This window comes from Marinobacter sp. SS21 (assembly GCF_028369065.1).
Classification (GTDB): Bacteria; Pseudomonadota; Gammaproteobacteria; order Pseudomonadales; family Oleiphilaceae; genus Marinobacter.
Genome location: NZ_JAQNDA010000003.1, coordinates 1 through 56,402, shown reverse-complemented (window position 1 = coordinate 56,402; position 56,402 = coordinate 1). Strand labels below are relative to the sequence as shown.

The 56,402-nt window shown below is 57.1% G+C and carries 58 protein-coding genes and 1 tRNA gene (1 of these 59 running past the window's edge); 24 read left to right on the top strand and 35 right to left on the bottom strand.

The annotated features are described in order from the left end of the window. Together N6L25_RS04745 and N6L25_RS04740 are read left to right on the top strand one after the other, a co-directional pair. Positions 1-327: the final stretch of a DUF1631 family protein gene (locus tag N6L25_RS04745; RefSeq protein ID WP_271978430.1), read on the top strand. It extends 1,497 nt beyond the left edge of the window; the window shows 327 of its 1,824 coding nt (coding positions 1,498-1,824); its start codon lies off the left edge, out of view; it ends in the stop codon at positions 325-327. Between the two features lie 85 nt (positions 328-412). Next, positions 413-772, top strand: a complete 360-nt coding sequence (locus tag N6L25_RS04740) for a PilZ domain-containing protein (RefSeq protein ID WP_271978428.1) — start codon at positions 413-415, stop codon at positions 770-772. Positions 773-832: 60 nt separating this feature from the next. Here N6L25_RS04740 and N6L25_RS04735 read toward each other — a convergent pair whose 3' ends face one another. The 7 genes from N6L25_RS04735 to gloB all read right to left on the bottom strand — a co-directional run bounded on the left by N6L25_RS04735 (position 833) and on the right by gloB (position 10,164). After that, entirely contained in the window at positions 833-1,618 is a 786-nt protein-coding gene (locus N6L25_RS04735; RefSeq protein WP_271978426.1) for an enoyl-ACP reductase FabI, read from the bottom strand. Positions 1,619-1,682: 64 nt separating this feature from the next. Next, positions 1,683-3,317, bottom strand: a complete 1,635-nt coding sequence (locus tag N6L25_RS04730) for an ABC transporter ATP-binding protein (protein WP_271978423.1) — start codon at positions 3,315-3,317, stop codon at positions 1,683-1,685. A 1-nt stretch (position 3,318) separates the two neighbouring features. Next, positions 3,319-4,347, bottom strand: coding sequence for an ABC transporter permease (locus N6L25_RS04725; protein ID WP_271978421.1), 1,029 nt, complete (start codon positions 4,345-4,347; stop codon positions 3,319-3,321). A 1-nt stretch (position 4,348) separates the two neighbouring features. Further along, positions 4,349-5,428 (bottom strand): microcin C ABC transporter permease YejB, encoded by a 1,080-nt coding sequence (locus N6L25_RS04720; protein WP_271978419.1) that lies wholly within the window; start codon positions 5,426-5,428, stop codon positions 4,349-4,351. A gap of 3 nt (positions 5,429-5,431) precedes the next feature. Next, on the bottom strand, positions 5,432-7,132 hold the full coding sequence (locus N6L25_RS04715; RefSeq protein ID WP_271978417.1) for an extracellular solute-binding protein: 1,701 nt from the start codon (positions 7,130-7,132) through the stop codon (positions 5,432-5,434). A gap of 222 nt (positions 7,133-7,354) precedes the next feature. Then, positions 7,355-9,058 (bottom strand): lytic transglycosylase, encoded by a 1,704-nt coding sequence (locus N6L25_RS04710; RefSeq protein WP_271978415.1) that lies wholly within the window; start codon positions 9,056-9,058, stop codon positions 7,355-7,357. Between the two features lie 311 nt (positions 9,059-9,369). Continuing rightward, positions 9,370-10,164: a hydroxyacylglutathione hydrolase gene (gene gloB, locus N6L25_RS04705; RefSeq protein WP_271978413.1), complete on the bottom strand. Its 795-nt coding sequence runs from the start codon at positions 10,162-10,164 to the stop codon at positions 9,370-9,372. Positions 10,165-10,389: 225 nt separating this feature from the next. On the opposite strand from gloB, the gene N6L25_RS04700 reads away from it, so the two are divergent. From N6L25_RS04700 to N6L25_RS04680, 5 genes are all read left to right on the top strand, one after another. Beyond that, positions 10,390-11,109: a class I SAM-dependent methyltransferase gene (locus tag N6L25_RS04700; protein ID WP_271978411.1), complete on the top strand. Its 720-nt coding sequence runs from the start codon at positions 10,390-10,392 to the stop codon at positions 11,107-11,109. After that, entirely contained in the window at positions 11,069-11,512 is a 444-nt protein-coding gene (gene rnhA / locus N6L25_RS04695) for a ribonuclease HI (RefSeq protein WP_271978409.1), read from the top strand. Before N6L25_RS04700 ends, rnhA begins: the two co-directional genes overlap by 41 nt. Positions 11,513-11,524: 12 nt before the next feature. Then, positions 11,525-12,232, top strand: a complete 708-nt coding sequence (gene dnaQ / locus N6L25_RS04690) for a DNA polymerase III subunit epsilon (RefSeq protein ID WP_271978407.1) — start codon at positions 11,525-11,527, stop codon at positions 12,230-12,232. A 244-nt stretch (positions 12,233-12,476) separates the two neighbouring features. Beyond that, positions 12,477-14,183: a chemotaxis protein gene (locus N6L25_RS04685; RefSeq protein ID WP_271978405.1), complete on the top strand. Its 1,707-nt coding sequence runs from the start codon at positions 12,477-12,479 to the stop codon at positions 14,181-14,183. A gap of 6 nt (positions 14,184-14,189) precedes the next feature. Continuing rightward, the gene (locus tag N6L25_RS04680) at positions 14,190-14,837 is read left to right on the top strand and encodes a multidrug transporter (RefSeq protein WP_271978403.1); all 648 of its coding nucleotides are present in this window, start codon (positions 14,190-14,192) and stop codon (positions 14,835-14,837) included. Positions 14,838-14,887: 50 nt separating this feature from the next. Here N6L25_RS04680 and N6L25_RS04675 read toward each other — a convergent pair whose 3' ends face one another. Then, a complete protein-coding gene (locus tag N6L25_RS04675) occupies positions 14,888-15,205 on the bottom strand; it encodes an SCP2 sterol-binding domain-containing protein (protein WP_271978942.1) in 318 nt (105 codons plus the stop codon). Between the two features lie 402 nt (positions 15,206-15,607). Between N6L25_RS04675 and sohB the strand changes: the two genes are divergently transcribed. Together sohB and N6L25_RS04665 are read left to right on the top strand one after the other, a co-directional pair. Further along, on the top strand, positions 15,608-16,675 hold the full coding sequence (sohB, locus tag N6L25_RS04670; protein ID WP_271978402.1) for a protease SohB: 1,068 nt from the start codon (positions 15,608-15,610) through the stop codon (positions 16,673-16,675). Between the two features lie 23 nt (positions 16,676-16,698). Continuing rightward, positions 16,699-17,697, top strand: a complete 999-nt coding sequence (locus N6L25_RS04665) for a YhdH/YhfP family quinone oxidoreductase (RefSeq protein ID WP_271978400.1) — start codon at positions 16,699-16,701, stop codon at positions 17,695-17,697. A 59-nt stretch (positions 17,698-17,756) separates the two neighbouring features. Here the strand turns inward: N6L25_RS04665 and N6L25_RS04660 are convergent, their stop codons facing one another. The 4 genes from N6L25_RS04660 to metH form a co-directional block, all read right to left on the bottom strand. Next, positions 17,757-18,260, bottom strand: coding sequence for a DUF934 domain-containing protein (locus N6L25_RS04660; RefSeq protein ID WP_271978398.1), 504 nt, complete (start codon positions 18,258-18,260; stop codon positions 17,757-17,759). Then, entirely contained in the window at positions 18,253-19,905 is a 1,653-nt protein-coding gene (locus tag N6L25_RS04655) for a nitrite/sulfite reductase (protein WP_271978396.1), read from the bottom strand. Before N6L25_RS04655 ends, N6L25_RS04660 begins: the two co-directional genes overlap by 8 nt. Positions 19,906-20,326: 421 nt before the next feature. Further along, a complete protein-coding gene (locus N6L25_RS04650) occupies positions 20,327-20,572 on the bottom strand; it encodes a DUF2970 domain-containing protein (protein WP_271978394.1) in 246 nt (81 codons plus the stop codon). Between the two features lie 50 nt (positions 20,573-20,622). Then, positions 20,623-24,321, bottom strand: a complete 3,699-nt coding sequence (metH, locus tag N6L25_RS04645) for a methionine synthase (protein WP_271978392.1) — start codon at positions 24,319-24,321, stop codon at positions 20,623-20,625. Positions 24,322-24,523: 202 nt separating this feature from the next. Between metH and nfuA the strand changes: the two genes are divergently transcribed. The 3 genes from nfuA to N6L25_RS04630 all read left to right on the top strand — a co-directional run bounded on the left by nfuA (position 24,524) and on the right by N6L25_RS04630 (position 26,971). Further along, positions 24,524-25,111 (top strand): Fe-S biogenesis protein NfuA, encoded by a 588-nt coding sequence (gene nfuA, locus N6L25_RS04640; RefSeq protein WP_271978390.1) that lies wholly within the window; start codon positions 24,524-24,526, stop codon positions 25,109-25,111. Positions 25,112-25,452: 341 nt separating this feature from the next. Continuing rightward, entirely contained in the window at positions 25,453-26,568 is a 1,116-nt protein-coding gene (locus tag N6L25_RS04635) for a hypothetical protein (RefSeq protein WP_271978388.1), read from the top strand. A 49-nt stretch (positions 26,569-26,617) separates the two neighbouring features. After that, the gene (locus tag N6L25_RS04630; protein WP_271978386.1) at positions 26,618-26,971 is read left to right on the top strand and encodes a hypothetical protein; all 354 of its coding nucleotides are present in this window, start codon (positions 26,618-26,620) and stop codon (positions 26,969-26,971) included. Between the two features lie 14 nt (positions 26,972-26,985). Here the strand turns inward: N6L25_RS04630 and N6L25_RS04625 are convergent, their stop codons facing one another. The 6 genes from N6L25_RS04625 to N6L25_RS04600 form a co-directional block, all read right to left on the bottom strand. After that, entirely contained in the window at positions 26,986-28,020 is a 1,035-nt protein-coding gene (locus N6L25_RS04625; RefSeq protein WP_271978384.1) for a glycosyl transferase family protein, read from the bottom strand. A 16-nt stretch (positions 28,021-28,036) separates the two neighbouring features. Then, on the bottom strand, positions 28,037-28,354 hold the full coding sequence (locus N6L25_RS04620; RefSeq protein ID WP_271978382.1) for a TusE/DsrC/DsvC family sulfur relay protein: 318 nt from the start codon (positions 28,352-28,354) through the stop codon (positions 28,037-28,039). Positions 28,355-28,360: 6 nt separating this feature from the next. Continuing rightward, positions 28,361-28,630 carry a sulfurtransferase complex subunit TusB gene (gene tusB, locus N6L25_RS04615; RefSeq protein WP_271978380.1) on the bottom strand — a complete coding sequence of 90 codons (270 nt, stop codon included), beginning with the start codon at positions 28,628-28,630 and terminating at the stop codon, positions 28,361-28,363. An 11-nt stretch (positions 28,631-28,641) separates the two neighbouring features. After that, entirely contained in the window at positions 28,642-28,989 is a 348-nt protein-coding gene (locus N6L25_RS04610; protein WP_271978378.1) for a DsrE family protein, read from the bottom strand. A 3-nt stretch (positions 28,990-28,992) separates the two neighbouring features. Then, positions 28,993-29,409, bottom strand: coding sequence for a sulfurtransferase complex subunit TusD (gene tusD / locus N6L25_RS04605; RefSeq protein ID WP_271978375.1), 417 nt, complete (start codon positions 29,407-29,409; stop codon positions 28,993-28,995). 101 nt (positions 29,410-29,510) lie between these two features. After that, positions 29,511-30,230 (bottom strand): Bax inhibitor-1/YccA family protein, encoded by a 720-nt coding sequence (locus N6L25_RS04600; protein ID WP_442915205.1) that lies wholly within the window; start codon positions 30,228-30,230, stop codon positions 29,511-29,513. Positions 30,231-30,441: 211 nt separating this feature from the next. Here N6L25_RS04600 and N6L25_RS04595 point away from each other — a divergent pair. Beyond that, positions 30,442-30,532 (top strand) — tRNA-Ser (locus N6L25_RS04595). A 101-nt stretch (positions 30,533-30,633) separates the two neighbouring features. Here the strand turns inward: N6L25_RS04595 and N6L25_RS04590 are convergent. The 5 genes from N6L25_RS04590 to N6L25_RS04570 form a co-directional block, all read right to left on the bottom strand. Beyond that, the gene (locus N6L25_RS04590; protein WP_271978373.1) at positions 30,634-31,581 is read right to left on the bottom strand and encodes a biotin-dependent carboxyltransferase family protein; all 948 of its coding nucleotides are present in this window, start codon (positions 31,579-31,581) and stop codon (positions 30,634-30,636) included. Beyond that, positions 31,578-32,246: a 5-oxoprolinase subunit PxpB gene (gene pxpB, locus N6L25_RS04585; RefSeq protein WP_334312381.1), complete on the bottom strand. Its 669-nt coding sequence runs from the start codon at positions 32,244-32,246 to the stop codon at positions 31,578-31,580. Before pxpB ends, N6L25_RS04590 begins: the two co-directional genes overlap by 4 nt. A gap of 8 nt (positions 32,247-32,254) precedes the next feature. Further along, on the bottom strand, positions 32,255-32,995 hold the full coding sequence (locus N6L25_RS04580; RefSeq protein WP_271978369.1) for a 5-oxoprolinase subunit PxpA: 741 nt from the start codon (positions 32,993-32,995) through the stop codon (positions 32,255-32,257). A gap of 110 nt (positions 32,996-33,105) precedes the next feature. Next, positions 33,106-34,197, bottom strand: coding sequence for a ferrochelatase (gene hemH / locus N6L25_RS04575; RefSeq protein WP_271978367.1), 1,092 nt, complete (start codon positions 34,195-34,197; stop codon positions 33,106-33,108). Between the two features lie 40 nt (positions 34,198-34,237). Then, positions 34,238-34,666, bottom strand: coding sequence for a TIGR01244 family sulfur transferase (locus tag N6L25_RS04570; RefSeq protein ID WP_271978365.1), 429 nt, complete (start codon positions 34,664-34,666; stop codon positions 34,238-34,240). A 486-nt stretch (positions 34,667-35,152) separates the two neighbouring features. Between N6L25_RS04570 and N6L25_RS04565 the strand changes: the two genes are divergently transcribed. Continuing rightward, complete coding sequence (locus N6L25_RS04565; protein WP_271978363.1) at positions 35,153-35,563, top strand: phasin family protein; 411 nt, start codon at positions 35,153-35,155, stop codon at positions 35,561-35,563. Positions 35,564-35,705: 142 nt separating this feature from the next. Here the strand turns inward: N6L25_RS04565 and N6L25_RS04560 are convergent, their stop codons facing one another. The 11 genes from N6L25_RS04560 to N6L25_RS04510 all read right to left on the bottom strand — a co-directional run bounded on the left by N6L25_RS04560 (position 35,706) and on the right by N6L25_RS04510 (position 45,873). Then, complete coding sequence (locus tag N6L25_RS04560; RefSeq protein ID WP_271978361.1) at positions 35,706-36,338, bottom strand: TetR/AcrR family transcriptional regulator; 633 nt, start codon at positions 36,336-36,338, stop codon at positions 35,706-35,708. Positions 36,339-36,366: 28 nt separating this feature from the next. Then, positions 36,367-37,179: an exodeoxyribonuclease III gene (xthA, locus tag N6L25_RS04555; protein ID WP_271978359.1), complete on the bottom strand. Its 813-nt coding sequence runs from the start codon at positions 37,177-37,179 to the stop codon at positions 36,367-36,369. Positions 37,180-37,262: 83 nt separating this feature from the next. Then, complete coding sequence (locus N6L25_RS04550) at positions 37,263-38,051, bottom strand: hypothetical protein (protein ID WP_271978358.1); 789 nt, start codon at positions 38,049-38,051, stop codon at positions 37,263-37,265. Then, the gene (locus N6L25_RS04545; RefSeq protein ID WP_271978356.1) at positions 38,048-38,566 is read right to left on the bottom strand and encodes a DUF2878 domain-containing protein; all 519 of its coding nucleotides are present in this window, start codon (positions 38,564-38,566) and stop codon (positions 38,048-38,050) included. Before N6L25_RS04545 ends, N6L25_RS04550 begins: the two co-directional genes overlap by 4 nt. After that, complete coding sequence (locus N6L25_RS04540) at positions 38,559-39,821, bottom strand: SAM-dependent methyltransferase (protein ID WP_271978354.1); 1,263 nt, start codon at positions 39,819-39,821, stop codon at positions 38,559-38,561. The genes N6L25_RS04545 and N6L25_RS04540 overlap by 8 nt, the downstream gene beginning before the upstream one ends. After that, positions 39,809-40,738 carry a DUF1365 domain-containing protein gene (locus N6L25_RS04535; RefSeq protein WP_271978352.1) on the bottom strand — a complete coding sequence of 310 codons (930 nt, stop codon included), beginning with the start codon at positions 40,736-40,738 and terminating at the stop codon, positions 39,809-39,811. The genes N6L25_RS04540 and N6L25_RS04535 overlap by 13 nt, the downstream gene beginning before the upstream one ends. Next, positions 40,735-42,000: an NAD(P)/FAD-dependent oxidoreductase gene (locus N6L25_RS04530; RefSeq protein WP_271978350.1), complete on the bottom strand. Its 1,266-nt coding sequence runs from the start codon at positions 41,998-42,000 to the stop codon at positions 40,735-40,737. The genes N6L25_RS04535 and N6L25_RS04530 overlap by 4 nt, the downstream gene beginning before the upstream one ends. Beyond that, positions 41,997-42,797 carry an SDR family NAD(P)-dependent oxidoreductase gene (locus N6L25_RS04525; protein ID WP_271978348.1) on the bottom strand — a complete coding sequence of 267 codons (801 nt, stop codon included), beginning with the start codon at positions 42,795-42,797 and terminating at the stop codon, positions 41,997-41,999. Before N6L25_RS04525 ends, N6L25_RS04530 begins: the two co-directional genes overlap by 4 nt. Beyond that, positions 42,794-43,261 carry a nuclear transport factor 2 family protein gene (locus tag N6L25_RS04520; protein ID WP_271978346.1) on the bottom strand — a complete coding sequence of 156 codons (468 nt, stop codon included), beginning with the start codon at positions 43,259-43,261 and terminating at the stop codon, positions 42,794-42,796. Before N6L25_RS04520 ends, N6L25_RS04525 begins: the two co-directional genes overlap by 4 nt. Next, positions 43,258-44,214: an acyl-CoA desaturase gene (locus tag N6L25_RS04515; RefSeq protein WP_271978345.1), complete on the bottom strand. Its 957-nt coding sequence runs from the start codon at positions 44,212-44,214 to the stop codon at positions 43,258-43,260. Before N6L25_RS04515 ends, N6L25_RS04520 begins: the two co-directional genes overlap by 4 nt. A 192-nt stretch (positions 44,215-44,406) precedes the next feature. Continuing rightward, positions 44,407-45,873, bottom strand: a complete 1,467-nt coding sequence (locus tag N6L25_RS04510; RefSeq protein ID WP_271978343.1) for an HD domain-containing protein — start codon at positions 45,871-45,873, stop codon at positions 44,407-44,409. Between the two features lie 244 nt (positions 45,874-46,117). Here N6L25_RS04510 and N6L25_RS04505 point away from each other — a divergent pair, with 244 nt between their 5' ends. The 7 genes from N6L25_RS04505 (at position 46,118) to N6L25_RS04475 (ending at position 51,720) form a co-directional block, all read left to right on the top strand. Next, positions 46,118-47,350: a PP2C family protein-serine/threonine phosphatase gene (locus N6L25_RS04505; RefSeq protein ID WP_271978341.1), complete on the top strand. Its 1,233-nt coding sequence runs from the start codon at positions 46,118-46,120 to the stop codon at positions 47,348-47,350. Between the two features lie 14 nt (positions 47,351-47,364). Further along, positions 47,365-47,856 carry an STAS domain-containing protein gene (locus N6L25_RS04500; RefSeq protein ID WP_271978940.1) on the top strand — a complete coding sequence of 164 codons (492 nt, stop codon included), beginning with the start codon at positions 47,365-47,367 and terminating at the stop codon, positions 47,854-47,856. Positions 47,857-47,937: 81 nt separating this feature from the next. Then, positions 47,938-49,005 (top strand): NAD(P)H-dependent glycerol-3-phosphate dehydrogenase, encoded by a 1,068-nt coding sequence (locus N6L25_RS04495; RefSeq protein WP_271978339.1) that lies wholly within the window; start codon positions 47,938-47,940, stop codon positions 49,003-49,005. Positions 49,006-49,034: 29 nt separating this feature from the next. Further along, positions 49,035-49,484, top strand: a complete 450-nt coding sequence (sixA, locus tag N6L25_RS04490; RefSeq protein ID WP_271978337.1) for a phosphohistidine phosphatase SixA — start codon at positions 49,035-49,037, stop codon at positions 49,482-49,484. Positions 49,485-49,568: 84 nt separating this feature from the next. Then, a complete protein-coding gene (locus N6L25_RS04485; protein ID WP_271978335.1) occupies positions 49,569-50,465 on the top strand; it encodes a radical SAM protein in 897 nt (298 codons plus the stop codon). A gap of 27 nt (positions 50,466-50,492) precedes the next feature. Further along, positions 50,493-51,053, top strand: coding sequence for a DUF1285 domain-containing protein (locus tag N6L25_RS04480; RefSeq protein WP_271978333.1), 561 nt, complete (start codon positions 50,493-50,495; stop codon positions 51,051-51,053). A gap of 205 nt (positions 51,054-51,258) precedes the next feature. Then, positions 51,259-51,720, top strand: a complete 462-nt coding sequence (locus N6L25_RS04475) for an FKBP-type peptidyl-prolyl cis-trans isomerase (RefSeq protein WP_271978331.1) — start codon at positions 51,259-51,261, stop codon at positions 51,718-51,720. 115 nt (positions 51,721-51,835) lie between these two features. Here N6L25_RS04475 and N6L25_RS04470 read toward each other — a convergent pair whose 3' ends face one another. Continuing rightward, the gene (locus N6L25_RS04470; protein ID WP_271978329.1) at positions 51,836-53,488 is read right to left on the bottom strand and encodes an electron transfer flavoprotein-ubiquinone oxidoreductase; all 1,653 of its coding nucleotides are present in this window, start codon (positions 53,486-53,488) and stop codon (positions 51,836-51,838) included. A gap of 836 nt (positions 53,489-54,324) precedes the next feature. On the opposite strand from N6L25_RS04470, the gene N6L25_RS04465 reads away from it, so the two are divergent. The 3 genes from N6L25_RS04465 to N6L25_RS04455 form a co-directional block, all read left to right on the top strand. Next, positions 54,325-55,074: an electron transfer flavoprotein subunit beta/FixA family protein gene (locus N6L25_RS04465; protein ID WP_271978327.1), complete on the top strand. Its 750-nt coding sequence runs from the start codon at positions 54,325-54,327 to the stop codon at positions 55,072-55,074. Beyond that, positions 55,075-56,016 (top strand): electron transfer flavoprotein subunit alpha/FixB family protein, encoded by a 942-nt coding sequence (locus tag N6L25_RS04460; protein WP_271978325.1) that lies wholly within the window; start codon positions 55,075-55,077, stop codon positions 56,014-56,016. Positions 56,017-56,114: 98 nt separating this feature from the next. Continuing rightward, positions 56,115-56,402, top strand: a 288-nt coding sequence (locus N6L25_RS04455) for a transposase (RefSeq protein ID WP_271977400.1), incomplete at its 3' end; no start/stop codon positions are given.

The window sequence follows — 56,402 nt, the reverse complement described above, 5'->3', positions numbered from 1 at the left end:
CTGGAGGAAGCTGAGCGCTTGCGGGTGCAGCAGGAACGTCTTCAGGCCGCTCAGGTTGCAATCGATGGTCTCAAGCTCGGTAGCTGGATCGCAGTGCCTTCCCGGGAATCCGGCGAACCTCCCACCAAAATGAAGCTCGCCGTTCGAATTAACGCCAGTCGCAAACTGGTGTTTGTTGACCGGCTGGGCCTCAATCGGCGGGAATTCCTGCAAGAGGTTCTGGTAAAAGAGCTGGCCGACGGAAGAGTTCGAATATTGAGCGGAGCAGTGGAGTTCGACGATACCCTCACCAGGGTGGTCGGTCGCATACGGGTGGGCCGTCATTGATGACAACCCTATCTCGGGAGCCCGGATATCAAAAAGGGAATGAGGATGCGGGCAGGGTTCAGTATGGATAAGGGAAGGGTGGTAGGTGACTTCTGAAAAGCGTACTGATTACAGGCTGACAGGCAAAGTAAACGTTTTTTTGGAGTTGGACAGCGGCGACCCGGACGTGGGCGATGGCATCACGCGTCTGGAGGCGTTCAGCACCGACCTGTCGATAGCAGGGCTGCGGTTGCAGTGTCGTCAACCGTTGCAGGAGGGGGCGTTGTTACCGGCGACGGTGTCGCTGGTGTGTGCTAAGGAGCCGTTTAGACTGATGACAGAAGTGATCTGGTGCCGTGCAGTGGAAGAACGTTGCTGGGCCGCTGGGCTAAAGATTCTTGAATCCGACGAGACTTCCTTTTTGGAATGGGTCGAAGCGGTTGGTCTTGCCATGGGGCAAGACTGACGCCCCTGGGTTCGGGAGTTGGAAGGCGGCCAATCACCGCATTCCAACAGTCCTCGAAACTCAGTCTTCCAGGTCACCCATGGCGGTCACGCTGAAGCCTGCATCCACATGCAGGATCTCACCGGTGATGCCACTGGCCAGGTCAGAACAAAGGAAGGCGGCAGCATTACCCACTTCCTCGGTGGTCACGTTGCGTTTGAGTGGCGCCCGCTTGGCGTTCTCGGCCAGCATGCGCCGGAAACTCTTGATGCCGGAAGCGGCCAGGGTTTTGATTGGACCGGCCGAAATACCGTTCACCCGTACACCATCCTGGCCCAGGCTGGAAGCCATGAAACGGACATTGGCTTCTAAAGAGGCCTTGGCCAGCCCCATGACGTTGTAGTTCGGCAACACCTTTTCCGCACCCAGGTAGCTCAAGGTCAGCATGGAGCTGTTCTCGCTGAGCATGTTGCGGGCGCCCTTGGCCAGTGCAACAAAACTGTAGGAACTGATGTCATGGGCAATCTTGAAGCCGTCACGGGTGGTGACGTCGACGTAATTACCGTCCAGCTCATGGGCCGGTGCGAAGCCAACCGAATGCACTATGATATCGATGTGGTCCCAATGCTCACTCAGTGATGCAAAGACCTGTTCGATTTCCTGGTCGCTGGCGACGTCGCAAGGAAAGGTCAGATTACTGCCCCAGCCTTCGGCAAACTTTTCTACCCGCGACTTCAGCTTGTCATTCTGGTAGGTGAATGCCAGCTCCGCGCCTTGCTGATAGAACGCTTCGGCGATGCCAGCTGCGATGGAATGCTTACTGGCCACTCCAACAATCAGGGCACGCTTGCCGCTGAGTAATCCCATTTCAATTCTCCCTGTGTGACGGTTTTAGCGCATTATCCCCGAATGGAACAGGCAGGGGTAACGCTCAATTGGTCGTAGTGCCTGACGGGTTTGGCGCTTGCAAATCCGCAGTTTGGTAAAAGAAGGCCGCGTTCAGCAGTTCCCGGGTGTAGTCCGTCTGCGGCTGGGTAAAGATTGCTCCAGCATCGCCATATTCGATGACCTTTCCATGACGCAGCACCAGCAGCTTATGGCTTAAGGCTCGCACCACTGCAAGGTCATGGCTGATGAACAGGTAACTCAATCGATACCGGGACTGAAGGTCACGGAGCAGCTCGATGACTTGCCGTTGCACCGTACGATCCAGGGCAGAGGTCGGCTCGTCCAACACGATGAGTTCCGGTTGCAGTACCAACGCCCTGGCAATGGCGATGCGTTGCCGTTGGCCGCCGGAAAACTCATGGGGGTAGCGGTGTCTGGCGGCAGGATCGAGGCCAACCTCCTGTAACGCCTGCATCACCTTCTGTTCGTGGGCCTCTATGGGCTGATCGGGCTCATGGATTTCCAGACCCTCCCGGATGATCTCGGAGATGGACATGCGCGGGCTCAGACTGCCAAACGGATCCTGGAATACAATCTGGATATTTCGCCGATAGGGCCGGAACTGCCTCTGGTTCAGCGGAGTCAGTTCCTGACCGCCCAATGCGACGCTGCCGTCACAGGTCGTCAGTTTGAGGAGGGCATGACCGATGGTGGTCTTGCCGCTGCCACTCTCACCCACGATCCCCAGGGTCTCGCCTCTATTCAGCTGAAACGAAACCTCCTGAACCGCATGAAACCAGGCGCGTGTGCGGCCGAGCCAGTTTTTAGCCGTGGGAAAGCGAACATTGAGGCGATCGACGCTGAGTAGTGTTTCGGGCACTCCGGTGCCAGTGGGCGGCTGACCATGAGGCTCGGCGTTCAGCAGACGCTGGGTATAGGGGTGGGCTGGGGAGGCAAATAAGGTTTCGGTATCGGCCTCTTCCACCAGGCTGCCTTTTTCCATCACCGCAACCCGGTCGGCATAGCGGCGGACAATGCTCAAATCGTGGGTGATCAGCAGGATTGCCATGCCCAATTTTTTCTGCAGCTGGCCCAGCAATTCCAGCACCTGTTTCTGCACAGTAACGTCCAACGCCGTAGTCGGTTCGTCCGCGATCAGCAGCTCAGGTTCATTGGCCAGCGCCATGGCGATCATCACCCTTTGCTTCTGGCCCCCGGAGAGCTGATGGGGGTAGCTGGAGAGCCGGTCTTTGGGGCTGGGAATGCCAACCAGATCGAGCAGTTCAATGCAACGGGCTCGAGCCTGTGGGCCGCGCATGCCCCGATGCAGCTCGAGGGTTTCAGTGATCTGTTTTTCGATGGTGTGGAGGGGATTAAGGGACGTCATCGGTTCCTGGAAGATCATGCTGATCTTCTGGCCCCGGATCTGTCTGAGTCTGCGCTCGGACACCTTCAGCAGGTTTTCCCCGCCGAACCGAATTTCGCCCGAAGGGTAGTCAACGTGGCGGCTGTCCAGCAATTGAAGAATCGAAAGCGCGGTGATGGACTTGCCGGAGCCACTTTCGCCCACCAGGGCGACGGTTTCAGAAGGAGAAACCGACAGGGAGACGTCATTGACGACGTTATTGCCGCCGCCAAAACGGATGGACAGGTTGGAAATCGTGAGCAGTTCTGACATCTCAGTTTTTCCTTGGATCGAAGGCATCCCTGACCGCCTCGCCTACGAACACCAGCAGGGTCAGCATGAGCGCCAGGCTGACAAAGGCAGAAATGCCGAGCCAGGGTGCATGCAGGTTCGATTTCCCCTGGGCAATGAGTTCGCCCAGGGAGGGCGACCCTGGCGGTAGGCCGAATCCGAGAAAGTCGAGGGAGGTCAGACCAGTGATGGCACCGGTCAGGATAAATGGCAGAAAGGTCAGGGTGGCGACCATGGCATTGGGGAGAATATGGCGGAACATGATCTTGCTGTTACCCAGGCCGAGCGCTCGGGCGGCGCGAACGTACTCGAAATTCCTTGCCCGCAGGAACTCGGCTCGTACCACATCCACTAACCCCATCCAGCTGAACAGCAGCATAATCCCCAACAGCCACCAGAAGTTCGGTTGCACGATGCTGGACAGGATAATCAGCAGGTAAAGCGCTGGCAGGCCCGACCAGATCTCGATGAAGCGTTGTCCCAGCAAATCAATCTTGCCACCGTAATAACCCTGGATCGCACCGACCGCGATGCCCACAATGCAGCTCATGATGGTCAGAATGAGCCCGAACAGCACCGAAATCCTGAAACCGTAGATAACCCTGGCTGCCACATCCCGCCCCTGGTCATCGGTGCCCAGCCAGTTCTCTGCCGAGGGTGGCGCCGGAGAGGGCACGTCCAGGTCGAAATTGATGGTGTCGTAGCTGAAATGAATGGGTGGCCAGAGCATCCAGCCGTTGGCCTGAATTTCGTCGCGAATGAACGGATCCCGGTAGTCCGCCTCGGTGGGAAGGAAGCCGCCAAAGTTTTCCTCCGGAATGGTCTGGAACACTGGGGCATACCAGTCACCCTGGTAGGACAGTAACAGCGGTTTGTCATTGGCAATCAGCTCTGCTCCCAGCGTAAGCAGGAACAGCGCGAGAAAGATCCAGAGTGACCAAAAGCCACGGCGGTTGCGCTTGAAATTGGTAAGCCTGCGTTGCTGAATGGGGGTCAGGTTGAAGCCTTTCATGTCAGCCCTCCCGACTCTCAAAGTCGATACGCGGATCAACCAGCACGTAGGTGATGTCGCTGATCAGCTTGAGGATCAGCCCCATAAGGGTAAAGATGAACAAGGTGCCAAAGATTACCGGATAGTCCCGATTCAGTGCCGCCTCGAAGCCCAGCAGTCCCAGCCCGTCCAGCGAGAAAATAACTTCGATCAGCAATGAGCCGGTGAAGAACAGGGCCACCAAAACTCCGGGCAGGCTGGCGATTACGATCAGCATGGCATTGCGGAAGACATGACCATAGAGCACCCGGCGCTCCTCAAGTCCCTTGGCACGGGCGGTGACCACATACTGTTTGCCGATTTCATCGAGGAATGAGTTTTTGGTCAGCAGGGTGAGGGTGGCAAACCCGCCAATGACGTTGGCCGTTACCGGCAAGGTCAGATGCCAGAAATAATCCACGATCTTCTGATACCAGTTAAGCTCCTCCCAATTGGGTGAGGTCAGGCCTCGGAGCGGAAAGAAATCGAAATAGGTACCGCCGGCGAACAACACGATGAGCAGGAAGGCGAACAGGAAGCCGGGGATCGCATAACCCACCACGATCATCGAACTGGTCCAGACGTCGAAACGGGAGCCGTCGGTAACGGCTTTTCTGATACCCAGCGGTATGGAAATGAGATAGATAATCAGCGTGGACCAGAGGCCGAGTGAAATCGAAACCGGCATCTTGTCGATGATCAGTTCGATCACCGATCGGTCGCGGTAGAACGAATCTCCGAAATCGAAGGTCGCGTAGTCCCCGAGCATTTTCAGGAAGCGCTCATGGGGAGGCTTGTCGAAACCGTACATGACCTCCAGTTCCTTCAGCAGCTCGGGGGGGATGCCGCGCGAGCCCCGGCTATCGCCAGACCCGGCGGCGACTTCGCTGCCGCCACCGCCACCCGCGCGGGCGAGTGCGCTGCCGCCATGACCTTCCATCTCAGCGATGAACTGTTCAATAGGCCCACCCGGGGCGGCTTGAACGATGATGAAATTGAGCAGCATGATGCCGATCAGGGTCGGAATAATGAGGGCCAGACGGCGGAGAATATAGGCGCCCATGGCTTATTGCTCAATCCACCAGTTATCCAGGTCGATGCCGTCTTTGGGCGTCACCTCAGGCCGCTGCAGATGTGCCCGGTAAGCGATGCGATCCTTGGTCAGGTGCCATTGGGGAATGGTGTAGTGGCCATGGAGTAGTACACGGTCCAGCGCGCGCACTCGGTGTACCAGCGATTCCCGGTCCGGTGCCTGAATTACCAGATCAATGAGTTGGTCCACCACCGGGTTATTCACCCCTATGATGTTTCGCGAACCGGTTGCGTCGACACTTTGGGATGACCAAAAATCACGCTGCTCGTTGCCGGGTGAATCCGATTGCGGGAAAACCTGGGTGACGATGTCGAAGTCAAAGTTACGGACCCGTTGGATATATTGGGTGGTATCCACCAGGCGCACGTCGACCTCAATTCCGAGTTTCTCAAGATTTGTTTCAAAGGGTAGTACCACCCGTTCGAAGTTTTTCTGGGCCAGCAGAATCTCGAAGCGAAGCGGCTCGCCGGTCTCCACATTGACCATCTGCCGGTTCCGGATTTCGTAGCCGGCTTCTTTTAATAGGTTGAAGGCCGTGCGGAGATTGTCCCGCAGGCTGCTACTGCCATTGGTCGAGGGAGGTGTGTACACCGATTCGAAAACGTCCGGGGGCAGCTGATCCCGGAAAGGTTCGAGAATGGCCAGCTCGTCACCTTGGGGTAAACCGGTCGATGCCAGTTCACTGTTCTCAAAGTAACTGTCAGTACGGGTGTACTGATCGAAAAACAGGTTGGTGTTGGCCCAGCCAAAGTCGAAGGCGTAGGCCAGCGCCTGGCGTACCCTGCGGTCGGCAAACTGCGGTTGACGGGTGTTGAAGGCAAAGCCCTGCAGCCCCACGGGCCGGTGGTGGACGACTGCCTCGGTTACGATCTCGCCCTTGTCGAACTTGTCCCCGGTGTAGGCGGTGGCCCAGTTTTTGGCCGAGGATTCCAGGCGGAAGTCGTAATTACCCGCCTTGAACGATTCGAGCGCCACCGTATCGTCGGTGTAGTAGTCGTAGCGGACTCGGTCGAAATTGAATTGCCCTTTTCGAACCGGCAGATCCTTTGCCCAGTAATCTTCAACGCGCTGATAGGTAATGGAGCGGCCGGCATCGAACTCACCAATACGGTAGGGCCCGCTACCCACCGGTGGGGTTAAACCGTTTTTGCCGAACTCGCGCTCCTGCCAGTAATGTTTGGGCAGTATCGGAAACTGACCAAGGATCAGCGGCAACTCCCGATTTTCAGTGTCGCCGAAGTCGAAGCGAATGCGATGACTGTTTTCCACCGTGACCTTTGATACGTCCCCGTAGTAATTGCGATAGAACGGGTGTCCTTCGGTGGTCAGCACATTAAAGGAAAATTCGACATCTTCGGCAGTAATTGGCTTGCCGTCCTGGAATCTGGCGGATTCCCTGAGGTTGAACGCCACATAGCTGCGATCAGCTGGTGTTTCGACCGACTCGGCGATCAGACCGTAAGCACTGAAGGCCTCGTCCGCGGAGGACTTGAGCAGGGTGTCATAGAGATAGGTATTGATTCCTGCAGCGGCGACGGCGCGGATGACAAATGGATTGAAGGAGTCGAAGCCGTTGGCAACCACGCTCAGTCGTAAGGTTCCGCCCTTGGGAGCCGCGGGGTTTACATAGTCAAAGTGTTCGAAGTCTGCCGGGTAAGCCGGGGTCCCGTGCATGGCGATAGCATGTTTGGGCTCAGCTTCTTGGGCGGCAGTCGGCAGCGGGAGCGCCAAGAGGATGGCAGCCAGGAGAGTGAGCGGGTGGCGGGATGAAGACGTCCTTTTTCTTACCATGGGTCTCGCACGTTTGGGTTATTGTTGTCGGACCGGAGTGCATTCGAACGCCAGGCAAGCCGGTCAAGCGGCCGCCTTCGACGATCGGACAGCGATACACTGAGCTTAGTTGCTGTTTCGAATATCTACGTAGAGTACCAGACTTTGGCCCGGTTGCAGATAACGGGAGGTATTCAGGTTGTTCCAGCTCGCAATATCGCTCACATCCACCGAAAAACGGCTGGCAATAGTCCACAGGGAGTCGCCATTGCGCACCCGGTAGCCGACTCTGCGCACCATGTTATTGCGGTTGCTGGCGGTGCTGTTGGGGGATGCTGTTTTTGACCACAACACCAGTGTCTTGCCGGGAATGAGTGGATCTCCTGGTGCCATATTATTCCAGGAGGCTACTTGCCGCACGCTTACTCCATGGTCCCGGGCGATGTCCCAAAAGGTATCGCCGCTTTGCACCAGATGTTCCACACGTTCACCATTTCCACTCCTGCCGCCGCGGGACTGGGTTGCCGCCAGCCGTTGGTTTTGGCTGAGGGAGTAGGTTGCGTCGCCTTTACTGGCGGTGGGAATCAATAACCTTTGGCCGCTGCGAATCAGATCGCCTCGCATATTGTTGACCTCACGGATGACATCCGGTGTGGTGCCAAACTTCTGAGCAATGCGAATGAGACTGTCGCCGGATTGAACCTGGTAATTGTTCCAGGAGACCCGCTGCTGTACCGGGAGGCTGGCCAACCCATCACGGAAGCGGTCTGCGTTAGTGGTTGGTACCAGCAGTCTATGGGGCCCTGACGGTGTCGTTGCCCAGCGGTTATAGGACGGGTTCAGCAGATAGATCTCTTCCATGGAAGTGCCTGCCAGGTTTGCGGCCTGGGCCAGGTCGAGCTGGGACCCGGTTTCCACGATCTCAAAATAGGGTGTGTCCTCGAGGGCAGGCAGGCTCATGCCATAGGCACCGGGATCGTTATAGATCTTTGCCAGGGCGAGCAACTTGGGGACGTAATGGCGGGTTTCACGCGGGAGATCAAGCGACCAGTAATCCGTCGGCTTGCCAGCGTTTTTATTACGCCGTATCGCCCTGGAGACGGTACCACCCCCACTGTTGTACGCCGCCAGTGCCAAGGTGTAGTCGCCATCGAATCGATTGGCGAGCCGCTCCAGATAGGTGAGCGCGGCGTCGGTGGCGGCGACTATGTCCCGGCGTTCGTCGTGCCACCAGCTTTGGTGCAAACCAAAGTACTTGCCGGTGGAAGGAATGAATTGCCAAAGTCCCGACGCCCTGCCGTGGGAATAGGCAAACGGATCGAACGCGCTCTCGACCACCGGAAGCAGGGCCAGCTCCGCCGGCAGGCCACGCTTTTCGATCTCCGTGATGATGTAGTGCAGGTAGCGGCTGCCTCGTTCAGACACCCGGTCCAGGTAACTGGGGTGCCTTTGGTACCACTCCAATTGCTGGGTAAGCCGTTCGTTGTCCACCGACAGGTCCAGTTGGAAGCCGTTTCTGAGCCGCTGCCACAAGTCATGATTGGCCGGGTCGTCCTCAACCTGAGGGGGAACGGCCTCCAGAGAGGCGCGCGCCTGTGCGGCGGTTTCTTTCAACTCCGGATCAATGGAGTCATCGAGTTGCCCCGTGGACAGGTCGCCGGAGCCATTGCCGGATTCAATGGCTCTGACCAGGTCTTCGTCCCCGGCGGCCACTTGCAGGCTCTCGGACTCCAGTACACTGGTTGAACTGGAGTTGTTCTGGTAGAAGCTGCTGCATCCGCCGGTCAAAGCGCTGGCGAACAGAAGGCAGGTGATACGTCTGGACATCATACTAAAGCTGATCCGGTGTTGGTTCAGTGCGCCAGGGTCACAAACCCTGGGCACCTGAGTGTCGTGTAGGTCAGGAGTCGTTGTACGTCTCCTGAAACGCATTAATTGGCCTCGGGGTTCCCCAGAGCCTGTTCCAGGAACGGTTCAAAGCCACCTCAGTGCGAACGTCAGTTGGAACGTCGGTTGGAACGTCGGTTGAAACGTCGGTTGGAACATAGTGGCTTGAATTCTATGGGAACGGTTTTTGAAGGGTCAAGAAGCCTCTCGTTACGCCATTGAGAGGATTTGTTAACGATGGCCGTGAACGGACCCTAAAAGTGGTCCTTGCCGTGGCGTACCGCAGCAAACACGGCGTCCGCTCCTTCCTCCGCCAAGCCATGGCAACGGGCGTAGTCAGATGCGGCGGCAACCACGTCCGGGTCGTCCCAGCGCAGGAACGGGTTCAGGGATCGTTCCTGCCCCAGAATGCCGGGCACCGTTGGCTCGTTGCGATCACGACGCCGCTGACATTCGGCCTCAAACTGGGCCAATCCGGTATCCTGCGGAAGCAAGTGGCGTGCATACTTCAGGTTGGCGAGCGTGTATTCGTGGGCGCAGTAGAAGGCCGTCTCGTCGGGCAGGCTGCGAAGGTGTTCCAGCGAGGATCGCATTTGAGAGGGTGTGCCTTCAAACAGCCGGCCGCAGCCACAGACAAACAGGGTATCGCCACAAAAAAGAACGGGGCGTCCGTGGATCTCCGTGTCCGTAAAGTAGGCGATATGGTCGAGGGTGTGGCCTGGCACTTCCAGCACCGTGAAGGCCAGCGTTTCCCACATCACCCGATCACCCGCGACAACCGATTCGGTGCAACCACGATAGGGCGATGTCCGAGGGCCAACGATCCGCACGCCGGGCGCGTGCCGCGCCAGCTCGGCAATGCCTCCGACGTGATCCGGGTGGTGGTGGGTCACCAAGACGGTGTCTAGTCGAAGCCCCTGTTGTTCCAGGTGGTCCAGAACGGGCTTGGCATGGCCGGGGTCGACCACCAGCGCCTTGCCGCTGTCGCGGTCGGAAAGGCACCAGATGTAATTGTCGTTGAACGCCGGAATCGGATGGATGCGCAGCATGTTTTCTCACGTAGGAGCTGGTGGGTGTGACTGCTATGATAGAACAATCAATAACGCGCCCCAACCCGGATACAACCACCATCGCAGGGCGGGATAACGGAGGCGATTGTGGGAAAGCGCACCATGAAACCGGTCACTGTTAGTTTTTCCGAACGTTACCAAAGTTTCGAACAATGGTTTCAGACTCCGCTGGGACGTGCCCTGATCTCGGACCAGCGGCGCTGTGTGGACAAGGTGCTGGCGGACGTTCTGCCCGGAGCTCGCCTGTTGCAGGTGGGCATCAGTCATCGTTTGCCGCTAGCCGCCGGGTGCGATTTCACAACCAGGTTTATCTCAACCCCGCATTGGTGCCAGGACCTTCCGGAGAACGTGGTTATTTGCGATGGCGATGAGCTGCCTTTTTTTGATGGTTCCATGGATCTGGTGATCCTTCACCACACCGCGGATTTCTCGGCCTATCCCCACCAGGTGGTGAGAGAAGCCTCGCGGATCCTGCGGGGTGGAGGGCAGCTGGTGGTTATCGGCTTCAATCCGTTGAGTTTCTGGGGGCTGGGCAAGCTGCTCAGCCGGAATCGGAGTGGTCCTTGGGGCGGGCGCTTTCTGTTCCGCTCCAGGATGGAAGACTGGCTCAATTTACTCGACTTTGAGGTGGAGAAATCCTCCTGCTATTTCATGAGGTTGCCAGTACAAAATCAGAATTTACTTGAAAGGTTTTTCAAGCTCGAACGATTTGGCGGCCATCGATTCCTGCCGATTGGGGCCTATTACTGTATCCTTGCCACCAAGCGTATCGGTGCGTTGATCAAGGCAAGACCGGTATGGCGGCCGGATAACGTGGTTGCTCTACCTGGAGCGGGGGCGATTGGTGCATCGCGAGGATACATACGAACCATTAGGAATCGGAATGACAAACAAGGTTGTGATGTATACCGACGGGGCTTGTAAGGGCAACCCTGGTCCCGGCGGTTGGGGTGTGGTTCTGCGCTATGGCGATGCCATGAAGACGTTGCACGGTGGTGAAAAGAACACCACCAATAACCGAATGGAGCTAATGGCGGCCATTCAGGGACTGAAGCTGCTCAAGCGGGCCTGTGCCGTGGAGTTGTACACCGATTCACAGTATGTCCGTAAGGGGATTACCGAGTGGATGGCCGGCTGGAAGAAAAACGGCTGGAAAACCGCTGCCCGCAAACCGGTGAAGAACGACGATCTGTGGAAGACGCTGGATGCGGAAGTGGCGCGACACACGGTCAACTGGCATTGGGTCAAGGGGCATGCCGGTGTGCCGGATAACGAACTTGCCGACGAATTGGCCAATCGTGGCGTCGATGAACTGATTTCGGCTTAGTTGGAGGTATAAATGCGACAAATCGTGCTGGATACCGAAACCACAGGTATCGATCCGAATGCGGGGCACCGGATCATCGAGATAGGGTGTGTCGAGCTGATGGAGCGTCAGCTCACCGGCAGGCACTACCATGTCTATATCAACCCGCAGCGGGAAGTGGAAGCCGAAGCAATTACCGTACACGGCATCACCAACGAGTTTTTGGCCGATAAGCCGTTGTTTAAGGAAATTGCCGACGAATTCTTTGAGTTCATCAAGGGTGCCGAGCTGGTGATTCATAATGCGGCGTTCGACGTGGGCTTCATGGACGCCGAATTCGCTCGCCTGAAACCAGTCCGCAAAACTGCAGACCATTGCGGCATCGTCGACACCCTGGCCATCGCTCGCAAAAAACACCCGGGGCAGAAGAATAACCTGGACGCGCTGTGTAAGCGCTATGGCGTGGACAACAGCAGCCGGGACCTGCACGGGGCGTTGCTCGACGCCGAGATCCTGGCCGATGTGTTTCTGCTGCTGACCGGCGGTCAAACCGCGTTGTCGTTGGATGAAAATGAAGGTAAGCAGGGCGATAGCGCAGGCATTCGCAGATTGGCGCCTGGCCGTCCCCAGCTGGCGGTGGTGAGGGCCAGCGCCGAAGAGGTTGAGGCTCATGATGAGCTGCTGGGGGTGATCGAGAAGGCCGCCGGCGAAACGGTGTGGGGCAAGCTGATCGACGCCTAGCCCGGAAGGATTCTCATCCACTCGTCGCCCTTGGGTGAGAGCGAGGTCAGGTGAGAACTGGGTCAGAGTGTACTTATTGTTACATTTAGGGTTTCTTGAGGTGCTTGAGTTTTGTGATATAAGTAATGGTTAGTTCGCCAGTTTTTTACGGACTCAAGATGCCTCCCGGACAATGTTCGTATTGAGCCAGGCCTGAATAATAAAGAGGACGCGGCTCGCCCCGCACACGGAACAGGAAGCGTTTATGGTTCAGTCGTCATTAGCGACGAAGTCACAGTCGTTTGACCTGGTCAAAAGTGAAATTGAGCAGACCATCAGACAGTCGGAAACCAGTCTGGAGCGCTTTCAGGAAAACAGGGAAAGCGGGGAAGATCTGCAGAACTGCGTCGATTACATTAACCAGCTCAGGGGTATCTTTGTGCTGGTTGAGCTTCGCGGCGGATCTCTGTTATGCCAGGAGGCGGTTTCACTGGCCAACGATGTGCCGGTCGGTGCCAACGACGACAAAAATATCCTGCTGACCGCCCTGAACAGCGCGCTTTTTATCCTCCGTCGTTACGTCGAGTATTACCACCAGCAACGGGAAGATCATCCTGAACTGCTGTTGCCGGTTATTAACGAACTGCGCGAGGCCCGGCGCGAGAAACCCTATCAGGAATCCTGCTTCTTTGACTTGGACGTTAAGCGTCGCCCCAATTTTTGTAAGACCCTTTCCGTAGAGCCTTTCGAGGGCGATGAGCGGGAATTTGAAATCATGGCCCGGCGGATGCGGTTGACCTTTCAGGTCGCGCTGTTGGGTGTGTTGCGCAACCGCAACGAAGACGTCAGTAAGAAACTGATTGGCCGTGCGGCCCGGGGCTTTGTCCGGTTGTGTGCGGGAGAGCCCATGGCTCAGATGTGGTGCCTGGTTGCCACCGTGGCCGATACCATGCTTGATCGCGCCATGGGGTTTGGCAAGGCCCGTAAGCGTTTGTTGATGAGGGTCGAACGTTATTCACGGGAAATTGTTTACGTGGGCCGGGTTGCCGCGGGTAAAGACGCGCCGGACTCCCTGATCAAGGAGCTGATTTATCTGCTCTATCGAAGTGGCTCGGCCAACCCCGAAGTCACGGCTGTGTTGTCGGCGTTCAACCTGAATCCGGCGGACTATTCGGACTCGATGTTCGAAGCTCATAGCAAAAGACTGTACGGTCCGGGCACCGATGTCCTGCAGTCACTCTCCACAGCGCTGCAGGAAGAGCTTAATCAGCTAAAAGACAAACTGGATATCATCGAGCGGGGTATCGAGCCGGACCTGGCTGAACTTGCGGCCATCGCCTCCACGCTGGAGCGTCTGGCAAACACCCTGGTGATGCTTGACCTTAAGAAACTGGCAGACGCGGCGCGGGGAGAGGCGGTCAAGCTTCGCCAGTGGGAAGCCGAGTCCAGGCTGCCTGGAGAAGAAGAGCTGTTTCGGCTTGCGGATTCGGTGCTGGCGATCGAAGGGGCCATTATTCAGATGGTGCACCACGGGATCACATCGGAAACCGACGCCCTGGCTCAGCTCCAATCTAGCCGGGAAGAGTCTCTCTACCTGAAAGAGGCGATGTTTGTGGTGGCGGACGAGGCTCGAAGTGCGCTCACCCTTGCCAAGCGAGCCATCACGGCCTTTGTTGAATCCAACTACGACAAGCTGCACCTGGCGAACCTTCCGGGCACGCTCCACAGCATCTGGGGTGGGCTTGAGTTGGTGGAGGATTCGCAGGCCGCCGGCGTACTCAACCGGGTGGCCAATTCCATTCAGCGCAATCTGCTTGATGAGAAGGGCGCGCCTTCTGGACAGGTTCTGGAAGCGCTGGCCGACGCCTTGACGTCGCTTGAATACTACATTGAGAGCGTAGGCAGTCGGGATGACCGCAATCCCGAATTGCTTAAGTTGGCGGAATCTTCCCTTGATGATGTAGGGTTGTAAGTTTTCATGTCTTACCAGTCGGCCATCACCCTAATGGCCGTATTTGGCGGCCTGCTGGTGTTGGGTGGAATGGCATTCTTTGTTCGTCCGCGCTGGTTTCTTGGTTGGCTCAAGGGCATGCTCGCGATGGCACTGCTACTTGCAGGCGGCTACTCGCTAGTGCTGGCCGCCGGCATGAGTCATTACCAGACCTTGGCCGGCATGGACGTGGTGGCGACTGTTGAAGTGCACAATTTGGCGCCGCAGTCCTGGAATGTGACGATACAGCGAGCGGGCGTCCCTCCCGAAACTCATCACCTAAGTGGCGACCAGTGGCAAGTGGATGCGAGAATTGTCCGCTTCGGCGGCCCCATGGGCTGGTTGGGAGTGTCTCCGGGGTATCGCCTGGAAAGACTGGGAGGGCGCTATCTATCCCTGGAGCATGAACTGCAGGCCGCCCGTACCGTAATTGACTTGGCGTCCGATGGCTGGCCGGATATCTGGGCGTGGGATCAGGTGTTCAATTTACCCTTTGTCGAAGGGATCTATGGGAACGCAACCTTCATGCCGATGAAAGATCGGGCCAGATTCGCCGTCAAGCTGTCTTCCAGCGGATTGGTTGCTGTGGCGATGAATGACGAAGCGAGGGACGCGGTAAAACTGTGGGGGGAGTGAACCGGGAAACCCGCCGGCTGGCAGGCTTCCGGAAAAAGATCGGTCGATCTTTAGCCCATGGTGAACAGTTCACCCAGCTTGGTTGCCAGCATCATGTCGCCTTCTGCGCGCAGCTGACCAGCCATGAACGCCTGCATGCCGTCTGTTTCGCCGGAAACGATGCCTTGCAGGGTTTCGGAGTTCATGATCAGGGTAACGGAAGGATCGTCGTTAGCACCCTCGACCAGCTTGCAAGTGCCATCGTTGATGACCAGGTGGTAGGTCTTGTCGTCTTCAATGTCGAACTGGAAAATGAGATCCAGGCCAGAGGCGGCGTCTGCGTTGAAGTTCTGTTCGAGCTTTTCAAATACCTGAGCTACAGACATTATTTTACCCTTATAAAATTGGCTTGCGCTTCATTGTGTTTCTTAACAGTGTTTCTTCACGGATCGCAGCCTAGCAGAATGGTGAGTCTTTCACGCTGGCGATCCTGTGTAGCCATTCGACTTTAGGTTGAGGGCTAGGCCCTGTCAAGCCCGATCGAACGCTCGTTTAAATTTTGCATTTCGGTTCGTCTGGCCTGACTGAGCAGCCTTAATACCTTGTTCCCTGGCGATCCTCAGTTACAATCGGATGCGTTCGATTTGCGAGGTGCCAATCGCAAGGTGCCATTTACGAGGTACCAACTGACGAGGTACTTACTAACTGACGAGGTACTTACTAACTGACTCAGTACCAACGTCGTTGATCGGCAACGCACTATTCATGGATGCCAAGGTTGGAGAATCCCATTGGAATTTTTGACAGAATTCGGTTTGTTTTTGGCGAAAACCGTCACCCTGGTGGTCGCGGTTATCGTTCTAGTATCCGCCATTATTTCCGCGGCCCAGAAAGACAGGGAAGGTCAGGGGCTAGATGGCGAGCTCCGTACCCGCAAGCTGAACGATCGCTATCGCCGTTTGAAAGAGGCGCTGGAGGCGAGGTTGCTGGATGAGCATGAGCTCAAGCGATGGCAAAAAGCCCGCAAAAAGGCGCGCAAGGCCGAAGAGAAGTCACACAAGCAGCAGGCGAAATCGTCAGACGGCGCCAGTGAAGCCCGCCGGCAGCGCGTTTTCGTGATCGATTTCGAAGGTGATATCAAGGCCAGTGATACCGATAGCCTGCGCAAATCCATTACCGGCGTGCTCAGTGTCGCCGAGCCGGGCGTTGATGAAGTGGTGGTCCGGCTGGAGAGCGGGGGAGGGCTGGTGCATTCCTACGGCCTTGCGGCTGCCCAATTGGATCGAATCCGCAGCAAGGGGGTTACCCTCACCGCCTGCGTGGATAAAGTGGCCGCCAGCGGCGGCTATATGATGGCGTGTGTAGCGGACAAGATCATCGCCTCGCCGTTTGCCATCCTGGGGTCCATTGGTGTGGTCGCTCAGCTGCCCAATTTCCATCGCTTACTGAAAAAGAACGATGTGGATTTTGAGGTGCTGACCGCCGGCGAGCACAAGCGAACCTTAACGGTGTTTGGCGAAAACACCGAGAAGGGCCGGCAGAAGTTCCTTTCCGATCTGGAGGACACTCACGGCCTGTTTAAAGAGTATGTCAGCCAACGCCGACCCGATCTCGATATCGCGACGGTAGCCAACGGCGACATCTGGTTCGGGAAACGGGCCTTGGACGTTAGGCTTATTGATGAAATCAAGACCTCCGACGAGTATTTGATAGAGGCGTGTGAGCGGGCAGATGTGGTGTCGGTTGGCTTCCACCACAAGCGATCGCTGCCGGAGCGGCTCGGCCTGGCCACAACCGCGGCCATCGAGCATACCTTCTGGCGTGTCGCCGGCGCCTTTCGCAATCAAAAACTGCAATAAGAAACGAGTCAGGAGTGAAGAAGATGACGTCAAATATCGCATTCAAAGCATGGCGGATCGTGGAGCAGGACGGCGAATATGTGGGGTCTGAACAGGCCCTCACAACCAGTGATTTGCCGGACGGCGAGGTGTTGATCCGGGTTTCCCATTCTTCGCTCAACTACAAAGACGCGCTGTCAGCCTCTGGCAATAAAGGCGTGACCCGGAACTACCCGCATACACCGGGTATTGACGCCGCCGGGGAAGTTGTCGAGTCGGCGAGTGGCACGCCTGCGGTCGGTGAGCGGGTCATTGTCACCGGATACGATCTGGGCATGAATACCGCCGGCGGGTTTGGAGAATACATTCGTGTGCCAGCTCGCTGGTGCGTGCCCATGCCGTCGGACTGGGACGCGGCTCGCGCCATGGTATATGGCACCGCTGGATTAACCGCAGGACTGTGCGTCTCCAAGCTGCTGCAGGTTGGCGCCAAACCTGAAGACGGACGGGTCGCTGTGTCGGGTGCCAGTGGCGCCGTAGGCAGCGTTGCCGTGGAGCTGTTGGCTTCCTTGGGATTTGAGGTTGTTGCCATCAGTGGCAAAGAGGACCAGGTCGGAGTGCTCAAAGATTTGGGGGCCGCCGAGGTCGTTGGCCGGGACGCGCTGGCGGAACAGAAAAAGCCGCTATTGAGGCCGAGTTACGCTCACGGTATTGATACCGTAGGTGGCGCGCCGCTGGCCGAGCTGCTCAAGCAGATTCAGCCTGGCGGGTCGGTGTCCTGCTGCGGATTGGTTGCGGGTCCGCAACTTGAGACAACGGTGCTACCGTTTATCCTGCGCGGAGTCAACCTGTTGGGTGTCGACTCGGTGGAGATTGCGTTGGATGCGAAACAGGCGGTCTGGCAGAAACTGGCCGGACCCTGGCGGTGCCCGCAGACTGAAGCCCATGCGCGCACGATCGGTCGGGCAGATCTTGGGGATGCCTTGGGAGCGTTTCTTGAGGGTGCGTCTTCAGGGAAGGTGGTACTGGATCACGCGCTTTAGGGAAGGCGCTTCGGCGCGCCCCTTCCGCTATCTGGAAGGGGCGCCCGAACTCATCGCGGTCAGGAACTCCGGCGACGGAACAACGGAACGTCCGTATCGGTGGCAGCCTGATAGCCCTGGCTGAAGAAGTTGAGGCACTCCTTCGCTTTGCTGGCGTCCTTGTCGGCGCGGAGTGCATAGCTATCAAAGCCGCATCGTTTCATAAACTGAAGCTGGTCAAGCAAGACATCGCCAATGGCTCTCAGCTCATTCTTGTATCCGTAGCGTTCCCGCAGCAGGCGGCCAATGCTGTAGCCTCGGCCATCGGCGAACTTGGGAAAGTTGACGGCGATCAGGGGCAGTTCGTTGACCACACCGTCCAGAGTTTCCGGTTCGTCGTGGCTGTCGAGCCAGACACCGATGTCGTCCCGGCCCTCGAAATGCTCTTTGCCCGCCAGCCACAAATCGATCGGGATCAGCGCCGGAGTGCTTGGGACTTCAAGCGAGTCGCCAGCCGCCGGGCGAGCCACGACGGTCCAGTTGTCTGCCTTGATGGTGCCGTCTTGAGTGATGATGTCAGGCATACACGCGCTCCTTGAAAGGATCAATTCCAATACGGCGGTAGGTGTCGAGGAACTCTTCTTCTTCGGTCCGGTTTGCGACGTACACGTCGATAATCTTGGCGATTACGTCAGGCATGTCGTTACGGGCGAAGGAGGGGCCCAGGATTTTGCCAATCGTGGCGTCATGGTGGGAGGAGCCGCCCAGGCTGATCTGGTAGAACTCTTCACCTTTCTTGTCGACACCCAGTACACCAATGTTGCCAACGTGATGGTGGCCACAGGCATTCATGCAACCAGAGATATTCAGGTCGATGTTGCCCAGGTCGTAGAGGAAATCCATGTCGTCGAAGCGTCGCTGAATGGCTTCAGCAACCGGTATCGACTTGGCATTGGCCAGGGCGCAGAAATCACCACCAGGACAGCAGATGATGTCGGTGAGGGTGTTGAGGTTTGGCGTCGCAAAGCCCAGGGGGGTGATTGCCTGCCACAGATCAAACAACTGGTCTTGCCGGACATCCGCCAGAACGACGTTCTGTTGATGGGTGATTCGAACCTCGCCAAAACTGTAGGTTTCGGCCAGCTCGGCAATGCTTTCCAGCTGTCGGTCGCTAACGTCGCCAGGAGGGGTGCCGGTCTCTTTCACGGTCAAGGTGACGATGGCGTAACCCGCTTTCTTATGGGTATCGACGTTATGACTGATCCACTGATCGAAGGCCTTGTTCTCGAAGCGCAGCTTGGCGAGCGCTTCACTCTGGTCCGCGACGGTCTGGTAGGCCGGCTCGGTGAAGAAAGCCTTCACCCGTTCGATAGCCCCATCGTTCAGCTTGGTGGGGGAGTCTTTGAGGTGAGCCCATTCGGCTTCAACCTTCTCCGCAAACCCGGCCGGAGTGAGCGCCTTGACCAGAATCTTGATGCGTGCCTTGTACTTGTTGTCCCGGCGGCCGTAACGGTTGTACACCCGTACGACGGCTTCCAGGTAGGTCAACAGGTCATGCTCCGGCAGGAACTGGCGAATGACAGGGCCCACCATCGGAGTGCGGCCCAGGCCGCCGCCCACGTGTACCCGGAAGCCCAGTTCACCGGCGTCGTTTTTCACGATCTGGAGCCCGATGTCGTGAACCTGAATGGCGGCACGGTCGGTGTGCTCCGAGGCGTTTACCGCAATCTTGAACTTACGGGGCAGAAACGCGAATTCGGGGTGGAAGGTGGACCACTGCCGAATAATCTCACAGTAAGGACGAGGATCAACCAACTCGTCGTCCTGAACGGCAGCAAACTGGTCGGTGGTGGTGTTCCGAATGCAGTTGCCGCTGGTCTGGGTGGCGTGCATCTCAACCTCAGCCAGTTCGGCGAGGATGTCCGGTACGTCTTCCAGGTTTGGCCAGTTCAGCTGGACGTTCTGACGAGTGGTGAAGTGGGCATAGCCCTTGTCATAATCTCGGGAGATACGTGCCAGGCGTCGCAGCTGTTCAGCACGCAGCATGCCGTAGGGCACACAGATACGCAGCATCGGCGCGAAGCGTTGAACGTACAAACCGTTTTGAAGACGCAGTGGAAGGAACTCTTCTTCGCTCAGCTCGCCGGCCAGTGCCCGGTCAGTCTGGTGGCGGAATTGGGCAACCCGTTCGGCCAGAATTTGCCGATCGTGCTCGTCGTAAACATACATAGCGGAACTTCCTGCTAACAAGATTGCTGGCTATTTTGCCGGGGAGAATATCATCCCTGCTTTATTGTTAAAATGATTATTTCAAAATATGGTTATCGATTAAGGCGATATAAATTCTATATCAATGGCCTTGCTGCGGATTGGACGAAACGGGCATCCCGGCCTAGATTAAGGAAGTCGCCGGACTGGCGGCCAGCATAGTGAGGTCGCCGGTTGGGCGACCAGGAAGACTGCTCTGACAGCACTCAATAATGACAATCAATAACGACAACCAATAACGACAATCAATAACGAAAATAGAGGTGGCGTGATGAAGAAGAGTGTCCGAACCGACAGTCAGGTCGATGCCGTTGCGGCAGTGGTTCTGGTGTTTCTGGTGGTGGCGTTTGCAGTGACCTGGGTGTCAGGCCAATAGCTGTCGCTAGCTGGTTGCCAGGACCCATTGCACCAGCAGGATCAGGGTGGCCACGAAGCCGACCGTAAACAGCACACCCGCAGCGATGTAAGGCCAGGGGCTGTGGCTGGCAAAATCTTCTTCCCGGCGCTTGTTGGATTGAACGCCAAACGCGCCGGCAAGAATGCTCTGCATCACCTTGAGAACACCGGGGCTGCTGGTGCCTTGCCTGTGGCCAGCGGTTTTAGCGGTGTCTTCGTTCCGATTGGTCATGGTGCGATCTCCCTCCGTTCGACACGGCTGGCTCCCGGCATCAGTCTCCGTTATTCCGCCGGATCGTAGGCCAGGCTGGGGGCTAGCCAGCGTTCGGCATCCTCTCGTGATACGCCCTTTCGTTCAGCATAGTCTTCAACTTGGTCGCGGCCAATTCTTCCGACGGCAAAATACTTGGAATCGGGGTGGGCGAAGTACCAGCCCGACACGGCTGCGGCCGGGAACATGGCGAAGTGTTCCGTGAGCTCGATGCTGGTTTGCCTGGTGGCATCCAGCAGCTCAAACAAGGCCGCCTTTTCGGTATGATCCGGGCACGCTGGGTAACCGGGCGCAGGGCGGATGCCGAGGTATCGCTCTCGAATCAGCTCCTCATTGGCCAGCGTTTCCTCGGGAGCATAGCCCCAGAATTCCTTCCGCACACGCTCATGCATACGTTCTGCAAAGGCTTCCGCAAGACGGTCGGCGAGGGCCTTGACCATGATGGCGTTGTAATCGTCGTTGCGTTCTTTGTATTCGTTGGCGAGTTCTTCGGCCCCAATGCCGGTCGTCACAGCAAAACCGCCAACGTAATCGCACTGTCCGGCATCCTCAGGCAGCAGAAAATCCGACAGCGCGGACATGGCCTTGCCGGGTGACTTTTCGTCTTGCTGGCGCAGGTGGTGCAGAGTCGTGAGTTCTTCGCTGCGGGATTCGTCGCGATACACCACGATGTCGTCACCCCGTCGGTTGGCTGGCCAGAAACCTATGACGCCTCGCGCCGTGACGCGCCGCTCATCGATCATCTGGCGGAGAATGCGCTGGGCATCGTCAAACAGCGTGCGTGCGGCGTCACCGCGCTTGGGATCGTCGAAGATGGCGGGGTATTTTCCGGACAGGTCCCAGGAAATGAAGAACGGGGTCCAGTCGATGTAGTCCACCAGTTCGGACAGGTCATAGTCGTCGAACGTGCGGATACCGGTAAAGGCCGGTTTGGACGGCGTGAAATTGCTCCAGTCGAGTTCCGTTGCGCGCTCCCGGGCTTCGTTCAGGGAAACCAGTTTGACCCGGTCGCCCCGGTTCTTTCTGCGCTCGCGGATCTCGTCGTACTCCGTTCTGGCTGCGTCAACGAAGGCGGTCTTGGCGGTATCGCTCAGCAGCTGGGAAGCGACGTTCACGCAGCGGGAGGCGTCGGCCACGTAGAGGGCAATGTCATTCTTGTACTGAGGTTCGATCTTGACCGCGGTGTGGGCCTTGGAGGTGGTAGCGCCACCGATCATCAGAGGAATGTCGAAGTCCAGGCGCTGCATTTCGCGGGCAACGTAGACCATTTCGTCCAGGGACGGCGTGATCAGGCCGCTCAGCCCGATGATGTCGACGTTTTCTTTCCGGGCGGTCTCGAGAATCTTGTCGCAGGGCACCATGACGCCAAGATCGATCACTTCATAGTTATTGCACTGCAGCACCACCCCGACGATGTTCTTGCCGATATCGTGCACATCGCCCTTGACCGTGGCCATGAGAATTTTTCCCTTGGCTTTTTGGCCTCCGCTTTTCTCCGCCTCAATGAACGGGATCAGGTGGGCGACCGCCTGCTTCATCACGCGAGCGCTCTTGACCACTTGGGGGAGGAACATCTTGCCGTCACCGAACAGGTCGCCGACCACGCTCATACCATCCATCAGCGGACCTTCGATGACCTCGATGGGGCGTGCGGCCTCCTGCCGGCAGATTTCAGTGTCCTCTACGATGTAGGTGGTGATGCCTTTGACCAGCGCGTGTTCGACGCGTTTCTCCACCGGCCACTTGCGCCAGGCCAGATCCTCTTCCTGGGTCTTGCCTCCTTTGCCTTTGTAGCGTTCGGCGATTTCCAGCAGGCGGTCGGTGGCGTCGTCGCGCTTATTGAGCACGACGTCCTCAACCAGCTCTTTCAGCTCGGGGTCGATTTCGTCGTAAATCACCAGCTGTCCGGGATTGACAATCCCCATGTTCATGCCGGCCTTGATGGCGTGGTACAGAAACACCGAATGGATCGCCTCGCGAACGACGTCGTTACCACGGAAAGAGAACGAGACGTTACTGACACCGCCGGAAACCGAGGCGTGGGGCAGGTTGGTGCGGATCCAGCGGGTGGCGTTGATGAAATCCACTGCGTAGTTGTTGTGCTCTTCGATGCCAGTGGCGATGGCAAAGATGTTGGGGTCGAAAATGATGTCCCCAGGATTGAATCCGATGCCAGTCAGCACGTCATAGGAACGCTGGCAGATTTCGGTCTTGCGCTCGTAGGTGTCGGCCTGGCCGGTCTCGTCAAACGCCATGACCACCACGGCGGCACCGTAGCGCATGCAATCGCGAGCGCGTTTGATGAACTCTTCTTCGCCTTCCTTGAGACTGATGGAGTTGACCACAGGCTTGCCCTGGACGCAGCGCAAGCCCGCTTCGATCACTTCCCATTTCGAGGAGTCCAGCATAATGGGGACGCGGGAAATGTCGGGTTCCGAGGCCACCAGGTTCAGGAACGTGACCATCACGTCCTGGGACTCCAGCATGCCTTCGTCCATGTTGATGTCGATGATCTGGGCGCCGTTTTCAACCTGGTCCCGGGCTACGCTGAGGGCCTCTTCGTACTGTTCTTCCTTGATCAGACGGAGGAAACGCTTGGAACCGGTGACGTTGGTCCGTTCGCCCACATTAATGAACAGTGTGTTCTCGTCGCCGGTGAACGGCTCCAGGCCAGACAGGCGCAGCGCCGGCTTGATGTCAGGAATCTGCCTGGGCGGGTACTTTTCAACCGCTTTGGCGATGGCGGCGATGTGATCCGGTCGGGAGCCGCAGCAGCCGCCGATAATGTTTAGGAACCCGTCCCGGGCGAAGCCTTCGACAATCTCCGCCATCTCTTCCGGCGACTGGTCGTATTCGCCGAACTCGTTGGGCAGGCCGGCGTTGGGGTGGGCACTGACGTAGGTGGTCGCCCGATTGGACAGCTCCTCGACGTAGGGCCGCAGGGCGTCGGCGCCCAGGGCACAGTTAAGGCCTACGGAGATGGGCCGGGCATGGGCGATGGAGTTCCAGAACGCCTCGGTGGTTTGGCCGGAAAGCGTTCGGCCAGAGGCATCGGTAATGGTGCCAGAGATCATGATCGGCAAGAAAATGCCGCTGTCCTCAAAATACTGTTGAGTGGCGTAAATTGCGGCCTTGGCGTTCAGCGTATCGAAAACGGTTTCGATCAGGATCAGGTCAGAGCCACCCTCGACCAAGCCGCCGACCGCCTCGTAGTAATTGTCCACCAGGGTTTGAAAATCTACATTTCTGAACCCGGGGTTGTTGACATCGGGCGATATGGAGGCGGTGCGGGAGGTGGGCCCCACCGCGCCGGCAACAAAACGCGGCTTGTCCGGATTGCGTGCGGTCACCTCATCGGCAATCTGGCGGGCAAGCCGGGCCGATTCCACATTGAGTTCACGAGCGATGGCCTCAAGGCCGTAGTCGGCCTGGGACAGCTGGGTGGAGTTGAAGGTGTTTGTTTCAATGATGTCGGCGCCGGCCACCAGGTAATCCTCATGGATTCTGAGGAGCAGGTCGGGCTGGGACAGGCACAGCAAGTCGTTGTTACCCCGGACTTCCCGGTCGTAATCGGCGAACCGCTCGCCACGAAACGCGGCTTCGTCCAGTTTCTCGTTCTGGATCATGGTGCCCATGCCACCATCGAGAATGACGATGCGCTCTTTCAAAATCTTGTTGAGTGAGGCTAGGCGCGTTTCGCGATCAGTCATAACAAACAGTTCCGAGGGTTCAGGGAAGTATCAGTGGCGCGAGATCATAGCAAAATTGCGGAATTGCGTCCCGATGCATTTGATCTATCGATATTATCGCCAATCTGCCGCCGCGGACAAAAGACTGAGTGTTTTACTTGGTCTTTTTTGTTGTCGGCAAGTCCATTAAAATAGTCCCACATTCGTTGAACAGGTTGTAGAGATGGCCCAGGTAACTGTGACAGATCCCGCGCGTGACTACTTAGCGCAACTTATTGAAAAGCAGGATGTGGAAGGCATGGGCGTCCGAATCTTCGTGACCCAGCCAGGCACCAAGCACGCGGAAACCTGTTTGGCTTACTGTCCGCCCAACGAGATTGTGCCGACCGACGAGAAGATTGAACTCGGTAAATTTGTCCTGTACCTGGACCATGCCTCAGTGCCGTTTCTGGAGGAGGCGTTTGTCGATTACTCCAAGGACCAGATGGGCGGCCAGCTCACCATCAAGGCGCCAAACGCCAAGGTGCCCAATGTCGACGAAAATGCGCCGCTCACCGATCGCATCAACTACGTGCTCGCGTCCGAGATCAACCCCGGGTTGGCGTCCCACGGGGGCGAGGTGTCGCTGGTGGAGGTGGTGGAAGAGTCCATTGCAGTGCTGAGATTTGGCGGCGGGTGTCAGGGCTGCAGTGCCGTCAGCCTGACCCTGAAGCAGGGCGTCGAAACCACCCTGAAGGAGCGGGTTCCTGAGATCACCGCGGTGAGAGACGTGACAGATCATTCTGTCAAGGATAATGCATACTACCAGTAATGGACGCGGGAGCCTCTGAGATCTAGGGATTCCAGATTTATTTGGGACCCCTAACTGGTTGACTTCAAAAAGAGACCGGCATTGCGCCGGTCTTTTTTTTGCTGCCTGGTTTTCGCCCATTTGGGGGCTGCACGGCCAATGCCGGTGGAAAGCTAATACATCATCATTTAGCCAACTAAGAAAAGGTGGTCGTCCTGTCGTCAGGCGCTCACTGACCTATTTGCTTGCGCTTTAGCGCTCAAACTTGTCTTTTGGGGTTTCTTTTGGTCGATATCGCACTTTGGTCTGTGCCATTAATGGCGGCAATAGTCGGTTGGGTAACCAACTGGCTTGCTATTCAGATGTCGTTCTATCCGGTCCAGTTTATCGGGGTCGGTGTTATTGGCTGGCAGGGTGTTATTCCCCGCAAAGCCGAAAAGATGGCGCATATCTGTATCGACCGTACGCTGCAGCAGTTCGGAAACCTCAACGCCGTATACAGCAAGCTGGAACCCCAGCGAATCGTCGAGCAGATCGTGTCGCAGGTGAACCCCCGGCTGGACGAGTATATCGATGAAGTCATGTATGAGATTCAGCCGGTATTGTGGGACAACTTGCCGTTGTTCCTTCGCAATCGCATTTACGAATGGGCTCGGGAGCAATTGCCTTCCCGTATCGAATCTCTGGTTGAAGACTTTGGTGACGATCTCAATGATCTCGTTGATCTCAAGGCGCTACTCAGCCGTGAGTTGACCCGCCACCCTGATTTGATGAACCGCATCTTCAAGCAGGCGGGTTCGGTGGAGTTGAACTCGGTCATCAATAAAGGTGCCATCATTGGTGGCCTGCTGGGGGCGATCCTGGCACCGCTCTGGCTGCGTTATCCCGAGCCCTGGTTGCTGCCGCTTGGCGGCCTGGTGGTAGGCTTTGTCACCAACTGGCTCGCCATCAACCTGATCTTTAGCCCGCTCAAGCCCCGGCGCTTGCTGTTCTGGCGAGTGCAGGGTCTTTTTCTGCGTCGTCAGCCCGAAATCAGTGACATCTGGTCACGGCTCGTTGCCGAAGAGCTGTTCACGGTGGAAAGAGTGGCCGATGCCATGCTCCATGGCGATCATGGGGATCGCACACGGGCCATCATCCAGAAGCATCTGCGCCCGTTACTGGATAATACCGTAGTCATGAAACTCACCACCCAGCTGGCCATTGGAATGACCGGCTATACCGACCTTAAGAAGGCGATGAACGACAAGGCGGTCATGGCTACCAGAGATGTGTTCGATGATCGGGAGTTCAACCGGGAAAGGGCGCCAATTGTAGCGGGCGTGCTGTCCGAGCAGATGAAGCGATTGGAGCCTGCGGAGTTTCAGGATATTCTCAGGCCGGCGTTCCGGGAAGAAGAATTGCAACTGATGGTGGTGGGTGGTTTGCTTGGCGCCCTGGCTGGCGCCATCCAGTTTGGGCTGTTTACGTTTATTTGACGCTTGGCTTCCCTTTATAGAGGGGGCACTGGAAAACTGGAGAGAAACTATGGAACTCTGGCAGATGCTGTTGATTCAGGTTGCAGCGACCGCTGTTGTTGTTTTTGCTGTCATTAGCTTGTTTTACCTGGCGGTTCTCAAACCGTTCCTGAATAAGAAAGTTCAGGAGCTGATCGAGGCTGCCGAGAATATTGAGCCCAAAGTGAGTCAGGGTGTCAAGCGTGGTGTGGGCGAAGCGTTCAAGGACATTCCCGAGGCGGCCGCTAAGGAATCGACCCGTCAGTTCCTGCGTTTCGGCTCGGACCTGTTCGAGAATGGCCTGAGTAGTTTTATTGGCACGGCGGAAGACCTTGCCCGCCGGTCCGCGGTGTCCGGCAAGAAAAGGTCGGGCGGACAGGACTGACCGCCCGATTTCCCTCAGAACCGGGCTCTGTCCCGGTTTTCCCAAAGCTCCTTCGCCAAGGCCATGGCGCTTTCCTGGTCGCTGGCCTTTCCGGCTTCCAATAGTGCCAGTGCGGCGGTGGAGATTGCTGCGGCTTCGCCATAGGAGTCGCTGGCCTCACCCCGCCACACCGCCTTCATATGATTGGTGCTCAGTGACTGTGGTTTAACGTGACGGCGGTCGAACAGGGCAGGCCAGACCTCTTCGCTCAGCGCCCCCTCGCCATTGTCACGGCGTTCGGTCTTATAGACCGTGAGTGCGTTGTCAGGGTTGCGCTCGATTTCTCCGCCTTCTCCGCGAATGACCGCCACGCGACTGTATCCCAGCCTAAGTCCCGCTTCCTGGTGAAGCCCGGCGTAAGGGGGGTGGAAGATACCTTGCAGCACCGTTGGCGCATTCAGTGGATTAATGAGTCGAGAGAGGGAGTGCACCGGAGAGCGCAGCCCCATCACTGGACGCAGGTCGATCATTTTGGCCAGGTTCTCGGCGAAGCAGGATAGGGGGAGGTAACTGAAGTTGTGCAGCTCGAGCTGGGCGCGAACGTCGCTCCAGGAGCTGGCTGGCTTGAAGCCGAACGCGGCTAACGCTTCGCTCAAATACATTCGCTCGGGGGTGTGGCCCTCGGCACCGTGGATGAACACGCGCAGGCCATAAGAGCTTAGCATCAGTACCGAGAACAGATACCAGGGCGCGTGGCGGCGTTTACCTGCGTAAGAGGACCAATCGATATCGACCTTCAATCCGACCGGAGCTTCCGCCTGGTCCCGTACCGCCTGAACAAAACCGGCCAGTTCGTCGGCGGTTTCTTCCTTGACGCGCAGAAGCATCAAAAAAGCGCCAAGCTGAACGTCTTCGACGTCACCGTTGAGGATCATTGCCATGGCATGGCGGGCCTCATCCCAGTTCAGCGAGCGTGAGCCCCGCTTACCCTTGCCCAGTATGCGAACGTACGGCGCGAAGGGGTGTTCTCCTGGCTTGGGTTCCGGTAGTGGGTTCCCCTGAGTTTCCATAGTGACTCCAAAATGATTACAGGCAATTGGTCGGGCGAGGCAGTCCTGCGATTCTGCAGGCGGTCTTGGCGGGCGTTCCTGGAAACAGACGCATCAAATAGATGCTATTGCCTTTGTCCTCCCCAAGATGTTCTTTTACGGCTTTGACGAACAGTCGGTTGGAGGGTGGTGACATTTCGTGCTCGCGGTAAAAACCTCTCAGGAAGGAAATGATTTCCCAGTGGTTATTCTCTAGGTCGATGTCGTCCTCACGGGCGATCTCGGAAGCCGTTTCCGGGGTCCACTCCCAGGCGTTCTCCAGAAATCCTTCGTTATTGCGTTTGGGCTGACTCATGACGGTTTACCAGCTGATAACTCGATCCGCTGCCGCCGCAAGGGCGACCATGCCATCGTAATGTATGGCGTCTACAGAGCCGTCGACGCTTACGCCTCGGGCATCGAGGTCTGATGCCAGAGCCATGATCCTGCCGGGCAGCTTGATGCCTTCAACCGAGAGTGCGAGCACGGCATTCTCGATCAGCAGGAGCTGGTCGGCGTCGCCCACGGCTTCAAGGCAGAGCCGAAACCGGGGATGTTCCGGCGATTTGTTCAGAATATGAAGCGTCATCATGGCTGTCAGTCCTATTGGCAAACCACGTGCAAATAATTCGCAAGCAGATCTTGGTCATAATGAGTGATGGCGACGCCGTCGAGTAGATCCTCTGCGCCAAGCCCATAACGCTGTAACGCGTCCTGATCGGCCAGCAGCTCTTCAATCCCAAACACCGTGGCGCCAGCCAGGTTGCGGTTGACTCCCTTTTGCTGGATTGGGGCGGGGTTCTGCTGCTTACGCAGCCAGTTGATGCCCGCCCCGACAAACAAAAGCGATACCGGTTGATCGAAGGCTGCCAGTGACAGGGCCATATCCAGGGCTTCGCGCCCGCTCCAGTTGCCGTAGGGGGCTTGGTCGATAATGATCAGTACGCTCATCCATCAGCCTCCGGCATGAAAATAGATAACCTTGGAGGTACTCGCCACGCTCTCCACCCATTCTCCCAGGCCGAGCAGCTGAAAAGGCGATGCCAGATTGTTGGCGTCGCGCTCGTATCGGGCGCGTTCCTCGTCATTAATGACGCCGCGACGCAGCGCCGAAGCGATGCAGGCAACGGCCGGAATGTTAGCGGCGGACAGGAATTCGCTCCAGCTGCGGTGCCAGTTGGGTTCGTCGCTGGGGGCGCAAGCCAGATTGGTGGCAAGTTGGACGCCATCGCCATAGAGAAACACCCGGTCGATGGTATGACCGGCTGCGATCGCAGCTCTAGCGAAATGCAAGGCGGTTTGCGGTGCCTGGCTGGTATAGGGTGCGCCCGTCACCACCAGGGTAAACTGCACAAATTGGGAAGCTGTCATTGGATTTCACACGCGCAATACATGACTTACTGAATATTGTAACCCACAACCAAAAAGCCCCGGCAGTGGGCCGGGGCTCTTTTTACCTACTTTTGGGCAGATCAGTCGTCGCTGAACGCACCAATCAGATGAAGCAGGCTGGTGAACAGGTTGTAAATGTTCAGGTAAAGCGCGGTAGTGGCCATGATGTAGTTGGTTTCACCACCATTGATGATACGGCTAGTATCAAACAGGATGAAACCGGACATCAGCATCACGATGGCGGCACTGATCGCCAGGCTGAAGGCGCTCACTTCTACGCCAAACATGCCGGCAACGACAGCGCCAAGCGCGGCTACAAGCACCACAATGAGGCCGGCGAACAGGAATCCGCCCATGAAGCTGAAGTCTTTGCGGGTGGTCAGAACGTAGCCGGACAGCGCAAAGAATACCGCAGCGGTGCCACCCAGGGCCTGCATTACGATGCTGCCACCATTAGGCATCGCCAGGTAGTGGAGGAGCAGGGGGCCAAGCGAAAGGCCAAGCAGGCCGGTGAAAGCGAAGACCACGCCAATGCCCGCGGAGCTGTTGGCGGTCCGCGGAAGCACCAGCCAGACCAGGGCCAACGCGCCCAGGCTACAGATCAGGCTTGCGCCACGACCAAGACCAACCGCCATGGACACACCCGCCATGATGGCGCTAAAGGCCAGCGTCATCGCCAGCAGCGAATAAGTATTACGCAGCACCTTCATTGCATCGGCTTGGATGCCCGCGCCGGCGTGGGAGGCTGAAGCAGCGTAAACTCCCTGATTCTGCTGCCCGTTAAATCGTCTGTCTTCCATCGTGATCTCCGTGTAAAAAACGAAAACGTTTAAAGCTACTCCCCATAATAGTGTTCGGGAAGGAACTTTCAATCGTTTACGACCCTAACTTGGCGAAAGGATTTCATTACATCGCGTTAATGTTGATAAAGCCTTGCAAGGCGTTGACAGAGGAGGCGAATCCGGTATCATGCACACCGCTGTCGCAATGATGGCGAACAGAGTGTTATACGGTGGGCTGGCAGAGCGGTTGAATGCACTGGTCTTGAAAACCAGCGAAGGTTAATAGCCTTCCCGGGGTTCGAATCCCTGGCCCACCGCCACTTTTTCTCTTCAGTTTCTTCTTCGTTGCCCTCAAGTCGATTGCCTCACTGCTGAAGCGTTTCCAATGTGAAACCCAGTCGCTTGAATTAAACCGGCGTCATTACCAGGCGAGCCCGTCGCCGCATTTATTCCAGTGTGTATTTCGGAACATACTCTCAAACAGCATGCGTTCGTTTTGCGTGGTGGCGATATCAGACACCTCAAAGCCGACAGCCTGTCCCGGTTGGGCCTGGGCGAGTCGATAGCAATCCAGCGCGCATAGTGTGCCCAGTTTGGGATAGCCGCCAATCGTCTGCCGGTCTTTTAGCAGCACGATCGGGTCACCGTCGCCCGGAACCTGTACCGAGCCCAGAGCGATGCCTTCAGAGACAATGCCCGGAGGCGGATCCTGTAGCGCGGCACCTTCAAGCTTGAACCCCATGCGGTCCGACTGGGTGCTGACACGGTACTCCGAAGACAGGAACCGGGCCCGGTCAGTCTGGCTGAATTGGCTGTACTGGTACCCGGGAATCAGCCGCAGTTTTAGCGGGGCGCCGTAGATGGGTCGGTCTGCCACCGGCATCCGCGCGGGTTTCGCCGGTGATGTGTCGAATCCGGTCAGGGTATCGCCACGGGCGAGGGGCCGGAGTTCATCGAACTGCTCCCTTACGACAACCGTCGCGCTGCCAAACAAGGTAGGGGCCTGCAGGCCGCCGCGAATGGCGAGATAACAGTAACGGCCGCTGGCGGCCGACGTCATGGAGAGCCGGTCGCCAGGTGTCAGCTGCAGTGTTTGCCACATTGCAACGGCGATGCCGTTGATCCTCGGGCGAGTATCGGCACCGGTCAGGGCGATGGAGACGTGGGCAAGGGCCTCGGCTTCGAATCCCCCCAGGGTGATTTCCAGGCAGGCGGCATTAAGGTCGTTGTCCAGCAGTTTATTTGCCCAGAGGAAGGCGTGACGGTCAGCCGCCCCCCCTTCGGCCAGACCGTGCTTTTGAAAGTGGCGTCGTCCGCTGTCCTGAACCGTGGTGCGCGGCCCTGGCGCAATCACTCGCAGCAATTTCACAGAGTTCCCCCCAGGTTCAGGTACTCGCTGCGGCTGACGGCATGGAAGCGTACGCCGTCGCCCACCTTAAGACGTGACAGCCCATCCACATCAAACATGGTGACCGGGCTGCGGCCAATAAGCTGCCAGCCGCCGGGGGAGGCTTTGGGGTAGATGGCGGTTTGCTGGTTGGCAATCCCCACGCTGCCGGCCGGCACCTGCTTGCGGGGGGACTGGCGCCGGGGGGTTGCGATCGCCTCAGCCACTGAGCCAAGAAAGCCAAAGCCCGGCAGGAACCCTATGGCAAAGACCTGATAGGTGACAGCGGTGTGGTACTGGATTACCTTGGCAACCGAAAGGCTCTTGTTGTACGCCAGGTTCTGCAAATCCGGTCCGCTTTCGGGCGCGTAGTAAACGGGGATCTCATGGACCGTGCCTGATCGGGCCGGGGCAACGGTTCCGGCCTCTGTACTACTGTGCAGCAGCGGGACCAGCGCCTGTCGGGCCCGTCGGAAATCAATCATTGAGGGGTCGTAGCTGACCAGGACCGTGGTGTAAGAGGGCACCACGTCGGTGACCCAGGCGCTATGCTGCGATTCTATGGCGATGCAGAGCGCCGCGATTCGGGCGGTTAAGTCGGGGTCGATGGATTCCCCCAGCCGAATCAGGATGCTGTCGTCAGACACGCAGGAGATCATTGGCTGCGTTCAGCAAAGGCCTGGCGAATCGCGCGCACCGCTTCCAGGGCGGCTGCGTTGTCTCCGTGGACGCATAGGCTCTCTGCCGGTAGCTCAAGCCATTGGCCGGATATGCTGCGTAGCCCGCCCTGGTTGGCAAACGACAGCGCCTGTTGGACGATGACCTCGGGCGCGTGATGCACGGCGCCTGGCTGGCTGCGAGGCACCAACTGGCCGGCATCGTCGTAGGCGCGGTCGGCGAAGGCTTCGAGGATTAACGGAAGCCCAACCCGTTCGGCCAGGGCGCGGTGTTCCCGGTACTTGGAGGTCGCTGGAATCATCAGCGCCAGGTCTGAACGGTAGCAAATGACCGCCTGCATAACCGTTTCAAGCAGGGCGGGATCTTTCATCATGTCGTTATTGAGGGCACCGTGAGGTTTCACGTAGCTGAGCTCAACGCCCTCCGCCCGACAGATGCCCTCCAGGGCCCCTAACTGGTAAAGCATCAATGCGGTGACTTCGTCTGGCGAATGGGCGATTGAGCGGCGGCCAAAGCCCACCAGGTCCTGGTAGGAAGGGTGCGCGCCGATCTGTACCCCGTTCTTTGCCGCCAGGGATACGGCGTTGCGCATGGTCACTGGATCGCCGGCGTGAAAGCCGCAGGCAATATTGGCCATGTCGATCAGCGGCATCACCTGATCGTCTTGGCCCATGGTCCAGGCGCCGTAACTTTCGCCCAGGTCGCAGTTGAGTTTCATGCTTGTCGATTCCTGTTGCCGAGTAGGGGCTCCTGCCCCAAACACGGTACTCCGGCTTCTTTGGTATGACGCGGTTTTGGGTGCAGGGTTTCCACTCGCCGTGGCCCTCTCTAGCGGGGGGCGCCCAAAGCGGTAGCCCGTAGTCGGCTTTGCTGCGACGCTTCGGGCGCGTCAGTGGACAGTTCCCAGCCCTGCAGATTTCTCTCGATCAGTTGAACCAATGCGTCGATGTGAGCAGGCGAGCTGTTCAATGCGGGAATGTAACTAAACGCCTTGCCCCCGGCCCCCAGGAAAAAGCCCCGGTTTTCCTCGTCAATTTCTTCGATGGTTTCCAGGCAATCGGCCGAGAAACCCGGACAGAACACATCGACACTCTGCGTGCCATTGGTCGCCAGCTGTTTTAGCGTTTCATCGGTGTAGGGCTGTAACCAGGCTTCCCGACCAAAGCGGGACTGAAAGGTCGTCTGATACTGATCCTCGGCGAGCCCCAGCCTATCTGCCAGCAAGCGGGAAGTTTGGTGGCATTCGCAGTAGTAGGGGTCACCTCGATGCAGATACTTCTGTGGAATCCCGTGGTATGACAGGATCAGCTTCTGATGACGTCCTTGTTGCTGCCAATGTTGCTCAATGTGGGTGGCCATGGCTTCAATGTAAGGCGGAAAATCCGGGTAATGACTGACAAAGCGGATATCCGGCAGCCAACGCCGTCGGGTGTAATCGGCGGCAATGGCGTCAAAGGTAGAGGCGGAGGTGGAGGCGGAATACTGCGGATACAGAGGCAATATCAGCAACTGCCGCACACCCTGCTCCTGGAAGGTGTCCAGGGCGCTGGCAATGGATGGGTTGCCGTAGCGCATGGCGAACTGCACCACCACTTTATCTCCGTAACGTTTGCTCAGGGTGGCCTGGATCGCGCTGCATTGGTTGCGGGTGTGGATAAGCAGGGGCGAGCCCTCTTGGGTCCACACTTTTTGATAGGCCTTGGCGGACCGTGGAGGGCGTATTCTCAGGATGACGCCGTGCAACACCAGCCACCAAAGCAGCCTGGGCACTTCGACCACCCGCGGATCGGCCAGGAATTCCGAGAGGTAACGTCGGAGTGCGGAGGTTGTTGGGGCGTCGGGGGTGCCCAGGTTGGTGATCAACACCCCGAATTTGTCCGGCTGGCCATGAGCAAATTGCTCAGCACCTTTGTATTGCATGTGTGATGGTGTCCTTGCAGGCCCGGGTGGGTAGTGGCGGTCAGCTCTGTTCGGTTTGTTGCAGCAGGCGGGGTTTGAGCCCACTGAGGTCGTAGCCAGCGGCCCTGGCCTTGATGATCAGCGCATCTGCGGGTGTATCTTTTGCATTGCTCATCGCCCAGAGCGCGCAGCAACGGGTTCCTGAGCGGCAAAACGCCAGGATGGGCTTTTCGGCGTTCGCCACCAGTGCGCCAAACTGTTCCACATCGCGGTCGAAAATGTTGCCAGACTCCACCGGCTGATAAATCCACTGCAACCCGTGTTCCTTCGCGGCGGCTTCAATTTCCGACATCAAGGGCTGGCCAAACTCCTCCTGGTCGGGGCGGTTGGCAATCACGGTGCGGTAGCCCAATGCCGCGATTTCGCGAATGTCGTCGGGCTGAATTTGCGGTGATACCGCAATGGTTTCATCAATCTTTCTGATATCCATACGTCACCCATGGGTTAAATCGTTATGATGACACAGCTGTCGGTCCTTTGTCAGACTGCGGGCGCCACATCGGGCATGGAAATCCGTGAAAAAAAACGGGACGAGCGGGCAAAAAAAGCCCGGCGCTGATGGCCGGGCAGAGGCGTGCGAGTAGTATCCATGAAAGACTTCCAGACAAACCGGCATCAGCAGGGACACCGGTATAGGGAAGTATTGACGATAATGTGAACAGTTCAAGGCGGAACGCCGATACTTTGAGTACATTTTGGTATATGAAGGTTGTACTTATAGCGTTCAGAAGCGACCCCGATTTTTTGACTCCCCGTACCGCATAATGGAACTGAATTTATGGCGGCGGTGTAATACAATAGCTTATCGTGTTGAGGCCTCAGGGGAGTTCTGGATTGGAACAGAGACCACCCAGACGCATGGAATGCGATCGCCTCTATTTGAGACTCCCAAACAGACAAAGCCAGAGGTTTTAGAATGTCTGACGAACAGCAGACCCCGCCCGAAAACGATCCCCAGTTGGCGAATAAAATCAAAGATTCAGCCCGGCAAATCTGGCTCGCCGGGTTAGGGGCATATACCAAGGCGGAAGAAGATGCTGGCCGATTTTTTGAGCGTCTTGTCCACGAAGGTGAGCAGCTAGAAAGCAAGACTCGCGACGTTGTCGAGAAACACGTCAAGCAGGTTGAGGATCGAGTGGAAGACGTTCGTGAGCGGGCCACGGGCACCTGGGACAAACTGGAGAATCTTTTTGATCAGCGGGTTTCCGGAGCGCTGCGCCGACTGGGTATCCACCGCCGGGAAGAGATAGAAGAAATGGAGCGGCGTATAGCCGTGCTGGAGGCGGAAATCCGCCGCCTGCGAGGCGAATCGCCTGAAGACAATTAATGATATTGGCCGGTGACGGGTGCGTCAGGCTCCACGGTAAGCCTGACTCACGGTATTCCTGGCTACACGTGCTCTTGGCTGTCGGTACTCTTGGCTGTCGGTACTCTTGGCTGTCGGTACTCTTGGCTATCGGTACTCTTGCCTAAAGGTACTCTTGACTTAGCAGATACACCTCGTCCTTTTCCGTCTCTTTGAGGTAGGGAAGTATGAGGTGCATCATCTGGTAGACCCCCCGCCCCGGATCGATGGCTTCACGATCTTCCAAATGCGAAAGACTGTCGAAACTAACCCAATAACAAATGGTTATCGTTAGTTGTTCGCACAGGGCTTCAAGTTCCTGTAGAGAGAAGTCCGCAATTCCCTGATGGCTCAAACTGGTGCAAATGGTGCGGAAGGCCGAGCGTTTTTTTGCGAGGATTCTGCGAAACCTGGACTGTAGACTCTCGTATCGCGACAGCACATTCACCAGATCCTGATAGAGGAAGCGGTAGCGGGACACCGCTTCAAACATCAGATGCAGAAATATGGAAATCTGATCCAGTGAGATCGCCGCATCCTGCGGCACCGCGAGCAGGTCCCGCATCTCCGTTTCGTACTGGTCGAACAGCTCGGTGACGATGTCGCCTTTGCTCTTGAAGTGGTAATACAGATTACCCGGACTGATATCCAGCTCGTCGGAGATCAGCAGAGTGGTCACGTTAGGTTCGCCAACGGTGTTAAATAGCGACAGGCTGGTGATCAGGATGCGGTCTCGGGTTTTAATTTTTTTCGTCATAAGGCGACCTGCACTGCATTCCCCGCGCTTAGAAATCGAACCGTGTCCACACCGGACAGTGATCAGAGGGCTTTTCCATGCCCCGAATGTCGTACGAGACACCGGCTTCGGATGCGCGCTCCAACAGTCCGTCGCTGGCCATGATCAGGTCGATTCTGAGCCCACGTTTGGGCTCACGTTCAAAGCCCCGGCTACGGTAATCGAACCAGCTGAAAGTGTTCGATTCGTCCGGGTGTAGGTGGCGGAACACATCGGTCAGGCCCCGGGCCTCCACCTGAGCCAGCCATTCCCGCTCCTCGGGCAGGAAGCTGGTCTTGCCTTCTCTCAGCCAGCGTTTGGCATTGGCTTCGCCGATACCAATGTCCTTGTCGGTGGGCGAGATGTTCACGTCGCCCATCACGACAATGTGATGGTCGTTATTTTTTAGGTCATCCAGATACGTCAACAGGTCGGCGTAGAACTTTCGCTTGGCCGGGAACTTGGTCTCGTGACTGCGGTTCTCGCCTTGGGGGAAGTAGCCATTGATCACCGTCAGTTTCTGGCCGTTCACGGTAAATTCTCCGGCAATGAAACGCCGTTGGGCATCTTCCGGGTCCCAGGGATAGCCTTTTTGAATGCGGTCGGGGCTCTGCCGGGACAATAATGCGACTCCGTAGTGCGTTTTCTGGCCGTGAAAGTGTACCTGATAGCCCATGCCCTCAATGTCCGCCAGCGGGAAATCTGCATCCGTCACCTTGGTTTCCTGCAGACCGATAATATCTGGCTGGTAGGTGTCGATCACTGCCTGCAGCTGGTGTAAACGGGTCCGGATACTGTTGACGTTAAACGAAACGAACATCATGGGGCGATTGCTCAATTGGCTCATGGGCTTATGGGACTGGTGGAGTCTATCATAGAATTGAGCTGGGCTTACGGGCGAACAACTTAGGGAATGAGGCGGCAATCCGGCTGCTGGAGGACGTCGTAGTGGATGTCGGCGTTATAGTGAACCTGCTCATCCTGACGGATGTTCGTGAGACCATTAAAACGGGTCAAAAAACCCCTGGGGTTATAGGACAGCTCGATAGGTGCTACCAGCATCCGGGTGAGCAGGCCAGTGGGGCGAATCACGACATTCAGCCCGCCCTGGGCCAAGTCCGTTGCCAGAGGCTTGAGCTGGAACTGGTAGCTGCGCGCCCGCGTCGGCGCGAGAAAACGGAACTCTACGACTGTACCACGCTGCAGCTGGCGCCAGGACTGGCGAACCAGATGGTCAAAGCCAGCGTCAAAGACCAGATCTGAGGGCGGATCAACGCTGAAGCTCCGTTCCTTAGTCTCGCCCCGGCGCCAAACTATTCTGACCGTTTCATCCTCCTGGTAGCGTATCCATAGCGTTTCCTGCCAATCAGATTGGTGAAAATCCACTTCGGGGCGCAATAGCGAGTTGCCGTAGCTTAGGGTCTTGCGGGCAAAGGGCAGTTCGTGGTCGGGTTTCAGATACAACACTTCATGTTCCTGCGGAAGCCATTGGCCCTGCATGCATTCGCCCCGCAACGCATGAAACTCGGAGTAGAGCAGATCGCCGTTGTCACCATAAGCCCGGCCAACGAAGCGCTGCTGCGCGTCCATGGCGTACAGTTTGGGGCAGGCAAGTAAAGCCAAAGCCATCGCCGGCAACAGACCGAACAGGGTAGGCAGGCGCTGCCAGAACAACAGGGCTCGTAGCTTGATCATCGCACCAAACTCGGGAAATAACGTTTACGAAGACTGAGCAAAGAAGGCAGCAGGAGCATCCAGCCGACCGCCAACAACCCGGTGGCAAGCATCTGATCCCCAATGTCGACGGCTCCCAAGCCGGAAGCGGCCCAGTAGGCGGCTGGACCAGCAATGGGGGCGAGCAGATAGGGCAACACCCGGTGTCCACCAAGCCAGGCCAGGGAATGGCTCAGGGTGGTCATGAACAACCCCCACAGTGCCACCAGCCAAAGGGGGGCAAGACTGCTCGCCGGTGTGGTGCTCAGTACACCGGTAGCGAGCCATAGGCTGTCGAGCACAGTGCCGGCTAACGTACCCACCAGAATGAACAGGGCTTCGGTAGCCGGTACGGCGCTGACCCAGCGCAGGTGTACCAGTATCAGTGCTAGGGCTGCGCAGGCTGCCAACAGGTTGGTGAACAGCACGCAGATCAGCCAGCCAGCCTGAAAGGCAGCAAAATTGAACACACTTTCGAGCGCGTTGCGGTTAGCCATAACAGCTTGCTGCCAGGCCGCGGTGGCGGGGTTTACTCAACTGAAGCTGAGAAACGCCAATCGCCCTCTCGGCGAAACCGGCCTCACAGTAGGCGAAGTAGAACTGCCATAGCCGTTGAAAGGTCTGATCGTAGCCCAGCCTTTCAAATTGTTGCTGCTTGCTCATAAACCGATCTTGCCAATCCTTCAGCGTACGGGCGTAGTGAAAGCCCAGGTCTTCAACGTGGGTCAGTACCAGATCGCTACGAAGTCTGACCGACTCAAGAATGGCTCCGAACGAGGGGATGAAACTGCCGGGGAAGATGTAACGCTGGATGAAGTCTACGTTTCGGATTGCCCGAAGGTAACGGTGTTCCGGAAGGTTAATGGCCTGGATCAAAGCCTGGCCATCAGGCTTGAGTAGCCGGCTGAGCTGGGCGATGTAGCTGTCCAGGAACTCGGGGCCCACCGCCTCGATCATTTCGATGGACACCAGCTTGTCGAACTGGCCGGATAGGTCTCGATAATCGTTAGCCAGCAGGGTGATCCGTGCTTCCAGACCTTCCGACTTGACCCGCTGGCGCGCCAACGCCAGTTGCGCGCTGGAGATGGTGGTGGTGGTGACGTGGCAACCGTAATGCTTGGCCGCGTGAATGGCGAAACCGCCCCAGCCGGTTCCGATTTCCACCACCCGGTCACCAGGGCCAAGCTCAAGTTTACGGCAGATCACGTCAAGCTTGTGGCTGGCAGCCTGATTCAACGTCGCCTCCGGTGAGGGGTAGATGGCGGAGGAATACATCATGGAGGGGTCCAGGAATGCCTCGAACAACTCATTTCCGAGATCGTAGTGGGCGGCGATGTTCTTGCGGGCACCCTCCTTGCTGTTGCGGTTGAGGCGATGCAAAACTCGCAAGACAGGTTTCGATATCCAGCTGAAGCGATCCTCGAAGGCATTGAGTCGGTCAACGTTGCGGGCGAAGAAGCGCAGCAGGGCGACCAGATCGGGGCTGCCCCAGTCTCCGGCCACGTAGGCTTCGGCAGCGCCAATACTGCCTCCGGTGACCAGATCGCGCCAGGTGCTGGCCTCCCGGATGTGCAACTCCGCCACCGGGTAGCGGGGGTCGCCGTCTCCCAACCGAGTGGTGCCCTGTCCGGCTTCGGTAATCACCAGGCTACCCTCGCACAGGGAACGCAACTGGTTGAGCACCAGCGTTCGCGCGATCGAAGTCAACCTGGATTCGGTGATGTTCGCGGTGGTTATTTTTACATTCTCCATGATCTGACTCTTCCGGATTGCGATGACGGGGGAGTGGAATCCGCCAACAGGGTGCCCTGATCGAACTCGCCCTGGTGATCCTGTGGCGAGGTGTCCGGCAGTGTTCGCGGATGGGGGTGGAATGGCGCGCCTTTCAGCTTCAGACGCAAGGCCTGCCAGTAGATACCGGCAACAACCTTGGCACACTCCACTGGAAAGCGGCGCAGTGATCGGAGGAAAATCGGACGGCACAGGGGGGTTCTGCGAACCTCCAGGGTTGCATCGAACACCTTGTGGCCATCACGGATATTCATATGGATACGCAACTCCGGGCCCCGGAAGCTGAATACCCAATGGTACTCCTGCGCCATGGGATTAAAGGGCGATACGTGAAATCGTTTGCAAAACTGGAATTGCACGGTACGCCAGCCAGTGGGGCCGGCTTCCGGTGTCGCGCATTCCAGGCAATACAGATGCCGTTCCTGCCAGGGAGTGTTGGTGATGTGCGCCAGGATGACTCGGGGTACGGCGCCAGTGCGGGGTTCAGCATCTGATGGGTAGCAGAAATAGAAACTCACCGGGTTGAACAGATGCCCCAAGTAACGGGGGTGGGTAATGAGCTGGATGGGGCCCGTGGGCCGCCAGCCGGTTTGTGCACTCACCCAGTCAGCGATTTCCATGTACAGCGGCCGCTGACCTGGCTTGAAATAGTCGTTGCGGTACAGCGACACCCAATTGAATCGTTCCAGCGACAACCAGAGACTGAGCTGGGGTAAGCGATGCCACTCCGAGACATCGAGCGCGAGCATGCCGGTTCCATAGGAGAAGCGGTGGGCGACCGGCTCAAGCCGGCGATGTCGGATGGTGCCTTCCAGCCAGTCGCTCGCCCACGGAGCCGTCATGCTCATAGCCGTCATGCTCATAGCCGTCATGCTCATAGTGACACCCCAAACGCGCGGGCAACCCTGAGGGCGCTGTTGACGCCGTCCTCGTGAAAGCCATTGAACCAGTAGGCGCCACAATAGTGGGTTCGATTGCGGTCACCGATGTCCTGGTATCGCTGTTGGGCTGCAACTGCGTCGCGGGAAAACACCGGATGAGCGTAGCGATACTCCTCAATGATTCGGTCTGGATCAACGTCCCGGGTTCGGTTCAGGGTAACGCAGAATGTTTCCGGCGCATCATGGAAGTTCTGCAGTATGTTCATGTTGTAGGTCACCGACACCGGCTCAGTCACGTGCTCGGGTACGTAGTAGTTCCACGCGGCCCAGGCGCGTCGATTGGCTGGCAGCAAGCTGCTGTCCGTGTGCAACACCACCTGGTTGTCCTGATACGGAATGGCGGACAGCACTGACTGCTCCGCGGGGCTTGGATCGTTCAGCAGGTGTAGGGCCTGATCGCTGTGGCAGCCAAACACCACCTGATCAAAGCGGTGCTCCGCCCCGTTCGCGGCGATGACGACGCCGTCGTGCTCGCGTCGCACCCCCTGAACCGGGCAATTGAGCCGGGTGAGCGGGCCCAGTCGTTCCATCATACGGTTCACATACTGGGCGGAACCACCCGAGACGACCCGCCAGATAGGCCGTTGATCGACGGATAACATGCCGTGGTTGTTGAAGAACCGGAGGAAGAAGCGGACCGGAAACTGCTCCAGCGCGAGCTCTGGCGCAGACCAGATGGCTGATCCCATGGGTACGATGTAATAGTCCCGGAAGTAGCGGGAAAAGCCGTGCCGCTTGAGATAGCTGCCCAGGGATTCGTCATCGTTAATCAGGTTGGCGTCAAGCTCCCGCTGGGTCAGGCGATTGAATCGCAGGATATCCAAAATCATCCGCAGGAAAGGCGGGCTCAGCAGGTTGCGACGTTGGGCAAACAGCGTATTAACACGGGTTCCGTTGTATTGCAGCCCGTTCCTGGGGCTGTCGACACTGAAACTCATGTCGCTGATCTCCGAGGGCACACCGAGGCGCTCCAGCAACTTGATGAAATTGGGGTAGGTCCAGTCGTTGAAGACGATGAAGCCGGTATTGACCGGCCAGGTCCGCCCGTTAAGTTTCACCAGCCGTGTGTTGGTGTGGCCACCGGCATAGCCAGCCGCCTCAAACACGGTGACATCGTGATGCTCCGCTAATAGCCAGGCGCTGGTGAGCCCTGCGACGCCGGCGCCAATAACCGCGATTCGCTGGCGATTCTGGTTCATGGGCGAAGTTCCTGGTGATCGGAAGCCGTTCGGTTCAAACGGGCCGCGAGGCGATCGATCAGGGGTTGCGGCAGGGCGCTCAATATCTTGAGCAGCCAGGTGAAACGGCGTGGAAAGTGGATATCCCGTCGCCCGACCCTCAGTCCCGCCAGGATTTTTTGGGCGGCTTGCTCCGCGGTGATCAGAAACGGCATGGGAAAATCGTTGCGGTCGGTGAGCGGGGTTTTTACAAATCCTGGCGATACCACTGTCACCTCAATGCCTTCGGCGGCCAGATCTGCTCTCAGGGAATGGGCCAGATAAGTGAGTGCGGCTTTCGAAGCGCCGTAGCCCTCCGCCCTGGCGAAGGGGAACCAACTTGCCGAAGAACTGACGATCACCAAGGCAGCCGGCAGGCCTGTTCGTCTGACCTGTCGTAAGGTTGGCAATACAGCTTCGATGCAGTTGGCGGTGCCCAGTAGGTTGGTGTTGACGTTGTTTGCAATGACCTGGCTGCTGAATCGACTGGCGTCCAGATACTCACAGGTGCCCGCGTTAAGAATGGCCAGTTGCACCGGGCTGGGCTCGAGCAGGTCAGATGTCATGGCGATGGTGGCATCGCGATCGGTCATGTCCAGCGGTAAAACCCGAACCCGATCCGGTGCTGCGGTCGCCAGTCGCGCCAGGGGCTCACAGCGGCGTGCGGAGAGGCGAAGCCGGTGCCCGGATTGGATCAGCTGGTCGGCGAGTTCATAGCCGATGCCCGAGCCAGCCCCGGTTAACCAGATGTCGGTGGGGGTGTTCAGATACCGGGTCATCCTGCGTGCCTCCGAAGCCAGCGGACAACAGCGCCAAGCACCGGAATGTTCTCATAGACCAGCTGGCCGGCGTCGAAATAGTCCCGATGCCAGATGATGCGCCCGTCACAGTCGCGCAGATAACTGACCCCTTCCACCACAATGGGGTCGCCTCCGCGCAGGCGCTTGTGGCAGACCGTCATCAGCCAAGGCAGGTATGCGGCGTTGCCTGACAGCACCGGATCGCCGAACTGGAAGCGACATGAAAGGACATTGTGATAGGCCGCCTCAAGATAACGTGCCAATTCCGGGCGAGTTTGAATCGTGACAAAGGGGTCCTGGAACTTGACGTCAGGGTGGTACACGGCGTCCAACGGGCCTATGCGCTTGGCTTGTATGGTGTTGAACAGGTTCATGAATTCCTGCAGCAACGATAACTGTTGATTGGTGGTGGCGTCGTGGCCATTGAAACTGTGGACCGTCATGGCTGATACCTCCTGCCTTTATCAAGCGCCAGGGCTTCCTCCATGATGTGCTGTGGAACGGGCTTCAGCTCCCAAATAACCCCCAGTTTGCTGAGCAGCCACAGGCCATAGTAGGTCAGATCCACTTCATACCAGCGGAAACCCTGGCGAGCAGACAATGGCCAGCGGTGGTGGTTGTTGTGCCAGCCCTCACCCAGGGTAATCAGCGCCAGGAGCAGGTTATTGCGGCTGTTGTCGTCAGTGTTGAAGCGTCGGCGGCCCCAGACATGGGCGAGGGAATTGATGGATACGGTGGCATGGAACAGAACAACCGTGGAGATCATGAACCCCCACACCAGCAACTGCGGCCCATCAGTTTGCAGTGAGGGCGCGAGCACACAGAGGGTTTCGCCCAGCCCATAGATGGCAATGGCGGCGAGTACCGGAACCAGGCTATCGAAACGATTGAGAAACCGGAGTTCAGGGAACTTCAACCAGTCCCTTACCCTCTTTTCGTCGGTAACAAAACCGGCATCGCAGGTGAACCAACCCAAGTGGGCCCACCAGAAGCCGCCGTGGTGTGGAGAGTGGATGTCCGCCGACTGGTCGGAATGTTGATGGTGGTGTCGATGGTGCGCAGCCCACCATAAGGGCCCCCTTTGCCCTGCGGAGGCGGCGAGAACCGCAAACAGGAACTGCCACAGCCTGCTGGTCTTGAAGGTCTTGTGGGCAAAGTAGCGGTGGTAAAACCCGGTAATGGCGAACATCCGGATCAGGAAGAAGCCGCCGGAAAAGGCCAAGGCGAAGGGGCTGATTCCGACGTACAGCACTCCCAGGCAGGCTAGGTGAATGCCAATGAACGGCAAAACGCGAACCGGGTTGAATCGCCGAGAAGTGGAATCGAGGTGAGTCGTGTTGGCATCAGCGTCGAACCATCTGAGAACGTGATGAAGCCATTGGTGATGCTGGGTCATACCCGATGGGTCCTTTCAATCGCGGGTTGTCAGTTGTGGGGCCTGTGCGGGGCCGCCCGTTCGACCCTATTTACGTTTCACCCCTAAGGTTTGGATGCATCGAGAGAGGAAGACGCAAGCATTTGCTATGCAAGCAGTACGGCTATGAGCGGTGATTGGCTCTGGGAGAGGATTGGCGCCGACTCCGCCAACTCAGTCGTGTCGGAGCTTGGCGGGGCGCCGGTAGAAATGGGTGATGGTGCCGTCGGAAAATTTGCTGAAGAAGGCACTGACCTCGGTAATCTGTTTCAGGTGACGCCGGCGGTGAATGGGGTCCCGGACAAGGACCTTGATACCATTGAAGTTTTCCTGGATGTTAGAAAAGCGGGCGCGCATTGAGCAGGTTACAACATCCGCGCGATCCAACTGAAGCTCCGCGGCCAGGTATTGGCTGTGTCGGCTGATTTCTGCCTGGGACAGGTCCTCCCGAGTATCCAGATGGTCCAGTTTCACCCGGTCCACAATGCACCGGGAATAACTTTTCGGCTGTTTTCGGGCATAGCGTCGGAATGCCTCCCAGAAAAAGCTGTCGGTCAGCTCGGCAAAATGCCCCATGTCGCTGAGGCAGGTGTCGACCCAGTCAAAGGTTTCCGGTACATCCAGCACTTCGTTGATGGCTTCCCGCAGCAGCCAGTCGAATCCCAGCGCGGTCTTGTGGGCGTATACCTTGCGGTACATCTGGTGCCGGCTGTAGACGAAGTCTTCAAGAGCGCCCAAGCCTTTGTGGGTAATCGCCAAGCCCAGCCAGGGGGTGTGGACATCCCAGCCGAAACGGAGATTGCTGAGCAGGTGATCCAGGTTGAAACCGCCGATGGTCACCGAGGAATGGAAGCCATCCCGCAGCATATAGTCGGCGCGGTCAGCATCGATCTCACCGGAAACGATGGACGATAACAGGTTCATCACCAATCGCGGTGTACTTTGATTGCCCAGGGCACCACTCTGGGCATCCTCGCCGGCTATGAACGACCAGAAGGTACAGGCATGGCGACAAAAGGCCTCGCTGGGCCTGACCTCGGTGGTTTCCATTATGCCCAGCACGTCTTGGGCATGTAGGCCGGCGTCCTCAACGCCGATGGCCCCCAATACTTCGTGGGCAACACGCACCGAGTAGTGCTCATGCTCCAGCTCGGCTGGCGGCTGCGAATAGTAGCGACTGTAGTCGGCCTGTTGCCAGAGATCCTCAAAGCGCCGCGGGCGGGCCATCAGTTCATGGATTTTACGGGCCTGGGTGAACTGGTGAGAGAAGCTGGAGTGGCCGCTGTCGTGGAGCAGGCATCCCAGGCGGATCACCTTGGTGAGGTAATCGATGGCGTCGAGCTGGTTGAGACTGAGATCCACGTTTTCACTCAGTTGCCGCTCCCGCAGATAGGCGTCGATCATCGCCCGGAACATGCGACCGCCCACATGCATCACGCCGATGCTGTGCAGGAAGCGGGAATGAGTCGCCCCGGGGAAGACCAGGCTGAGAATGTCATTCTGGCAAATGTTACGCAGGCGCTGGAACAGGGGGTGATCAATAATACGTATTTCGTGGCGGTATAACGGGATGCCACCGTGTACCGGGTCCATGATCAGTTTGTCGAAAGCGCCCAGAAGATCGTTAACCGCGCTACGCATCGAGAAAACCCCCAAAAATCCGTTTTATTACCTTGTTATATCACAGGGCCGTGCCAGAATAGGCAAAAGAACCGCTAGGGAGCCTCTGAATAACTCCGGATCATCTCTGGCATTTGATTGCCCCGAAGGGCGCGCTCTGGCAGTCAGGCAGGCCGAAGCGCATATTAAAGCGAATCTAAAGAGATTTTCAGAGACATCCAGCAAGTCGAATGTCGTTTCACCGAAGCAGTTTAGGACGGCGGCTATGGCCTCGCGCACCGAGCGCATTTTGATTATAGATCCCGACGAACACGCTCGTTCGGAGTTGGATCGCTACCTGGAATCGAAGGGTTTTTACGTGCAAGGGTGCCCGGACCTTTCTGGGGCTAGGGACCTGTTCGATGACCAGGGTCCCGATGTCATCTTTGCCGATTTATCCCCAAGCGGAATTCGTGAGCTGAGTGCAAAGCTGGAGAACGCCGACGCGTTCATTCCCCTGATTGCATACAGCCGGGCGTCTGAGGCTGACCAGGTGATAGAGGCGCTCCGCGCCGGGGCAGAGGATTTTCTGCTCAAACCCCTCGCCGACAAGTTGATGGTGGACGATGTACTGGCCAAATTGTTTGACCGGGTTAGGGTGAACCGTCTTAACCAGTTGTACCGGCAGGAGCTGGAAGAGGCCAACAGCGACCTCAGGGCGGGCATTGCCGAATTGCGTGCCGATCAGCGGGCAGGCCGTAAGGTGCAGCTGAAGATGCTGCCCGAACATGGTCAGCAACTGGGTAACCTGGCGATTGACCACATGATCAAACCATCGCTCTACCTCAGCGGCGACTTCCTCGATTATTTTCGAATTTCCCGCGATCAAACGCTGGTTTACATTGCCGATGTGTCAGGGCATGGCGCCAGCTCCGCCTTCGTTACAGTGTTGCTGAAGAACCTCACCAACCGGTTGCAGCGTAATCTGCGACGGGGTTCTAGTGACGATATCCTCTATCCCGACCGTTTTCTGGAACGAATTAATTCTGAATTGTTGGATACCGGACTCGGAAAACATGTCACAGTATTTGTGGGTATCATCTCAGAGCAGGAGCAAACCCTGAAATACGCTGTGGGTGCTCATTTCCCAATGCCTATTCTGTCAGAGGTGAATGGCGAGACGATGTTTCTTGAGGGAAACGGATTGCCCGTGGGGCTGTTCGAAAGCCCTCATTGGGAAGTTTATGAAATGAAGTTGCAGGGGCCATTTCAGTTATTTCTGTTTTCAGATGGAATACTTGAAGTTATAAAGGCCAAAAGCTTGGCAAAAAAGGAAGCTCGACTACTTGAACTCGTGTCGGGAGGTCGTCACACTATCGCCTCGCTGAGCGATGCCCTGAATCTCGATGAGATCACAGAGCTACCTGACGACATCGCTATTGTATCAGTGACAGATACAGTATTAACCGCTTCCCCGCAGCAAGAGAACGCGCTTGCGGATAGCGTTGAGTCGAAATAGTGGCAGTGTTGATGATGGCTGGCTGTAAAATCCTACAAGCGGAAAAGCAGGGCATTTACGTCCTGAAGTTCATTGGGGAGATCCGGCTGAACCTATGTTCGACGCTGGACAATCTGGTGGAATCCATCACTCAGGATCCCGTCTTCAAGACGGTGGTGATTGATCTGACTGAAACCGAGATCATCGACAGCACCACCTTGGGCCTGCTTGCCAAAATCGCCATGGCAGCCCAGAAGCAGAGCCATTTTTTGCCCACCCTGATTTCGACCAACCCCGATATCACTCGAATTATCACTTCCATGGGGTTCGACAAGATTTTCATCATTGTCAGGGAACCCGCCTCCCGAATCGAAGAGCTTGAGGAGATTCCTGTGCTGCGTGCCAGTGAACACCAAGTTCGGGACAAGGTGCTGGATGCTCACCGTGTGCTCATGGGCATGAACAGCAAGAACCGGGAAGAGTTCAAAAACCTTGTGCGTGCTTTGGAATGCGAAGAACCCAATTAGCCGGGCAGGTTGTCGGAACGATTTATTCCATCCAATGCATTGCTCCTTACATATCGAAATTGACGCGTAAACGGACTATTTATGCCTGAAAACAAAGGGTCAGCTCCCATCGGTGCCAAACAGGCCACCAAGCACGTTGCGGTTCTGGGCGGTGGAAGCTTTGGCACTGCGATCACCAAGGTGCTGGCAGAAAACGGCCATACCGTACATTTCTGGATGCGCGATCAGGCGCAGGTCAAGGAAGTTGCCGAGCAACGAACCAACAGCCGCTACATGCCTGATGTGCAGCTGGCCGGCGACATTTCCGCCACCACGGATTTCGCCGCAGCGATTGCAAACGCAGAGGCGATATTCGTCGCCATTCCCTCCAAGGCGTTCCGCAGCGTCATCAAAGCGCACGCACACGAATTCCATGATGGCCAGATCGTTGTCAGCCTCACCAAAGGCATTGAGCGTGACGGCTTCAAGCTGATGAGCGAAATCCTTCAGGAGGAAATTCCGCGGACTCGGATCGGAGTGCTCAGCGGTCCCAACCTGGCCAGCGAAATTGTCAATCGGGATCTGACCGCTACCGTCATTGCGGCCAAGGACCCCGATGTTCGGCGTACTGTGCAGAATCTACTGGGCTGCGAGTATTTCCGGGTCTATGCCAATGTGGATGTCTATGGCGTTGAGCTTGCCGGGGCGCTGAAGAATATCTATGCCATTGTGGCAGGGCTTGCGGCCGCCCTTGACCTGGGGGAGAACGCCAAGTCCATGTTGATTACCCGAAGTCTGGCGGAAATGAGTCGGTTTGCGGTCAGCCTGGGGGCCAATCCGATGACCTTTATGGGGCTCGCGGGCGTGGGCGATCTGGTGGTGACCTGTACGTCGTCAAAAAGCCGTAACTACCGGGTTGGCTATGCGGTGGGCAAGGGCAAGCAACTGGATGAGGCGGCTGCAGAGTTGGGGCAGGTGGCTGAGGGCATCTACACGCTGCAGTTGGTTAAGGAAAAATCGGAAGAAGCGGGCATCTACATGCCATTGGTGCGCGGTCTGTATGAAATTCTGTACGGCGGCGCCTCCATCAAGGCGGTGATCAACGGACTGATGATGGCGGTGCAGAACTCAGACGTCGAGTTCATTCTGCCGCGCACTCTCACTCAGTGAACGTATAAGGGGTCGAGGGAGGGGCGGTCATGAATCTTGTCGTCATGCGTCACGGCGAAGCCGGCTGGCACACACTGGACCAGCAACGTGAACTCACCGAGGCCGGCCGAATGGCGACAGCGGTGGTTGCCCGAAGGCTGGCGGAGTCGCCCTGGCGGCCGGACATTATCTGGTCCAGTCCGCTGGTGCGGGCGCATCAGACCGCGACCATCGTCTCGGAGATACTCAATTGCCCAGTCATCGAGAAGCCTTACCTGACCCCGGATGACGATCCTGGCGAATGCCTGAACCGACTGATCGAAAATCCGATCGATGCCCTGATGATCGTTTCCCACATGCCGCTGGTGGGAGCCCTGGCCACGTTGCTGGTCGATGGTCACCGCCATGGCATACCCTTTATGACCAGCCAGGCAGTGATGCTTGACATGCCCATAGCGGGCCCCGGCTGCGCGGATTTGCGGGCGCAATTTCTGCCTTGACGCTGTGTCGTGTTACAAGCTGCCTGAAAACGACCTCGTAGCCTGAACAATCGTCCGGTCCTGCCTGGAGATCCCTGAATACCCATGAATGAATTCCCGATTTCATACATTGAACCGGTGTACCGCCCGCCCAGCGAGGCCAAGTCGCTGATCCTGCCTGTGACAAACGGCTGCTCCTGGAATAAATGCACCTTCTGCGAGATGTATACCCAGCCCCAGAAAAAATTCCGCGCCCGCAAGGACGAGGATATTCAACAGGACATTGCCCTGGCCAGGCAGGCGTTCGGCAGCGTCACACGGGTGTTCCTGGCTGACGGTGACGCCATGGTGCTGCCAACGCGTCGTCTGCTGGAGATACTGGCATCGCTTCGCGCTGCATTCCCGGAACTTCAGCGGGTTTCCAGCTACTGTCTACCTCGCAACCTGAACAAAAAATCGGTCGAGGAACTCGCAGCATTGAGGGACGCGGGTCTTCAGATTCTGTATGTCGGCATGGAATCCGGCGATGACGAAGTACTGCGACGGGTCAATAAAGGCGAGAGTTATGAATCGACCCGCTCCGCCCTGGACAAGATTCATCGAGCCGGCATCACCAGTTCGGTGATGGTACTTAATGGGCTGGGCGGGGAGGTTCTGTCCAGGCAGCACGCCATCAACACCGCCCGCTTATGTAACGAAACCCAGCCCCACTACCTGTCCACCCTGGTTGTCAGCTTTCCGCTGGGCGAAGCGCGCTTCCGGGAGGGTTTCGGCGATGACTTTTCACCCCTGAGTCAGCAAGGCTTGTTTGAGGAGATTCGTTATTTTCTGGCGCACCTTGAGCTGGATAACACCATTTTCCGCAGCGATCACGCCTCCAACTACCTCGTTTTGAAAGGGGTGCTTGGTCGGGATAGAGAGCGGATGCTGGAGCAGGTGGATTTTGCCATCCATAACCCAGGGGCAGCCCCGTTGCGTCCGGAATGGATGAGGGGGTTGTAACGGGATGCTGATCGAGGAGCGAGCGTAATGAAGGGCGATCCGAAGACCATTGAAGAACAACTCAGTACCGCCCCTTCCGGCGAAAAAGGCTTGCCGCCGATTCACCAGTGGCATCCCCCGTTGTCCGGCGACATCGATATTCGGGTTGCCCGCAACGGGCTCTGGATTTACCAGGGCGATCCGATGGAAAGGGAAGCGATTCCCCGACTGTTCTCCACCATTCTCAGGCGGGAGCAGGATGGCGACCATTATCTGGTCACGCCGGTGGAAAAGTGGCGAATCGTGGTGGACGATACGCCATTACTGGCCCACACGGTGGAGGTGACTGGCGACGGGCAAGACCAGCAGGTCTTTGTCATCACCAACATGGATGAGAGGGTGGCCATCGACGGAGATCACCCGCTTACCGTCGACCATTACCCCGATTCAAATGAGCCGAGACCGGTCATCACCATTCGTCACGGTCTGGAGGCGCGACTGGTTACGGCGGCCTACTACGACCTGGCCAATTACGTCGTAGAAATGGAGCAAGGAAGTGGCATTGCTTTGGGTATCTGGAGTCATGGTCAGTTTTTTCCCATGGCTTAGGGGTTGAAAATGCGGTCGGTGCCCCAAGGATTACGGTAGCGGATACAGTCGCGCCCTTGTTAGACTGTACGCGAAAACTTGTTACCGAGCCCGGCTCTATAACGAGGCTTGGTGGTCGTTAGTCCCTCTGTGCAGTCCGACTGTTCACGATCACTTTCGATTGCCCCAATTTAAATTAACAGTCATTGCTGCAGCAGGAGATTTCATGGCCCAACCTCGCGTTGTCACCATCCATTACACCCTCACCAACGACCAGGGCGAGCAGCTCGATTCTTCCCGCGGGGAAGGTCGTGAGCCGTTGTCTTACCTGGAAGGTGCCCAGAACATTATCGGCGGACTGGAAAGCGCCCTGACCGAGAAAGGTGCTGGCGATCAGCTGAAAGTCTCCGTAGCACCCGGTGAAGGTTATGGTGAGCTTAACGAAGAACTGATCCAGCCGGTTCCGCGTAGCGCCTTCGAAGGTGTTGACACCATCGAGCCTGGCATGCAATTTCAGGCCCAGACCCCAGGCGGCCCGCAGGTTGTTCGTGTCGTCGAAGTCAGTGACGAGACCGTCACCATTGACGCTAACCACCCGCTGGCCGGCCAGACCCTTCACTTTGATGTGGAAGTGATTGAGACCCGCGAAGCGACTGAGGAAGAGCAGGAGCACGGTCACGTGCACTAAGCCTTCCCAGGTACGGTTGGAAAACGGCTCCCAGTGAGTCGTTTTTTTATGGCTGTGGATTGTACCGGAACAAAAAAACGGCCCCGAGAGGCCGTTTGCAAACCGGAATCCGAACTTACATGTTCGGGTAGTTGGGGCCGCCGCCGCCTTCCGGAGTAACCCAGGTGATGTTCTGGGCTGGATCCTTGATGTCACAGGTCTTGCAGTGTACGCAGTTCTGCGCGTTGATTTGGAAGCGCTTGCCACTGCCGTCATCGGCATCCACCACTTCGTACACACCAGCTGGGCAATAGCGCTGCGCAGGCTCGTCGTACTTGGGCAGGTTGTCCTTCAACGGAATCTCCGCGTCGGTCAGTTTCAGGTGAACCGGCTGGTCTTCCTCGTGATTGGTGTTGGAGATAAACACCGAAGAAAGACGGTCGAACGTCAGTGTGTTGTCCGGTTTCGGGTAGCTGATCTTCTTCGACTCGGACGCCGGCTTTAAAGTGGCGTAGTCCGGAATGGTGTCGTGGAAGGTGAACGGCAGGCTTCGGCGCAGGATATTCTGCTCGAAGAAGGCAACAGCGCCACCCAGTACGTTGCCAAACTTGTGCATGGCCGGACCGAAGTTACGCTCGTCGTACAGCTCTTTGTAGAGCCAGCTGTCCTTGAAGCGATCCGCGAAGCTGGTGATTTCTTCGCCGGTTTTTCCGTCCTTCAGAGCGGCGAAGACCGCTTCTGCACCCAGCAGACCAGACTTCATGGCGGTGTGGGAGCCTTTGATCTTGGAGAAGTTCAGGGTGCCGGCGTCGCAACCCAGCAGCAAGCCGCCAGGGAAACTCATCTTCGGGAGGGAGTTAAAGCCGCCTTTGGTGATGGCGCGGGCGCCATAGGCTACACGCTTACCGCCCTCCAGATACTTCTTGATTTCCGGATGGTGCTTGAGGCGCTGCATTTCCTCAAACGGGCTCAGGTGCGGATTGCTGTAGGACAAGTCGGTGATCAGGCCGACGTAGACCTGGCCGTTTTCCAGGTGATAGAGGAACGAACCGCCGGTGGAGCCGGACTCGTTCAGGGGCCAGCCAGTGGTGTGGACAACCAGGCCGGGCTCGTGCTTGGCCGGATCGATGTCCCACAGCTCCTTGATGCCGATGCCGTAGTGTTGCGGATCCTTGCCTTCGTCCAGCTTGTAGTCCTTGATCAGCTGCTTGCCCAGGTGGCCGCGGCAGCCCTCGGTGAATAGAGTGTACTTGGCGCGCAGTTCCATTCCCGGCATATAGCCATCTTTGTGGCTGCCATCACGGGCAACACCCATATCGCCAGTAATGATGCCTTTAACCTGGCCATCTTCGATGATGGTTTCTGCCGCGGCAAAGCCGGGATAAACCTCAACACCCATGGCCTCCGCCTGTTCGGCCAGCCAGCGGCACAGGTTGCCCAAACTGATGATGTAGTTGCCGTGGTTGTGCATGTTCTTGGGCACAAAGGCGTTGGGGATCTTGGTGGCGGCTTCCTGATTCTTCAGCAGGAAAATGTCGTCCCGGGTGACCGGGGTGTTCAGGGGAGCGCCTTTCTCTTTCCAGTCCGGAAAGAGCTCATTGAGAGCGGTTGGTTCGAACACGGTACCCGCCAGGATGTGCGCGCCGATTTCAGAACCTTTCTCGACAACACAGACGGTCAGTTCTTCGCCGGCTTCTTGCGCCAACTGCATTACCCGGCATGCTGCGGACAGGCCAGCTGGGCCACCGCCGACGATCAGAACATCAAATTCCATCGATTCGCGTTCCACGTTGGTCTCCTCAAACTTCACTGTGGATATAAGGACTTCGACGCTCAGGGCTCAACTGACCGGCGTTTAACATGAAGCCGGTAACAAAGAGCGCTCATAGAATAGCGGCGAGGAAAATCCCGTCTCTCTTTATGGTTTTGCAAACCTGCTAAGGATGCTTAGGGGGCGAATAATACCGGACAACGCGCTATTAAACGACTCCCGAAGGGCAGATTCAATGACCTTCTGGCCCTCTAGGATATAACAAACCGAATTTCAAACAAACGTTTGTTTGAATTTTGCCCGTTCATTTGGCATTGTTACCCCGCACACTGCTAAATGCAGTCCCCGGCACTGTCTTCCGGGGAGGCCGGGTCCGACAAAGGCGTCTGTACCGGTTGATAGGGGAAGGGTAGGCGATTGAGTGCATCCTGAGGCGATTTTTAGTATCGTCTCATTGCTCGGCGTCGTCAATCTATCCTTATTGACCATCTCAACGGCGACCATCGGTCGCCCGGGACTATTGACCCGTCCGTGCTTTGCCTTCAGTATTATGGCGCCCTGACAGTTAGGGAGCCTCTGAATTACTCCTGTTGGCCTGGTTGGACAAGCTCCGGAAGTTGCATTCTATGTGGTGTTAACGAACCGCATGCAGCCCTGGCGCCCAGGCCTGTCAGGCGTTATTCAGAGGCTCCCTGGTCCTGCGCTAATAAGCTGTTTGAACGATCGATCCATCCTTCGGGTGTATCGATACGACAGGAATCGAGAATACTCCGCCTGTGTACTACGAAAGTAGGTCTTCCGAGAGTATTTCTGATTGCGAGTCATTAAACCCATCGTAGAAGAACGAGGAATCTATGAAGGTTCTGGTCGCTGTAAAACGAGTAATCGACTACAACGTAAAGGTGCGCGTCAAGCCGGACAACACCGGCGTTGATCTCGCCAACGTCAAAATGGCGATGAACCCTTTCTGTGAAATCGCTGTTGAAGAAGCGGTTCGTCTGAAAGAGAAGGGCGTCGCCAGCGAAATCGTCGTGGTATCCATCGGTCCCAAGGCCTCTCAGGAGCAAATCCGTACCGCTCTGGCTCTGGGTGCAGATCGTGGTATCCACATCGAAACCGATGAAGAGGTTCAGTCTCTCGAAGCGGCCAAGCTGCTTAAGGCTGTTGTTGAAAAAGAAGAGCCAAAGCTGGTTATCCTTGGTAAGCAGTCCATCGATTCCGACAACAACCAGACTGGTCAGATGCTGGCAGCACTGACTGGCATGGGGCAGGGCACCTTCGCTTCTGAAGTTGTGGTTGACGGTGAAAAAGTCAACGTTACCCGTGAGGTTGATGGCGGTCTGGTTACCGTTGCCCTGAACCTGCCGGCTGTTGTCACCACCGACCTTCGTTTGAACGAGCCGCGTTACGCTTCCCTGCCGAACATCATGAAGGCCAAGAAGAAGCCGCTCGAAGCGATCAGCCCTGCTGACCTGGGTGTTGATATCGCACCGCGCCTGTCCACTCTGAAAGTAGAAGCACCGGCTGCACGTCAGGCGGGCATCAAGGTGGCAGACGTTGCGGAGCTGGTTGATAAACTGAAGAACGAAGCGAAGGTGATCTAAATGAGCATCCTTGTAATTGCTGAACACGACAACAGCAGTCTGAAACAGGCTACTCAGAGCGTTGTTACCGCGGCCAAGGCCATCGGTGGCGATGTAGACGTACTGGTTGCCGGTGAAGGTTGTGGCGCTGTAGCTGACGCTGCCGCCAAAATCGAAGGCGTTAACAAGGTCTTGGTAGCTGACAACGCCGCTTATGGTCACTTCCTGGCTGAGAACCTGTCTGAGCTGGTTGTTGAAGTAGCCAAGGGCTACAGCCATGTGCTGGCAGCTGCCGGTACGACTGGTAAAGACTTCCTGCCGCGCGTTGCCGCTCTGCTGGACGTTGCCCAGATCTCCGACATCATTCGTGTCGAGTCTGAAGACACCTTCGTACGCCCGATCTACGCTGGTAACGCCATTGCTACTGTTAAGAGTAGCGACGCCATCAAGGTTGTGACAGTACGTCCGACTGCCTTTGACGCTGCGCCTGCTGAAGGTGGCTCTGCCGCCGTTGAAGCTCTGGACACCGTAAAGGATGCCGGCCTGTCTTCCTTCGTGGGTGAAGAGAAAGCCGTATCCGATCGTCCGGATCTCGGTAGCGCTTCCATCGTGATCTCCGGTGGTCGCGGTATGCAGAACGGCGAAAACTTCCAGATGCTGGAAAAAGTAGCTGACATCCTGGGTGCTGCCGTTGGTGCTTCCCGTGCAGCGGTTGACGCTGGCTTCGTACCGAACGACATGCAGGTTGGTCAGACCGGTAAGATCGTTGCTCCTCAGCTGTACATCGCTGTGGGTATCTCCGGTGCCATTCAGCACCTGGCGGGAATGTCCGACTCCAAGGTGATCGTTGCGATCAACAAGGACGAAGAAGCCCCGATCTTCCAGGTGGCCGACTACGGCCTGGTTGCGGATCTGTTCGAAGCAGTACCGCAGCTGGAAGAAGAACTGAAGAAAGTCGTTTAAGACGTATCTTCAGAACTGAAAAGGGCGCCAATTGAGGCTGTGTGAAAACAGTCTCCGAAGCTGGCAAAATAACCGCGACATGGTTCGCGGTTATTTTTATGAGGCACAAGGAAGGCACACCTCGCAGTCAGACGCTTCTGCTCCCTCCGAGCGTTGAAGATTACATTCCCCAGGACCACCCGGTTCGCGTCATCGACGCCTTTGTCGATTCCTTACCCCTATCTGAGCTGGGGTTCAAGAAAGCCGAGACAGCTCAAACTGGTCGGCGTCCTTATCACCCAGGTGATTTGCTGAAGCTGTATATCTACGCCTACCTGAACCAGACCAGCAGTACCCGCCGCCTGGAGAAGGAATGCCATCGCAACCTGGAAGTGTTGTGGTTGATG

Coding starts and splice junctions, on each gene's coding strand:
- N6L25_RS04620 (WP_271978382.1), bottom strand. CDS start 28,354: ATGAGTCAGCCCAAACGCAATAACGAAGGATTTCTGGAGAACGCCTGG.
- N6L25_RS04600 (WP_442915205.1), bottom strand. CDS start 30,230: ATGGAAGACAGACGATTTAACGGGCAGCAGAATCAGGGAGTTTACGCT.
- N6L25_RS04685 (WP_271978405.1), top strand. CDS start 12,477: ATGGTTCAGTCGTCATTAGCGACGAAGTCACAGTCGTTTGACCTGGTC.
- N6L25_RS04660 (WP_271978398.1), bottom strand. CDS start 18,260: ATGCCTGACATCATCACTCAAGACGGCACCATCAAGGCAGACAACTGG.
- N6L25_RS04505 (WP_271978341.1), top strand. CDS start 46,118: ATGGCCTCGCGCACCGAGCGCATTTTGATTATAGATCCCGACGAACAC.
- N6L25_RS04570 (WP_271978365.1), bottom strand. CDS start 34,666: ATGGATATCAGAAAGATTGATGAAACCATTGCGGTATCACCGCAAATT.
- rnhA (WP_271978409.1), top strand. CDS start 11,069: ATGACAAACAAGGTTGTGATGTATACCGACGGGGCTTGTAAGGGCAAC.
- metH (WP_271978392.1), bottom strand. CDS start 24,321: ATGACTGATCGCGAAACGCGCCTAGCCTCACTCAACAAGATTTTGAAA.
- xthA (WP_271978359.1), bottom strand. CDS start 37,179: ATGATGTTCGTTTCGTTTAACGTCAACAGTATCCGGACCCGTTTACAC.
- N6L25_RS04735 (WP_271978426.1), bottom strand. CDS start 1,618: ATGGGATTACTCAGCGGCAAGCGTGCCCTGATTGTTGGAGTGGCCAGT.
- N6L25_RS04485 (WP_271978335.1), top strand. CDS start 49,569: ATGAATGAATTCCCGATTTCATACATTGAACCGGTGTACCGCCCGCCC.
- nfuA (WP_271978390.1), top strand. CDS start 24,524: ATGGCCCAGGTAACTGTGACAGATCCCGCGCGTGACTACTTAGCGCAA.
- N6L25_RS04520 (WP_271978346.1), bottom strand. CDS start 43,261: ATGACGGTCCACAGTTTCAATGGCCACGACGCCACCACCAATCAACAG.
- N6L25_RS04580 (WP_271978369.1), bottom strand. CDS start 32,995: ATGAAACTCAACTGCGACCTGGGCGAAAGTTACGGCGCCTGGACCATG.
- N6L25_RS04650 (WP_271978394.1), bottom strand. CDS start 20,572: ATGACCAATCGGAACGAAGACACCGCTAAAACCGCTGGCCACAGGCAA.
- hemH (WP_271978367.1), bottom strand. CDS start 34,197: ATGCAATACAAAGGTGCTGAGCAATTTGCTCATGGCCAGCCGGACAAA.
- tusB (WP_271978380.1), bottom strand. CDS start 28,630: ATGATGACGCTTCATATTCTGAACAAATCGCCGGAACATCCCCGGTTT.
- N6L25_RS04665 (WP_271978400.1), top strand. CDS start 16,699: ATGACGTCAAATATCGCATTCAAAGCATGGCGGATCGTGGAGCAGGAC.
- N6L25_RS04475 (WP_271978331.1), top strand. CDS start 51,259: ATGGCCCAACCTCGCGTTGTCACCATCCATTACACCCTCACCAACGAC.
- N6L25_RS04630 (WP_271978386.1), top strand. CDS start 26,618: ATGGAACTCTGGCAGATGCTGTTGATTCAGGTTGCAGCGACCGCTGTT.
- N6L25_RS04540 (WP_271978354.1), bottom strand. CDS start 39,821: ATGGAGAATGTAAAAATAACCACCGCGAACATCACCGAATCCAGGTTG.
- dnaQ (WP_271978407.1), top strand. CDS start 11,525: ATGCGACAAATCGTGCTGGATACCGAAACCACAGGTATCGATCCGAAT.
- N6L25_RS04710 (WP_271978415.1), bottom strand. CDS start 9,058: ATGATGTCCAGACGTATCACCTGCCTTCTGTTCGCCAGCGCTTTGACC.
- N6L25_RS04525 (WP_271978348.1), bottom strand. CDS start 42,797: ATGACCCGGTATCTGAACACCCCCACCGACATCTGGTTAACCGGGGCT.
- gloB (WP_271978413.1), bottom strand. CDS start 10,164: ATGCTGCGCATCCATCCGATTCCGGCGTTCAACGACAATTACATCTGG.
- N6L25_RS04545 (WP_271978356.1), bottom strand. CDS start 38,566: ATGGCTAACCGCAACGCGCTCGAAAGTGTGTTCAATTTTGCTGCCTTT.
- N6L25_RS04715 (WP_271978417.1), bottom strand. CDS start 7,132: ATGCACGGGACCCCGGCTTACCCGGCAGACTTCGAACACTTTGACTAT.
- N6L25_RS04560 (WP_271978361.1), bottom strand. CDS start 36,338: ATGACGAAAAAAATTAAAACCCGAGACCGCATCCTGATCACCAGCCTG.
- N6L25_RS04530 (WP_271978350.1), bottom strand. CDS start 42,000: ATGAACCAGAATCGCCAGCGAATCGCGGTTATTGGCGCCGGCGTCGCA.
- N6L25_RS04460 (WP_271978325.1), top strand. CDS start 55,075: ATGAGCATCCTTGTAATTGCTGAACACGACAACAGCAGTCTGAAACAG.
- N6L25_RS04480 (WP_271978333.1), top strand. CDS start 50,493: ATGAAGGGCGATCCGAAGACCATTGAAGAACAACTCAGTACCGCCCCT.
- N6L25_RS04725 (WP_271978421.1), bottom strand. CDS start 4,347: ATGAAAGGCTTCAACCTGACCCCCATTCAGCAACGCAGGCTTACCAAT.
- N6L25_RS04515 (WP_271978345.1), bottom strand. CDS start 44,214: ATGACCCAGCATCACCAATGGCTTCATCACGTTCTCAGATGGTTCGAC.
- N6L25_RS04625 (WP_271978384.1), bottom strand. CDS start 28,020: ATGGAAACTCAGGGGAACCCACTACCGGAACCCAAGCCAGGAGAACAC.
- N6L25_RS04510 (WP_271978343.1), bottom strand. CDS start 45,873: ATGCGTAGCGCGGTTAACGATCTTCTGGGCGCTTTCGACAAACTGATC.
- tusD (WP_271978375.1), bottom strand. CDS start 29,409: ATGACAGCTTCCCAATTTGTGCAGTTTACCCTGGTGGTGACGGGCGCA.
- N6L25_RS04535 (WP_271978352.1), bottom strand. CDS start 40,738: ATGAGCATGACGGCTATGAGCATGACGGCTATGAGCATGACGGCTCCG.
- N6L25_RS04465 (WP_271978327.1), top strand. CDS start 54,325: ATGAAGGTTCTGGTCGCTGTAAAACGAGTAATCGACTACAACGTAAAG.
- N6L25_RS04550 (WP_271978358.1), bottom strand. CDS start 38,051: ATGATCAAGCTACGAGCCCTGTTGTTCTGGCAGCGCCTGCCTACCCTG.
- N6L25_RS04720 (WP_271978419.1), bottom strand. CDS start 5,428: ATGGGCGCCTATATTCTCCGCCGTCTGGCCCTCATTATTCCGACCCTG.
- sixA (WP_271978337.1), top strand. CDS start 49,035: ATGAATCTTGTCGTCATGCGTCACGGCGAAGCCGGCTGGCACACACTG.
- N6L25_RS04655 (WP_271978396.1), bottom strand. CDS start 19,905: ATGTATGTTTACGACGAGCACGATCGGCAAATTCTGGCCGAACGGGTT.
- N6L25_RS04495 (WP_271978339.1), top strand. CDS start 47,938: ATGCCTGAAAACAAAGGGTCAGCTCCCATCGGTGCCAAACAGGCCACC.
- N6L25_RS04500 (WP_271978940.1), top strand. CDS start 47,365: ATGGCTGGCTGTAAAATCCTACAAGCGGAAAAGCAGGGCATTTACGTC.
- N6L25_RS04635 (WP_271978388.1), top strand. CDS start 25,453: ATGTCGTTCTATCCGGTCCAGTTTATCGGGGTCGGTGTTATTGGCTGG.
- N6L25_RS04610 (WP_271978378.1), bottom strand. CDS start 28,989: ATGAGCGTACTGATCATTATCGACCAAGCCCCCTACGGCAACTGGAGC.
- N6L25_RS04730 (WP_271978423.1), bottom strand. CDS start 3,317: ATGTCAGAACTGCTCACGATTTCCAACCTGTCCATCCGTTTTGGCGGC.
- N6L25_RS04565 (WP_271978363.1), top strand. CDS start 35,153: ATGTCTGACGAACAGCAGACCCCGCCCGAAAACGATCCCCAGTTGGCG.
- N6L25_RS04680 (WP_271978403.1), top strand. CDS start 14,190: ATGTCTTACCAGTCGGCCATCACCCTAATGGCCGTATTTGGCGGCCTG.